This is a genomic window from Alitiscatomonas sp. (genome assembly GCF_037242085.1).
Classification (GTDB): Bacteria; Bacillota; Clostridia; order Lachnospirales; family Lachnospiraceae; genus Alitiscatomonas; species Alitiscatomonas aceti.
The window spans coordinates 1-57,534 of the sequence record NZ_JAXXBR010000064.1; the positions used below are offsets into that span (position 1 = coordinate 1).

General features: G+C 54.0%; 56 protein-coding genes (1 of these 56 only partly in view). 8 read left to right on the forward strand and 48 right to left on the reverse strand.

All coding sequences use genetic code 11. The annotated features are described in order from the left end of the window. Positions 1–118 precede the first annotated feature (118 nt). From ispD to WIH05_RS05240, 10 genes are all read right to left on the reverse strand, one after another. Positions 119–850, reverse strand: a complete 732-nt coding sequence (gene ispD / locus WIH05_RS05195; protein WP_022273933.1) for a 2-C-methyl-D-erythritol 4-phosphate cytidylyltransferase — start codon at positions 848–850, stop codon at positions 119–121. 22 nt (positions 851–872) lie between these two features. Beyond that, entirely contained in the window at positions 873–1,910 is a 1,038-nt protein-coding gene (gene tsaD / locus WIH05_RS05200; RefSeq protein WP_022273932.1) for a tRNA (adenosine(37)-N6)-threonylcarbamoyltransferase complex transferase subunit TsaD, read from the reverse strand. Positions 1,911–1,936: 26 nt separating this feature from the next. After that, positions 1,937–2,848: a ribonuclease Z gene (locus WIH05_RS05205; RefSeq protein ID WP_022273931.1), complete on the reverse strand. Its 912-nt coding sequence runs from the start codon at positions 2,846–2,848 to the stop codon at positions 1,937–1,939. Positions 2,849–2,993: 145 nt separating this feature from the next. Next, positions 2,994–3,236: a hypothetical protein gene (locus WIH05_RS05210; protein ID WP_022273930.1), complete on the reverse strand. Its 243-nt coding sequence runs from the start codon at positions 3,234–3,236 to the stop codon at positions 2,994–2,996. A gap of 90 nt (positions 3,237–3,326) precedes the next feature. After that, positions 3,327–3,800, reverse strand: coding sequence for a ribosomal protein S18-alanine N-acetyltransferase (gene rimI / locus WIH05_RS05215; protein WP_022273929.1), 474 nt, complete (start codon positions 3,798–3,800; stop codon positions 3,327–3,329). A gap of 2 nt (positions 3,801–3,802) precedes the next feature. Continuing rightward, on the reverse strand, positions 3,803–4,516 hold the full coding sequence (gene tsaB, locus WIH05_RS05220) for a tRNA (adenosine(37)-N6)-threonylcarbamoyltransferase complex dimerization subunit type 1 TsaB (RefSeq protein ID WP_022273928.1): 714 nt from the start codon (positions 4,514–4,516) through the stop codon (positions 3,803–3,805). Further along, on the reverse strand, positions 4,517–4,942 hold the full coding sequence (gene tsaE, locus WIH05_RS05225; RefSeq protein WP_022273927.1) for a tRNA (adenosine(37)-N6)-threonylcarbamoyltransferase complex ATPase subunit type 1 TsaE: 426 nt from the start codon (positions 4,940–4,942) through the stop codon (positions 4,517–4,519). It lies immediately after the preceding gene. Beyond that, complete coding sequence (locus WIH05_RS05230; RefSeq protein WP_022273926.1) at positions 4,939–5,439, reverse strand: YcxB family protein; 501 nt, start codon at positions 5,437–5,439, stop codon at positions 4,939–4,941. The genes tsaE and WIH05_RS05230 overlap by 4 nt, the downstream gene beginning before the upstream one ends. 14 nt (positions 5,440–5,453) lie before the next feature. Continuing rightward, complete coding sequence (locus WIH05_RS05235) at positions 5,454–6,644, reverse strand: MalY/PatB family protein (protein ID WP_022273925.1); 1,191 nt, start codon at positions 6,642–6,644, stop codon at positions 5,454–5,456. A 42-nt stretch (positions 6,645–6,686) separates the two neighbouring features. After that, positions 6,687–8,831 (reverse strand): Tex family protein, encoded by a 2,145-nt coding sequence (locus WIH05_RS05240; RefSeq protein WP_022273924.1) that lies wholly within the window; start codon positions 8,829–8,831, stop codon positions 6,687–6,689. 222 nt (positions 8,832–9,053) lie between these two features. Here WIH05_RS05240 and WIH05_RS05245 point away from each other — a divergent pair, with 222 nt between their 5' ends. Further along, positions 9,054–9,500: a DUF4190 domain-containing protein gene (locus WIH05_RS05245; protein ID WP_022273923.1), complete on the forward strand. Its 447-nt coding sequence runs from the start codon at positions 9,054–9,056 to the stop codon at positions 9,498–9,500. A gap of 40 nt (positions 9,501–9,540) precedes the next feature. Here the strand turns inward: WIH05_RS05245 and WIH05_RS05250 are convergent, their stop codons facing one another. From WIH05_RS05250 to WIH05_RS05260, 3 genes are read right to left on the reverse strand one after another with little or no spacing between them, the layout of a single operon-like run. Next, positions 9,541–9,897, reverse strand: a complete 357-nt coding sequence (locus tag WIH05_RS05250; protein ID WP_022273922.1) for a DUF2752 domain-containing protein — start codon at positions 9,895–9,897, stop codon at positions 9,541–9,543. Between the two features lie 11 nt (positions 9,898–9,908). Beyond that, complete coding sequence (locus tag WIH05_RS05255; RefSeq protein WP_215654707.1) at positions 9,909–11,120, reverse strand: homoserine dehydrogenase; 1,212 nt, start codon at positions 11,118–11,120, stop codon at positions 9,909–9,911. Then, positions 11,121–11,564 (reverse strand): ACT domain-containing protein, encoded by a 444-nt coding sequence (locus WIH05_RS05260; RefSeq protein WP_022273920.1) that lies wholly within the window; start codon positions 11,562–11,564, stop codon positions 11,121–11,123. Positions 11,565–11,740: 176 nt separating this feature from the next. On the opposite strand from WIH05_RS05260, the gene WIH05_RS05265 reads away from it, so the two are divergent. Continuing rightward, the gene (locus WIH05_RS05265; RefSeq protein ID WP_022273919.1) at positions 11,741–12,550 is read left to right on the forward strand and encodes a carbon-nitrogen hydrolase family protein; all 810 of its coding nucleotides are present in this window, start codon (positions 11,741–11,743) and stop codon (positions 12,548–12,550) included. A gap of 154 nt (positions 12,551–12,704) precedes the next feature. Here the strand turns inward: WIH05_RS05265 and phoU are convergent, their stop codons facing one another. The 12 genes from phoU to WIH05_RS05325 all read right to left on the reverse strand — a co-directional run bounded on the left by phoU (position 12,705) and on the right by WIH05_RS05325 (position 27,856). Further along, on the reverse strand, positions 12,705–13,367 hold the full coding sequence (gene phoU, locus WIH05_RS05270; RefSeq protein WP_022273918.1) for a phosphate signaling complex protein PhoU: 663 nt from the start codon (positions 13,365–13,367) through the stop codon (positions 12,705–12,707). 14 nt (positions 13,368–13,381) lie between these two features. Continuing rightward, positions 13,382–14,140 carry a phosphate ABC transporter ATP-binding protein PstB gene (pstB, locus tag WIH05_RS05275; protein WP_022273917.1) on the reverse strand — a complete coding sequence of 253 codons (759 nt, stop codon included), beginning with the start codon at positions 14,138–14,140 and terminating at the stop codon, positions 13,382–13,384. 11 nt (positions 14,141–14,151) lie between these two features. Next, the gene (pstA, locus tag WIH05_RS05280; RefSeq protein WP_022273916.1) at positions 14,152–15,021 is read right to left on the reverse strand and encodes a phosphate ABC transporter permease PstA; all 870 of its coding nucleotides are present in this window, start codon (positions 15,019–15,021) and stop codon (positions 14,152–14,154) included. Then, the gene (gene pstC, locus WIH05_RS05285) at positions 15,021–15,953 is read right to left on the reverse strand and encodes a phosphate ABC transporter permease subunit PstC (RefSeq protein WP_158360182.1); all 933 of its coding nucleotides are present in this window, start codon (positions 15,951–15,953) and stop codon (positions 15,021–15,023) included. The genes pstA and pstC overlap by 1 nt, the downstream gene beginning before the upstream one ends. An 80-nt stretch (positions 15,954–16,033) precedes the next feature. Next, entirely contained in the window at positions 16,034–16,960 is a 927-nt protein-coding gene (locus WIH05_RS05290) for a phosphate ABC transporter substrate-binding protein (RefSeq protein WP_022273914.1), read from the reverse strand. A 255-nt stretch (positions 16,961–17,215) separates the two neighbouring features. Beyond that, complete coding sequence (locus tag WIH05_RS05295; protein WP_022273913.1) at positions 17,216–19,075, reverse strand: LCP family protein; 1,860 nt, start codon at positions 19,073–19,075, stop codon at positions 17,216–17,218. A 14-nt stretch (positions 19,076–19,089) separates the two neighbouring features. Further along, on the reverse strand, positions 19,090–20,508 hold the full coding sequence (locus WIH05_RS05300) for an undecaprenyl-phosphate glucose phosphotransferase (RefSeq protein WP_337425068.1): 1,419 nt from the start codon (positions 20,506–20,508) through the stop codon (positions 19,090–19,092). A gap of 119 nt (positions 20,509–20,627) precedes the next feature. Continuing rightward, complete coding sequence (locus WIH05_RS05305) at positions 20,628–21,611, reverse strand: glycosyltransferase family 2 protein (protein ID WP_022273910.1); 984 nt, start codon at positions 21,609–21,611, stop codon at positions 20,628–20,630. A 37-nt stretch (positions 21,612–21,648) separates the two neighbouring features. After that, positions 21,649–23,850, reverse strand: a complete 2,202-nt coding sequence (locus tag WIH05_RS05310; protein WP_022273909.1) for a glycosyltransferase family 2 protein — start codon at positions 23,848–23,850, stop codon at positions 21,649–21,651. Between the two features lies 1 nt (position 23,851). After that, complete coding sequence (locus WIH05_RS05315) at positions 23,852–24,820, reverse strand: glycosyltransferase family 2 protein (RefSeq protein WP_022273908.1); 969 nt, start codon at positions 24,818–24,820, stop codon at positions 23,852–23,854. Positions 24,821–24,911: 91 nt separating this feature from the next. Next, positions 24,912–25,859 (reverse strand): NAD(P)-dependent oxidoreductase, encoded by a 948-nt coding sequence (locus WIH05_RS05320; protein ID WP_022273907.1) that lies wholly within the window; start codon positions 25,857–25,859, stop codon positions 24,912–24,914. A gap of 20 nt (positions 25,860–25,879) precedes the next feature. After that, positions 25,880–27,856 carry a thiamine pyrophosphate-binding protein gene (locus WIH05_RS05325; protein WP_022273906.1) on the reverse strand — a complete coding sequence of 659 codons (1,977 nt, stop codon included), beginning with the start codon at positions 27,854–27,856 and terminating at the stop codon, positions 25,880–25,882. A gap of 273 nt (positions 27,857–28,129) precedes the next feature. On the opposite strand from WIH05_RS05325, the gene WIH05_RS05330 reads away from it, so the two are divergent. After that, positions 28,130–29,473 carry a cell wall-binding protein gene (locus tag WIH05_RS05330; RefSeq protein ID WP_215654694.1) on the forward strand — a complete coding sequence of 448 codons (1,344 nt, stop codon included), beginning with the start codon at positions 28,130–28,132 and terminating at the stop codon, positions 29,471–29,473. Positions 29,474–29,533: 60 nt separating this feature from the next. Here the strand turns inward: WIH05_RS05330 and WIH05_RS05335 are convergent, their stop codons facing one another. From WIH05_RS05335 to WIH05_RS05380, 10 genes are all read right to left on the reverse strand, one after another. Further along, positions 29,534–29,680 (reverse strand): hypothetical protein, encoded by a 147-nt coding sequence (locus WIH05_RS05335; protein WP_022273904.1) that lies wholly within the window; start codon positions 29,678–29,680, stop codon positions 29,534–29,536. Positions 29,681–29,795: 115 nt separating this feature from the next. Further along, entirely contained in the window at positions 29,796–30,587 is a 792-nt protein-coding gene (locus WIH05_RS05340; protein ID WP_337425069.1) for an HAD-IIB family hydrolase, read from the reverse strand. 20 nt (positions 30,588–30,607) lie between these two features. After that, positions 30,608–31,783 carry a trigger factor gene (gene tig / locus WIH05_RS05345; protein WP_022273902.1) on the reverse strand — a complete coding sequence of 392 codons (1,176 nt, stop codon included), beginning with the start codon at positions 31,781–31,783 and terminating at the stop codon, positions 30,608–30,610. A 167-nt stretch (positions 31,784–31,950) separates the two neighbouring features. Then, positions 31,951–33,342 (reverse strand): aminopeptidase, encoded by a 1,392-nt coding sequence (locus WIH05_RS05350; protein WP_022273901.1) that lies wholly within the window; start codon positions 33,340–33,342, stop codon positions 31,951–31,953. A gap of 87 nt (positions 33,343–33,429) precedes the next feature. Continuing rightward, a complete protein-coding gene (dtd, locus tag WIH05_RS05355; protein WP_337425070.1) occupies positions 33,430–33,882 on the reverse strand; it encodes a D-aminoacyl-tRNA deacylase in 453 nt (150 codons plus the stop codon). After that, entirely contained in the window at positions 33,879–34,652 is a 774-nt protein-coding gene (locus WIH05_RS05360; protein WP_022273899.1) for a GTP pyrophosphokinase family protein, read from the reverse strand. The genes dtd and WIH05_RS05360 overlap by 4 nt, the downstream gene beginning before the upstream one ends. A gap of 67 nt (positions 34,653–34,719) precedes the next feature. Next, positions 34,720–35,616 carry a S1 RNA-binding domain-containing protein gene (locus tag WIH05_RS05365; protein WP_022273898.1) on the reverse strand — a complete coding sequence of 299 codons (897 nt, stop codon included), beginning with the start codon at positions 35,614–35,616 and terminating at the stop codon, positions 34,720–34,722. Between the two features lie 211 nt (positions 35,617–35,827). Continuing rightward, entirely contained in the window at positions 35,828–36,277 is a 450-nt protein-coding gene (locus tag WIH05_RS05370) for a hypothetical protein (protein ID WP_022273897.1), read from the reverse strand. Positions 36,278–36,307: 30 nt separating this feature from the next. Then, positions 36,308–37,735: a HAMP domain-containing sensor histidine kinase gene (locus tag WIH05_RS05375; RefSeq protein WP_022273896.1), complete on the reverse strand. Its 1,428-nt coding sequence runs from the start codon at positions 37,733–37,735 to the stop codon at positions 36,308–36,310. After that, positions 37,732–38,436 (reverse strand): response regulator transcription factor, encoded by a 705-nt coding sequence (locus WIH05_RS05380; protein ID WP_337425071.1) that lies wholly within the window; start codon positions 38,434–38,436, stop codon positions 37,732–37,734. The genes WIH05_RS05375 and WIH05_RS05380 overlap by 4 nt, the downstream gene beginning before the upstream one ends. 377 nt (positions 38,437–38,813) lie before the next feature. On the opposite strand from WIH05_RS05380, the gene WIH05_RS05385 reads away from it, so the two are divergent. Genes WIH05_RS05385 through WIH05_RS05395 form a run of 3 tightly spaced genes read left to right on the forward strand, consistent with a single transcriptional unit; the run spans position 38,814 to position 41,934 of the window. Further along, positions 38,814–40,259 (forward strand): amidohydrolase, encoded by a 1,446-nt coding sequence (locus tag WIH05_RS05385; protein ID WP_262427349.1) that lies wholly within the window; start codon positions 38,814–38,816, stop codon positions 40,257–40,259. 57 nt (positions 40,260–40,316) lie between these two features. Next, the gene (locus WIH05_RS05390) at positions 40,317–40,769 is read left to right on the forward strand and encodes a GNAT family N-acetyltransferase (RefSeq protein WP_337425072.1); all 453 of its coding nucleotides are present in this window, start codon (positions 40,317–40,319) and stop codon (positions 40,767–40,769) included. Positions 40,770–40,779: 10 nt separating this feature from the next. Continuing rightward, the gene (locus WIH05_RS05395) at positions 40,780–41,934 is read left to right on the forward strand and encodes a glycerate kinase (RefSeq protein ID WP_337425073.1); all 1,155 of its coding nucleotides are present in this window, start codon (positions 40,780–40,782) and stop codon (positions 41,932–41,934) included. An 81-nt stretch (positions 41,935–42,015) separates the two neighbouring features. Here WIH05_RS05395 and WIH05_RS05400 read toward each other — a convergent pair whose 3' ends face one another. From WIH05_RS05400 to WIH05_RS05430, 7 genes are all read right to left on the reverse strand, one after another. Beyond that, positions 42,016–42,672 (reverse strand): hypothetical protein, encoded by a 657-nt coding sequence (locus WIH05_RS05400; protein WP_337425074.1) that lies wholly within the window; start codon positions 42,670–42,672, stop codon positions 42,016–42,018. A gap of 302 nt (positions 42,673–42,974) precedes the next feature. Further along, positions 42,975–44,168 (reverse strand): elongation factor Tu, encoded by a 1,194-nt coding sequence (gene tuf, locus WIH05_RS05405; RefSeq protein WP_337425075.1) that lies wholly within the window; start codon positions 44,166–44,168, stop codon positions 42,975–42,977. 92 nt (positions 44,169–44,260) lie between these two features. Continuing rightward, positions 44,261–46,384 carry an elongation factor G gene (fusA, locus tag WIH05_RS05410; protein WP_337425076.1) on the reverse strand — a complete coding sequence of 708 codons (2,124 nt, stop codon included), beginning with the start codon at positions 46,382–46,384 and terminating at the stop codon, positions 44,261–44,263. 15 nt (positions 46,385–46,399) lie between these two features. After that, entirely contained in the window at positions 46,400–46,870 is a 471-nt protein-coding gene (rpsG, locus tag WIH05_RS05415) for a 30S ribosomal protein S7 (protein WP_022273888.1), read from the reverse strand. 358 nt (positions 46,871–47,228) lie between these two features. Beyond that, on the reverse strand, positions 47,229–47,648 hold the full coding sequence (gene rpsL, locus WIH05_RS05420; protein ID WP_022273887.1) for a 30S ribosomal protein S12: 420 nt from the start codon (positions 47,646–47,648) through the stop codon (positions 47,229–47,231). Positions 47,649–47,853: 205 nt separating this feature from the next. After that, positions 47,854–49,263, reverse strand: a complete 1,410-nt coding sequence (locus WIH05_RS05425) for a Na+/H+ antiporter NhaC family protein (RefSeq protein ID WP_022273886.1) — start codon at positions 49,261–49,263, stop codon at positions 47,854–47,856. Between the two features lie 14 nt (positions 49,264–49,277). Next, a complete protein-coding gene (locus WIH05_RS05430; protein WP_022273885.1) occupies positions 49,278–50,459 on the reverse strand; it encodes a M20 family metallopeptidase in 1,182 nt (393 codons plus the stop codon). Between the two features lie 193 nt (positions 50,460–50,652). On the opposite strand from WIH05_RS05430, the gene WIH05_RS05435 reads away from it, so the two are divergent. Beyond that, on the forward strand, positions 50,653–51,597 hold the full coding sequence (locus tag WIH05_RS05435; RefSeq protein ID WP_337425077.1) for a LysR family transcriptional regulator: 945 nt from the start codon (positions 50,653–50,655) through the stop codon (positions 51,595–51,597). Positions 51,598–51,611: 14 nt separating this feature from the next. On the opposite strand, the gene WIH05_RS05440 is transcribed toward WIH05_RS05435, so the two are convergent. Beyond that, positions 51,612–52,028 (reverse strand): PaaI family thioesterase, encoded by a 417-nt coding sequence (locus WIH05_RS05440; protein ID WP_022273883.1) that lies wholly within the window; start codon positions 52,026–52,028, stop codon positions 51,612–51,614. Positions 52,029–52,134: 106 nt separating this feature from the next. Beyond that, entirely contained in the window at positions 52,135–52,770 is a 636-nt protein-coding gene (locus tag WIH05_RS05445) for a glycosyltransferase family 2 protein (protein ID WP_337425078.1), read from the reverse strand. 165 nt (positions 52,771–52,935) lie between these two features. On the opposite strand from WIH05_RS05445, the gene WIH05_RS05450 reads away from it, so the two are divergent. Further along, positions 52,936–53,877: a 2-hydroxyacid dehydrogenase gene (locus WIH05_RS05450; RefSeq protein ID WP_158359655.1), complete on the forward strand. Its 942-nt coding sequence runs from the start codon at positions 52,936–52,938 to the stop codon at positions 53,875–53,877. 112 nt (positions 53,878–53,989) lie between these two features. Here the strand turns inward: WIH05_RS05450 and WIH05_RS05455 are convergent, their stop codons facing one another. The 4 genes from WIH05_RS05455 to rpoC form a co-directional block, all read right to left on the reverse strand. Beyond that, a complete protein-coding gene (locus WIH05_RS05455) occupies positions 53,990–55,075 on the reverse strand; it encodes a DUF6612 family protein (protein ID WP_022273880.1) in 1,086 nt (361 codons plus the stop codon). Between the two features lie 29 nt (positions 55,076–55,104). Beyond that, positions 55,105–55,422, reverse strand: coding sequence for a hypothetical protein (locus tag WIH05_RS05460; protein ID WP_022273879.1), 318 nt, complete (start codon positions 55,420–55,422; stop codon positions 55,105–55,107). Positions 55,423–55,548: 126 nt separating this feature from the next. Next, a complete protein-coding gene (locus WIH05_RS05465; protein WP_022273878.1) occupies positions 55,549–56,715 on the reverse strand; it encodes a cation diffusion facilitator family transporter in 1,167 nt (388 codons plus the stop codon). A gap of 82 nt (positions 56,716–56,797) precedes the next feature. Continuing rightward, on the reverse strand, positions 56,798–57,534 hold the final stretch of the coding sequence (rpoC, locus tag WIH05_RS05470; RefSeq protein WP_215654673.1) for a DNA-directed RNA polymerase subunit beta'. The gene runs 2,980 nt beyond the window's last position; only the last 737 of its 3,717 coding nucleotides appear in the window; the start codon falls outside the window, past its right edge; it ends in the stop codon at positions 56,798–56,800.

Below are 57,534 nucleotides of genomic sequence, written 5' to 3' on the forward strand. Positions count from 1 at the left end.
ACCGCCTCGTTATGACCACTTCGATATCTCTCCAAAGCGCTCTCTCAAACGTGCTTTTACATTCTATACGATACTTGCGTTTTTGTCAAGCGCTTTTCAAAACTTTTTTTACTTTTTTTTACATCTTTTTCAGATCATCCAAAAAAGCTACTGCCACAGTCATATCCTCCGGTGTTGTCACCTTGATATTCCGGTAGTCTCCCATGACCAGTTTCACCTTCTCATTGGTCGTGCGCTCTACCACCATGGCATCGTCGGTGATCCCCTTCTGGAGAGCCGGATCTGCCATAAGACTGTCATAGGCCCCCTTCACCAGACCGTACCGGAACGCCTGGGGCGTCTGGATCTGCCATAACAGGCTCCGGTCCAGGGTCGTTTCTGCAAACTGATCCCCGTCGGCGACCTTCACCGTATCCTTCACCGGAACGGCTGCCACGCAGGCCCCGTACTCCCGGGCCGCCTCTATGGTCCTCCGGATCACCTCTTCCGAGATCAGGGGCCTGGCTCCGTCATGGATCAGGACCAGATCTGGTCTCTGATCCTGTCCGTCCAGGGCGGACAATCCCCGGCAAACAGAATGATACCGTTCTGCGCCTCCGGCTACCACTGCCCTGACTTTTTTAAATCCATACCGGTCCACAATATGTTCCCGTACCCAGTCTGTTTCCTCTTTTCCGGTTACCAGGATCACCTCATCCACCGGACTTTTTTCAAAGGCCTCCAGGGAATACCAGATCACAGGCTTCCCCTTCAGAAGAAGGTACTGCTTCGCCACGCCGGACTGCATCCGCTTCCCCTGGCCAGCCGCCAGGACCACAGCCGCAGTCCGCTCTCCCTTTTCTCCCGTCATAGTTTCTCCCTTCAGGCAGCGCCTACCGCTCTCCCAGCTTTAAATTGGGGACCGCATTGAGATCCCACCCGGCTCTGGCGCCATTGATATATTCATAATAACCGGCAGCGCCGATCATTGCCGCATTATCTGTACAAAAGATCGGGGATGGGTAATAAAACCGGATCCCCTCTTTTTCACAGGCTGCCTTCATTCCTGCCCTCAGGGCAGAATTAGAGGCCACTCCGCCGGCAATGGCCAGCTTATCATAGCCGTATTCCTTCGACGCCGCCACAGCCCGGGACACCAGCACATCCACCACCGCATTCTGGAACGAGGCAGCCAGATCCGGCACGCAGATCTCCTCTCCCTTCATCTGGGCCTGGTTGATGTAGTTCAAGACAGCGGATTTCATGCCGCTGAAGCTGAAGTCATAGGCAGATCCACCAACCTTTGCCCTGGGGAATTCCATGGCATGGGGATTTCCTTCCTTTGCCGCCTTGTCCACCTTAGGACCGCCGGGATATCCCAGTCCCACGGCGCGGGCCACCTTATCAAAGGCCTCTCCCGCCGCATCGTCCATGGTGCGGCCAATGATCTCAAATTCCCCGTAATCCTTCACGATCACCAGATGGGTGTGTCCGCCGGAGACGATCAGACACACAAAGGGAGGCTCCAGATCCGGATGCTCGATAAAATTGGCCGAAACGTGGCCTTCGATATGGTGGACGCCCACCAGAGGCTTTTTCGCCGCGTAGGCGATGGCCTTGGCCTCTGCCACTCCCACCAGAAGAGCGCCCACAAGACCGGGGCCATAGGTCACAGCAATGGCCGTCATCTCCTCCAGGGTCATGGACGCCTCCTTTAAGGCCTCCCGGATCACCTGGTTGATCTTTTCAATATGCTTTCTGGATGCGATCTCCGGCACCACGCCTCCGTACAGGGTATGGAGGGCGATCTGGGAGGAGATCACATTGGACAGGACTTCCCTGCCGTTCTTCACCACAGCCGCCGCCGTCTCATCGCAGGAGCTCTCTATGGCAAGAATATATACATCTTCATCCGTTTTACGTATCTTCATGATTGTTTCAAAACCTCTTTCCGGCTTTACTCTTCGTCAAAGCCCAGTTCCATGGACCAGCCGTCCCGGGCTGTTTTGATCCTTGGGAAGATCTCCCGGATCTCCTCCAGATAGTCCTCCGGCCTGATCAGGGACGGGCTGTAATGGGTCAGCCACATCTCCCTGGGCGCAGCCTCCCGGCCCAGCCTTGCCGCCTCCTGGAACGTCATATGCTTATATTCCCTGGCCTTAGCCGCCTTCTCCTTTTCTCCGTACATGCCCTCGCAGATAAACAGATCGTTGTCCTTTGCGTATTCCGCGATCACCGGCACCGGCCTGGTATCCGTGGAATATGTAACGGAAAGGCCCCTCCTGGTCTCTCCCAGGACCATATCCGGCGTCAAAATCCGCCCTTCATGCTCCAGGGTCTCCCCCTTCTGGAGCCGGCTCCACATCTTCTGGGGGATCCCCTGTGCCTTTGCCCGTTCCACATCAAAACGGCCCTTTCTGGGAATGGAGATCCTGTATCCGTAGCAGGCCACATTGTGGTTCACCTTAAAGGCATCGATCACAAAGGGGCCTGCCTGGAACTGCTCCCTGGGCTCCGACAGCTCCCGGAACACCAAAGGGAACGGAAGCTCCGGCGCAATGGTCCTTAAGGCTCCCACGACCCGCTCCAGGCCTCTGGGGCCGGCCAGAAGCACCGGCTCCACCCGCTCGGCATTTCCCATGGTCAGAAGGAATCCCGGCAGACCGCTGATATGATCCGCATGATAGTGGGTAAAGCAGATCACGTCCACCGGCTTGGGGCTCCATCCCTTCTCCTTCAGGGCCACCTGTGTCCCCTCGCCGCAGTCGATCAGCAGATTGCTGCCGTCGCAGCGGGCCATCATAGAGGTGAGCCAGCGGTAGGGGAGCGGCTGCATGCCGCCTGTTCCCAGTAAACAGATATCTAACATTCTAAATTCCTCATTTCCTAAACCAGTTTCTTTCAGTCCTTATATGCTCTTACGAATCATATCACAAACCGCCGCAGGGACGCAAGAGAGGGCGCGGTAAAAATATGATTTTACCTGCGCCCTCCTGTACATTCCTGCATATTTTCTAAAGAAGCTCTGTCTGCTCCTCCACGTCCACCGGGATCCGGAACCCGCCCACCAGCTCATCGTAGCACGATTCGCACAGATCGAAATGATGGACCTCTCCGTCTTTTTCTGAAAAATAATCCCACGCGTGGTCGAACGCAGCCGCCCCTTCCCGGACGATCCCATCTTTAACGACGATCTTTTTTCCGCACATATTGCAGATCACTGTCTCCAGCTTCCCTGTTTTCCCGTACTTTCTCATGTAATCCTCACCTTTCCGCTTCCTGTAATCTCCTCCGCGGCCGGCTTACGGCCCGGATACCCCTACATTATAGCGGAAAAAATCCGGAATTTAAGAGGGAGTTCCTGGCAGGGAACGGAGCCACATGATCCAGGCGTCCTCTTTCGGATCCCGATAATATCCCCTGCGCACAGCCTCTCTTTTAAAACCATAGGCTTTATACAGGTTTATAGCCGTTTCATTGCCGGACCGCACCTCCAGGGTCAGATCCCGCGCGCCCTTTTCCCGGGCAGAGCTTACCATCCGGTCCATGAGCCTCCGGGAAAGCCCCTGCCCCCGGAGACCCGGGGCCACGGCGATCCTCATAAGCTCTCCTTCATCTCCCAGGAACCGCAGGTTTATATAACCGCAGACCTCTCCCCGGCTTCCAGTGAGGACCCAGGATTCATCATAGGGACACTGGAGCGTCTCCAGGAGGAGCCTTTCTGTCCATGGATCCGAAAAACTGGCAGTCTCCAGCTGCCGGACTGCCGCCACATCGCTTTCTGTCATGGCACGCACCAGGAAAGGGACGATGTTTTCCATAACTACCGTCCGCCTTCCTTTGCTTCTCTCTCTTCTCTCTCCCGCTCCGCCTGGGATTTTCTCAGATAGTCCGGCCTGTGGTCATCGGAGCTTTCCATTTTCCCTTCCGCAAAATAACGGGCGCCCAGGGCCGCTACGGCGGCGGCTCTCTGGCGGTTCACATGGGCCGGAGCAAAGGAAAACGGAACTGTGAGCCTTTCCCTGATCTGGCCTTTAAAAACAGGCACTCCGTCTCCCAGGAAGATCACCGGCTCTCCCAGGCCGTTTAACACCTCCAGAAGCTCTCCCATGTCCATGGCGTCCTGTTCCCGGAGGATCTCAAATTCTTCCCGGAACCGGTAGACCCCCGTATAGACCTGGTTTCTCCTGGCATCCATGATAGGGCAGATCAGAGCGTCGGCCCCGTACAGGTTGTAGGCTGTGGCGTCCAGGGTCGGCACATGGATCAGCGGCTTATCAAGAGCCAGCCCCAGCCCCTTGGCCGTGGCTGAACCGATCCTTAAGCCCGTAAAGGAACCCGGGCCGCCGGAAACCGCAATGGCGTCCACTGTGGACAGCTCGATCCCCAGAAGCTTTACCATGTCGTCGATCATGGGAAGCAGGGTCTGGGAATGAGTCTTCTTAAAATCGGCGGTAAACTCCGCCATGGTGATATCGTCCTCCACGATGGCCACAGAGGCCACCAGGGACGAGCTTTCGATCCCTAAAATCCGCATTTATGTCTCCTCCACCGTGATCTTTCTGTAATCAAAGCCCTGGGACAGGTCCTTTTCAATGGTCACCTCTGTCACATGGGGCGGAAGGATCTCGCTGATCAGGCTGGACCACTCGATGAGCGTGACCCCGCCTCCATAAAAATAGTCCTCATAGCCCACCTCGTCCATTTCGCTGACATCGCCGATGCGGTATACGTCAAAATGATACAGTGGGAGCCGTCCTCCGTCATACTCCTGGACAATGGTAAAGGTAGGGCTGTTCACCGGCTCTGTGATCCCCAGTCCGCAGGCAAAGCCCTGGGTAAATACTGTCTTTCCCACGCCCAGATCACCGTTTAAGCAGAATACGTCCCCGGCCTTCGCCGCCTCTCCCAGGCGTTTTCCCAGGGCATACGTATCCTCCGGCCCAAAGCTCGTTGCGATCATGGTCTCAGTCCTTTCCGTTTGGATTCCGGCAGATTCTTTTTAAGTATCTCCACCAGCTCCTGCTCCCGTCCCTCAATGGAGCGGTTGGGGATCAGATAGCCGTGGACAGGGCCTGTTTTGATGATGTACATGCTCTTAATGCGGACTACCTTCCATACCTGGTTCCAGAAAAGCTCTCCGGTCATCCCGGCCTTTTCCACGTCGATCTTTTCGTCTCCCAGGGTCAGGTTTAAGGGCGCGGAAAAACCGATGGCCCCGGCCTGCTGCTTCGCCTTCCGGTCCAGCATCAGAGGCTGCACCACCGTAAAGATCAGGGCACAGAATACCAGAAGGATCCTCTGATACACATTGATGGTCTCCCAGTTCCAGGTGACCGCAAGGATCGCCAGGGCGCCCAACGTAAAGATCACGTTGAACGCCCCGGAAAATCCACTGTAAGAATTATACAGGGAAAACTGGAACAGGTCCCTGGCAGTCATTGTTACACTGATTTTCATGTTGCAGGATTCCTTTATACTAACTTTTCTTCTTTAAACGCCTTGAGGATCCGGTCCATGCAGTCCTCCACCACGCTTCTGGGCGTAGCGATATTGATCCGCTCAAAGCCTCTTCCGGCATCGCCGAAGATATAGCCCTCATCCAGAGCCACCCTGGCCTTTTTCTGCATGATCTCCTCTAACTTCTCCGCATCGCCGTCCACATATCCGTTGAAGTCGATCCATGCCAGATACGTTCCCTCCGACGGAACCATATGAGCCTTGGGAAGGTGTTCTTTCAGGAAGGCGTCGATATAGGCAAAGTTGCCGTCCAGATATTCCTTTAACTGCTCCAGCCACTCCTCGCCCTCGTTGTAGGCGGCGATCATGGCAGTGAGGCCCAGGGTTCCTGCGCCGTTCATGGAGAGCTTGCCTCCGATCAGCTCCTTCCAGGCAGCCTGGAGCTCTTTATTATGGATCACGATATTGGACGTCTTCATTCCCGCCAGGTTAAAGGTCTTGCTGGGCGCAGTGCAGACAGCGATCCGGTCAGCGTAATCAGGCGCTACCTTAAGGATCGGATGGAAGGTCATGCCGCAGCGTAAGAGGTCGCAGTGGATCTCGTCGCAGATGATCCATTTATCGTATTTTTTACAGATATCCACGACCTTCCGGATCTCCGCCTCGGTCCATACGCGGCCGGCCGGGTTGTGGGGGCTGCAGAATACCAGTACCTTATTGTTGGGCTCCGCCATCTTTTTATCCAGATCGTCAAAATCGATGGTATAGTTCCCGTCTGCGTAGATCAGCGGGCTGTCCACGATCTGACGGCCATTGCTGTTGGCCTTCATGGTAAATGGATAATAAATGGGACGCTGGATCACCACGCCCTCGCCTTCCTTTGTCAGAAGGTTTAAGAGCACGGCGTAAGCGGATACGATGCCGCCGCAGAAAAACAGGTTCTCCTTCTGCTCTTCCCAGCCGTAGCGTTTTTTATACCAGTTCAGGACTGCGCCCAGGCACTCGTCGGTGTCATACATGGTGTAGCCGAAGATCTTTTTGTCGATCCTCTCATGCAGGGCTTTTAAAATGGGCTCTGCGCAGGCAAAATCCATGTCGGCCACCCATAACGGCAGGGCGTCGTCCGGACAGCCCTTGGGAAGGCTCTCCATCTTTGTTGCGGAAGTTCCGGACCGGTCGATGATCTCATCAAAATTGTACTTCATTTCTGCTTCCTCCATTCCATAATTGTTTATAGCCTTAGGTTATTAAAGCTTCATGCTGAGGGCGATCCGCCGCTTCGCCATATTCACATCCAGGACCTTCACGTCCACGATGTCCCCGATGCTGACGGCATCCAGGGGGTGACGGATGAATTTTTCTGACATTTCAGATATATGTACAAGGCCGTCCTGATGGACGCCGATATCCACAAAGGCTCCAAAATCTGTGATGTTCCGGACCGTTCCCTTCAAGACCATGCCGGGCTTTAAGTCCTTCATATCCAGCACATCGGTCCGCAGGATGGGCCTTGGCATCTCCTCTCTGGGATCCCGGGCCGGCTTCTCCAGCTCAGAAATAATATCGTCCAGGGTGATCTCACCGATCCCCAGTGCCTCTGCCATGGACTTCCGGTCCTTTACCTTTCTCCCTAAACCGGCCATTCCCTTAAAGCCTGCGGGATCCAGCTCCAGGCCCAGACGCTCCAGAAGCTCCCTGGCCGCCCGGTAGCTCTCGGGATGGACCGAGGTGGCGTCCAGAGGATCCGCGCCGCCCGAGATACGCATGAACCCGGCGCACTGCTCAAAAGCCTTGGGCCCCAGCTTCGGAACCTTTAAAAGCTGCTTCCGATCAGTAAAGGCCCCGTTTTCCTCCCGGTAGGCCACAATATTTTTTGCAATGGTCCTGGATATGCCGGAAATGTGCTCCAGCAGGGATACGGACGCAGTATTTAAGTCCACTCCCACCCGGTTTACACAATCCTCCACCACAGAGCCCAGCACCTCATCCAGGCGCTTCTGGTTCAGATCGTGCTGGTACTGGCCGACGCCGATGGACTTGGGGTCGATCTTCACCAGCTCTGCCAGCGGGTCCTGGAGCCTTCTGGCAATGGAAACGGCGCTCCTCTGTCCCACATCAAAGCCGGGAAACTCCTCTGTGGCCAGCTTACTGGCCGAATATACCGACGCCCCTGCCTCGTTTACGATCACATAGCGCACATCCTCGGGGATCTCCTTTAAAAAGTCCGCGATGATCTGCTCCGACTCCCGGGACGCCGTTCCATTTCCCAGAGAGATCAGTGTGACGTGATATTTTCCGATCAGATCCTTTAAGACCTTCTTCGCCTGCTCCACCTTATTCTGGGGCGCCGTCGGATAGATGACCACCGTATCCAGCACCTTTCCGGTGGGATCCACCACCGCCAGCTTGCAGCCGGTACGGAAAGCCGGATCCCAGCCCAGGACCACCTGGCCGCTGATGGGGGGCTCCATAAGAAGCTGGTTCAAAGTCTTTTTAAACACCTGGAACGCTCCGTTTTCTGCCTTTTCTGTGACAGCGTTCCGGATCTCCCGCTCGATGGCCGGAGCCATAAGGCGGCCATAGCTGTCCTTTACCACCTCTTTAAGGACCGGAGACGTCACCGGATCCTTCCCGGTGATCACATGGGCCTCCAGATACTGGAGGATCTTTTCCTCCGGTGCTTCCACCTTCACCGTCAGGATCTTCTCCTTTTCCCCCCGGTTTAAGGCCAGGACACGGTGGCCGGGACAGCTCTTTGCCGGTTCCTCGTGGTGAAAGTATTTTTCGTATACGGACTCCGGATCCTCCTCGCCGCGGACCTCGGAAGCGATCCTTCCCTCGTTCATGGTGATCTCCCGGACCCAGGTGCGGTATCCCGCATCCTCAGCGATCCGCTCGGCCAGGATATCCTTTGCCCCGGCAATGGCCGTCTTTACGGAATCCACGCCCTTTTCCTCTGAAACATAGGGCTTTGCCGCGTCCTCCAGATAGGTTCCTGCGTTCTGGGAGGCGATCCAGTCTGCCAGGGGCTCCAGTCCCCGTTCCCTGGCCATGCTGGCCCGTGTCTTTCTCTTGGGACGGTAGGGCAGGTAAAGGTCGTCCACCGCCACCATGGTCCGGGCTTCCCCGATCTTCTTTTTTAACTCTCCGGTCAGCTTTCCCTGATCGGCAATGGAGGCCATCACCTGGGCCTTCTTTTCCTCCAGTCCCCTGAGATATCGCAGCCGTTCATCCAGGGTCCTTAATACCTCATCGTTTAAGGAGCCGGTGGCCTCCTTCCGGTATCTGGCGATGAACGGGATGGTATTTCCTTCATCTATGAGCTTTACGGCCGCTTCCACCTGTCCGCGGCCCACGTTCAGTTCACTGGTCAGTGATGCAATGATATCCATGTTGTCTCTCCTAATGATCACAGTCTCTGCCTGCTGTTTTTCCCAGACAGGGCTCAAGGACTATTATAATTCAAAGGCAGGAGATGTGCAACTTAAAATATCCGGTCCGGCGCAGGCGGCCGGGACCGGATCCCATATGGACAACAGGAACTGTTCATGATAAAATGGTGACTGACGATCCCGGAAGCTCCTTCCGGGAATATACCACACGGAGGAAATCTTATGTCAGATTATAATAACGGAAACCAGGGACGGTGGACACAGGGGCCGGGCGGCCAGAACCAGTACCCCGGCGGTCCTGGAGCGCCGGATCCCATGAGGCAGGACCAGCCCAGGCCCAGAAACGGCTATGCCACTGTCTCCATGATCTGCGGGATCTTCGGGATCCTCTGCCTCTGCTGCTTTGCCTTTCCCCTGGCCATCATCCTGGGCGTGGGGGCCGTCTGCTTTGCCATCATCTCCAAACGGGGGCAGCCCTTTTACGCCACCGCCATCTTTGGCATCGTCTTAGGTGTCATCGCCGTGGTGTTAGGGATCGGCGAGTTCGTCTACTTTATGGCTCTTTCCAGCCTGGTAAAGGATCCGGCCAATGCGGCTCTGATCAATGAGTTCATGGAACAGCTGGAACAGCAGCTGCAGCAGCAGGGCCAGTCTCTGCCGACGGTGTAGGCCCGGAGAGGCTCCAGGCATCCGGACGGGCTCCTGCTGCCTACCAGCCCGGCAGCTGTTCCAGGATATCGATGCCCTTTGCGGCCAGCAGATAGTTTTTTACAAGAAAATTAACGACAATGATCCCAAGTCCCACATGTACATAAGCATCGCTTAAGTACAGCCGGAACCTGGGATCTTTTGTTTTCCAGTATATGGCATAGGAAACCGCAAAGACCAGGGCCACCAGGGCGCAGTAGGGCACCAGGGGATGGTACAGGAAGCTTAAGACCGGATGGCCGGCCAGCAGGGCCAGAACGGCTCTGGTGCCTCCGCAGCCCGGACAATAAAAGCCTGTAAGCTCATGGAAGAGGCAGGGGATCCTGCCCTCCCTGAGGATCCAGATCAGATGCTCCATTGTCTCTCCTCCTATACCTGGGCCCGGATCGCCCGGCGCAGACCGCCAAGCTGCCCGGCCGCCCGGTCAAACTCCTCGCCGGTCATGGGGCCGGTGAGAATGGCAAACTCATCCAGCCCCGCCAGCTCCAGCCAGCGCACCTTTCCAAACAGCTCCTCTGTCAGCGTTTTCTTTTCTTCCCTGCTGCCCTCAAACCTGGCAAAATATTTCCAGGGAAGCTGACGGACCGGAAGCACCTCCAGCCGCTGCCCGGTCCAGCCCAGGGCCGCCGGACGGTCCTTCAGCTGCACCGCTGCGATCATGTCTCCCACAACAGCGCTGGCAGTGGGAAGCTTTCCGGCTCCGCTGCCGTAATACATGGACTCTCCCAGCATATTGCTGTTTAAAAGGATCCCGTTGAACACGCCGCTGACAGAATACAGGGGATTTCTGGCATTGATGAATACCGGTGCCACCTCCAGGTAATACCTGCCGTCCCTGCATATGCTGGTACCAAACAGCTTAATGGAAGCGCCCAGTCTGGCGGCATAGCTGAAATCCACGTCCGTCAGCTTCGTGATCCCCTCCGTGGGGATCTGCTCATAATCCACCTCCTGGCCGGAGGCCGCCGCTGTCAGGATGGCGATCTTCCGGCAGGTATCGTATCCCTCGATATCCGCCTCCGGATTCCGCTCTGCATATCCCAGCTCCTGGGCCATCTTAAGGGCCTCGTCAAATCCCCAGCCCTCCTCGTACATCTTTGTCAGGATATAGTTGGTGGTACCGTTTAAGATCCCGGAGATCTCCTCCACCACATCTCCCGCCAGGCTCTCGTTGATGGTGCGGATAATGGGGATCCCGCCGCCTACGCTGGCTTCAAAAAGGAAGCTGACCCGCTTTTCTCTGGCAATGGCCAGAAGCTCCGTCCCATGGGCCGCCACCAGGTTTTTATTGGAGGTGACCACATGCTTTCCCGCCTGGAGACAGCATTTCACGTATTCATAGGCTGGAGACGTGCCTCCCATGGTCTCCACCACAAGCCCCGTTTCGGGATCCTCCAGGATCGTCCCGATCTCATGGACCACCAGATCTTCCACCGGGCTGCCGGGCAGGTCCCTCCGGTTCAGGATGTATTTTATCTCTATGGGTTCCCCGGCCTTTTTTCTTACTGTCTCTCTGTTTCTGTCCAATACCTCATAAACGCCGGAACCTACGGTCCCGAATCCCATGATCGCTGCTTTCATCTATCTTTCTACTCCCAGTATCTTGATGTTCTGAATTCCCGTCATATTTTCGATCTCCTCCACCAGCCCGGACATATCGCCGGTATTATCCCGTACCTCCACGCTCAGGGTCACAGTGGCTATGCCATTGACCGGAATGGTCTGATGGATCGTTAGGATATTGGCCCGATAGTCGGAAACCACATGGAGCAGATCCGATAAAAGCCCAGGCTCATCCTCCATCTGGATCACCAGGGTCACCGTCTTCCCCCGGGTATTGTCCGAAAAGGGAGCGATGTCATCTTTATATTTATAAAAAGAGCTGCGGCTTAAGCCCAGGCGCTCTGTGGCCTCCTGGACGGTCATGGACCGGTTCTTATCCAGAAGCTGTTTCGCCTCGGCCACCTTCTGGAGCACCTCCGGCAGAGCCTTGTCCCGCACGACATAATACTTGCTTTTTTCCATGGTATGGTCCTCTTTATCCGATTTTGCTGTTTTTGTGCGTCTGCATGATACATCTGTATGTGCAAGGGGAATATTACCACATTTTTTTTGATCTTGCAAGTGTTTCCCGGATTATAGACAACTCCAATAAAAGGGGGTATACTGGATCTATCATACATTTAAACGGAGGAATATCCATGAAACTTCTGACTGTTGCCCAGCTCCAGACCCGGGTGTATGCCCAAAAAGAAACCAACCTTTCTCTCCTTGACGGTCTGTTCTGCCAGGCAAAGGATGCCGGCGCAGACATGATCTGCCTGCCGGAGATGTTTTCCTGCCCCTATGAAACACCAAATTTCCCCGTCTACGCAGAGCCCGGCGGCGGCCCCTCCTGGCAGACCCTTTCCGGGCTGGCTGAGCGGTACCAGGTCTATCTGTCCGCCGGGTCCGTCCCAGAATCCGACGAAAACGGAAATGTCTATAATACGGCCTATGTCTTCGACCGGGAGGGACGCCAGATCGCAAAGCACCGCAAGGTCCACCTATTCGATATCGACGTAAAGGGCGGACAGCGCTTCAAGGAATCCGATACGCTCACTGCCGGGGATAAGTCTACGGTCTTCGAAACAGAATTCGGCCCCATGGGGCTCTGCATCTGCTATGATTTCCGTTTCCCCGAGCTGGCCAGGCGCATGGTGCTGGACGGGGCACAGGTGATCCTGGTCCCGGCAGCCTTTAATATGACCACAGGCCCGGCCCACTGGGAGATTTTATTCCGTTCCAGGGCTGTGGACAACCAGGTCTTTACCTTCGGCACAGCTCCTGCCAGGGATATGGACGCTTCCTACCACTCCTGGGGCCATTCCATCGCTGTCTCTCCCTGGGGGACTGTTTTAAACCAGATGGAGGCAGAAGAAGGAATGCAGATCACCTCCATCGATCTGGATGAGGTGGAGCAGGTGCGGGAACAGCTTCCCCTTTTGAAGCACCGGATGGCAGATCTGTAACCGTCCGGCCGGAAAGACGCCATCCCGGCCACGCTCCGGGCATATGGCTTCCAGGGCGGGGCAGCGGCCCGGCCTTCCAAAAGAATACCGGCCAGTCTGGAGGGATCTGTCACACCCCCTGGACTGACCGGTTTCTCTATATAAAATGTCATTCCTATAAAAGCCGGATCTCGTCGATCTCCCCGGTTTCCTGGAAGATCTCCCACTGGCCGATGTTGACTCCATGATCTCCGATCTTTTCCAGATATTTGGCGGTCATCAGGGCATCTACACAGCCGTCGGCATCACTTCCGTCCTTTTTCAGTTCCTTTACCAGGTCCTCCTTGATCCGGTTAAAGAAATCGTCAATACCATCGTCGGCATCAATGGCCTCCTGTCCCATGGCCATATTCCGCTCCACAAACGCTCTGGCGGCCTTCCCAATGAGGGTCCTGGTCTCCCGGACCATATCCGGAAAGGCAGACGAATATCTGGAAAGCTCCGGCAGGTCCATGCGGACAAACAGCTCCGCCATATCCGACAGATGATTGCCGATCCGCTCCAGATCCGTCACCACCTTAAGGGCTGCGGAAACTGTACGAAGATCCCTGGCCACCGGCGTCTGCCTGGTAAGCAGGCTCAGGCACTGGGACTCGATGTTCCTCTGCATATCTTCAATGGTCCGGTCATGACGGACGTACCTCCGCATCTGGTCTCCATCCTTTTTTTCCAGAGCCGCAAACAGGCAGTCATAGCCGTCCTGTACCCATTCCGCCATCTGGAGCACATCCTGGCGCAGTTCCTCCAGCTCCTGTTCAAATAATTTTCTTGGTGACATATGCTACCTCCCCATCAGCCAAACCGGCCGGTAATATAATCCTCAGTCCGCTTATCCTTTGGATGCCCGAAGATGTTCATGGTCTCGTCGGCCTCCACCAGCTCTCCCAGAAGGAAGAACGCCGTTTCATCAGACACGCGGGCCGCCTGCTGCATATTGTGGGTGACCACCACCACTGTGTACCGCTTTTTCAGATCGTTCATCAGCTCCTCGATCTTTAAGGTGGAGATGGGATCCAGGGCGGATGTGGGCTCGTCCATTAAAAGCACCTCCGGCTCCACTGCCAGGGCCCTGGCGATGCAGAGCCTCTGCTGCTGGCCTCCGGAAAGCCCCAGGGCCGGGGCCTTCAGCCGGTCCTTTACCTCATCAAAGATGGCCGCCCCCTTCAGGGCATTCTCCACGATCTCGTCCAGGCGGCTCTTATTCTTGATCCCGTGGATCCTGGGCCCATAGGCGATGTTGTCATAAATACTCATTGGGAAGGGATTAGGCTGCTGGAATACCATGCCCACCTTCTTCCTTAAAAGCGTGGTGTCCACGCCGGGATCGTAAATATCCTCTCCGTCCAGGAGCACCTTTCCATCCACCTTCACGCCGTCCACCAGATCGTTCATACGGTTTAAGCATTTTAAAAACGTAGACTTGCCGCAGCCCGAGGGCCCGATCAGGGCCATGACCGTGTTTTCACGGATCTTAATATTGATATCCTTTAAAGCGTGGTTCTCACCATAAAAGAGATTGAGACCGCTTACGCTGATTTTACTATCCTGCATGTTTTCTCCCTTTACTTTCTATTTTCCACATTCAGCCGTCCGGCCAGATACTTGGTCAGCAGGTTCAAAAGCAGTACCAGCGCCAGAAGGACGCAGGCAATGCCGAAGGCCACGTCGTATTTTCCCTTGGCCATCTGTAAATACAGCTCAATGGTCATGGTACCGCCGGATTCAAACAGCTTTCTGAACAGGCCCATGCCTCCCTTGGGAAGGTAATAGCCGCTGCCTGCAGTGAACAGAAGAGCCGCCGACTCTCCCACGATACGGCCAATGGCTAAGATCACTCCCGTCAGGATCCCAGGCATGGCGCTGGGAAGAAGGATGGTCCGGATCATGTACCACTTGGTGGCTCCAATGCCCAGGGCTCCGCTCCTATAACTGTCCGGCACGGTCCGCAGGGCCTCCTGGGTATTCCTGGCGATCAGGGGCAGTACCATAATGGTCAGGGTAAGCGCTCCGGTGAGCATGGAATAGCCGAAGATCTTACCGAAAAACACGTTCCCAAACAGGCCGAAGATAATGGACGGGATCCCCGTCAGAGTCTCAATGGTAAACTGGACCAGGGAAACAAATTTTCCCGGTTTTGCGTATTCATTTAAATAAATGGCTCCTCCTACGCCGATGGGCGTAGCTGCTAAAAGCGTCAGGACCACAATATACAGGGTATTCACAATATTTCCGGCAATACCCATGATCCCCTTGGTGGGGCTCTGCTCCGTCACCAGGAATGACCAGTTCACGGTACGGAATCCCCTCCAGAATACATAGCCGATGATCCCCAGAAGCAGGCCCACGGCCAGAAATGCACACAGATAGATCAGCGCCTCCAGAAGCTGGTCCGAGACACGCCTCTTTTTATTCATGATGCTCGCGTGTTCCATCAGGAGTCCTCCCTGCCTTTTAAAATCTTTGTAAGACTGATGTTAATGAACATAATGAAGACAAACAACACCAGCCCAATGGTAAACAGTACCTGTCTGTGGAGTCCCGCAGCATATCCCATCTCCGCAACAATGGCCGTGGTCAGGAAGCGGACGGAATTGAACGGAAGCGGCATGTTCACGGAGCTTCCCGATACCAGGGTAATGGCCATGGCCTCGCCGATGGCACGGCCCGTTCCCAGGACCACCGCCGCCGCAATGCCGGATCTGGCGCTGGGAAGGAGAACCTTAAAAATGGTCTGGATCCTGGTGGCTCCCATAGCCAGGGAAGCGGCCTTCTGCTGCTTCGGCACCGCATGAAGGGCAGAGACCGTCACGTTGATCACCGTAGGAAGGATCATCACCGCCAGGACGATGACTGCGGAGATCAGGTTTGCACCTCCGGTAAACTGGTGGTCCGGTGCATCGGCAAAAAGCGCGATCTCCAGCTTATACATCATCGGATTCAAAAGATAAATACCCAGAAGTCCATAGATCACCGACGGGATCCCGGCTAAGAGCTCCACTGCCGGTTTCACAATAGCCGCCAGTCTCGGGGACGCGATCTCCTCAATGAACACCGCCGTCAGGATCCCCACCGGGGCTCCGATCAGTACAGCAGCGGTGGTACCGACGATGGAGGTCAGGATCACGTACAGGATCCCGAAGGACGGATCCTTGGCCGCCGGCTGCCACACAGTGCCGAACAGGATCTCTTTGATCCCCACTTTAAAAAGTGCCGGGGTCCCGTTTATGATCATATACACGGTAATGGATGCCACAGCCACCACCGCCAGAAGGGCGCAGACCGTAAAAACAGCCTCAGCAACATGCTCCACCAGCGCCTTGTTTTTTCGGTTTCCCTTGATGGAAAAGCTTTGTTTTTCAGCCATAATCTCTCAACTTTCTTCAAAAACCGGGCCGGAACCGCTTCATCGGCAGCTCCGGCCCTTAGATTCTGCGTTCAGTTTCCTTACTTAACGGTGATCAGTCCCACGCTGGCAGCCAGCTCCTGGCCCTCTTCGGAGTATACATAGTCGAACAGCGCTTTCACCAGCTCATTCTGCTCGCTGATCTCACCCTTGGTCGCCATTACGAACGGGCGGCTTAAGAAGTACTCACCGGATTTGATGGTCTCAGCAGACGGAGCCACGCCCTCCAGCTTTAAGGCGATGACACTGTCATCCACTGCATCCAGGGAGATATAGCCGATGGCACCCGGTGTGGAAGCGACCTTTGCCATTACAGCGCCGGTGCTGTCCAGCTCGTTGGCGTATACGCACTTATCCTCGATCCCCAGGATCTCTTCAAACGCTCCTCTTGTACCGGAACCAGCCTCACGGCCTACCACAACGATAGGCATATTCTCACCGCCCAGGTCGCTCCAGTTCTTTACTTCTCCGGTATAAATGGAGATCAGCTGGTCCTTTGTCAGGTCTGTGACGGTGTTCTTGGGATCCACCGCAACAGCAATGCCGTCAATGGCTACGATATTCTCCACCGCGCCCGCGCTCTTTTCCTCATCCTTTAAGTTTCTGGAGGAGTTTCCGATGTCACTGGCTCCTGAAAGAGCTGCCTCCACGCCGGCGGAGGATCCTGTAAACTCTACGGTAACGGTCACATCCGGATATTTTTCCATGAAGCTCTCCGCCAGAGCGTTTCCAAACTTCTCCATAGAAGTGGAGCCGGACATGGAAATGGATCCGGATAACTCTGCGCCTGCTGCCTCTGTGGTCTTTTCTGCCTCTGCCGCAGTTTCCTTTGTGGTTTCTGCCGCTGTTGTGGCTGCCGCAGTTGTGGGGGCCGCTGTGGTCTCCTTTGTATTGCTTCCGCATCCTGCCATCATTCCTGCTGCCATGATGGCTGCGCCTGTAAACATGATCATCTTTCTTGTTTTCATAATAATTTTCCTCCTCTTGCTTTCGCATTTCCATTTCTTTTTTTCATCTCTCATGTACACTAAATTTTTACCACGGATCCAGAGTTTTAAAAACCATGATCCGGTAACATGTTTGTAAGATTTATGTAAAAAGAAAATGGGAAAAGCAGGGGAAATGTAAAGCCAGGTCAGCCAAAAGCCCTCCCCCGGCGATTCCCCACGGTACAAAAAAAGCGCCCCCGGATCCCTCCGGGAAGCGCTTTTTCCATATTTATCTTACTGTCCGGACGGCCCGCCCGTGTTTCCCTGGGGCAGGGTCATGTCCGCCGGAGACGACGGGGCGGCCTGGGAAGGCTCGTTCCCCCTGGTGGGCGATACGATGATCACCGACGTGTTGTTTTCCGTGCTCTGGACCGTGGCCTCGCCGGCCGGTCCTCCTCCCGCCGGAGAAGAGGGCTGTGAAGGCTCGCGGCCTGCCGTGGTGGCCTCGGTCACAGACTCACTTTCAAAGCCCGGACCATAATTTTCACTGGGCCTTGTGACATCCAGAGGACTCTGGGGACGGCTGGACTCCTCCGGAAGGCTGCCGGTGGATTCATGGGCCGGACCCGACGGACGCACCGGATTTCCTTCACTGTCCGTGGCCTGGCTCTCCCAGCCTCCGGCGTGCATACCAGACTCACCAGAGGAGCCGGATTCACCCTCAGAGGACTCCTGCGTCTCTCCTTCAGAGGTCTCTCCCTCGGAGCCTGAGCTGCTTTCTGCGCTCTCATCTGCGGTGCTACTCTCTGCGCTTTCCGTCTCGGGAGCCGCCGTGGTGGTGGGCTTGGGAACGTATCCCTTATCTGTGGCCACGTGGCCGATCTCCTCGCCTGCCTTATGAAGGCCGCTGACATCGGAGATCTTCTTGCTGATGGTCTGGACCGTACTGGAGGGCGTATAGTCCTCCTCGCCGAATAAGAAGCTGTGGAGGCTGGTCACGTTGCTCACCAGAGTCTGGGGGATCACGCAGGCCAGACGGTTCTTTCCGATCTTCACCCGCTCCTCTCCCCTGGCCGCCGGGAAGCCCATGGTCTCGCCCAGGTGGTATTTGGTCACATTCTTCACCATGGCGAGAACGTCATTGGTCTCAATATTCGTCTCGCACATGGCCGCCATGTTGCCCACAAGGCTGTTTAAGGTAGCCAGGTCTGACTTTACAGCCTTCTCGAAGGCCTTCTGGATCACCAGGCGCTGACGCTCTGTACGGGCGTAGTCGCTGTCCATGAGACGGAGACGGCCGTAGGCCACGGCCTGAACGCCGTCCATATGGTGCATGCCCGGCTTCTTGATCTGTACGGAACCAATACCGGTGCCCTTTACAGTCTCTGTAATGAAGGCGTTGATATAGTAGTGCTCGGCCTTGCTGATCTCAATGTCCACGCCGCCCAGGATATTGATCCCTGTGGCCACGGCCTTCCAGTTAAAGGTCACGTACTGGGTGATATTCAGATCCAGGTTTTTATTGATGGCCTTGATGGCCTGCTGGGGGCCGCCCTCGGCGTAGGCCGCGTTGATCTTATTGTAAACGTTTTTATCGTTGATGTTCAGATACGTATCCCTGTATACGGACACCAGCTTGATCTCTCCGGTCTTCCGGTCAATGTTGGCGATCATGATCACATCCGACTGGTTTCCCTTGCCGGTGGAATTGTCCCTGGAATCCACGCCGAAGATGGCGATGGTCCAGAAGCCCTCCTCCATCTTGTCCCTGGTCTCCTGGGAAAGTTCCAGGTTTGTCACATCCGACTTATCGAAGTCGCTCTTGTTGGCAATGTCCATATGGTGGTCCAGATAGGCGTAGGCCGCGCCCAGGATCACGGCGACCAGCGCCAGGATCCCCACAAGGACCCCGATGATGATCTTTTTCTTCTGGGAATTTTTCCGCCGCCTGTGGCTGTTATGGCCGTGGCTTCCGTGGCTGCTGTGGCCCGGTCCTGCGGAGGCCGCCCGGCTCCTGCTGGCCCGGCTTCCCGGCTCCGCAGTGGCGCTCCAGAGATCCGCAGAACTTCCTCTGGACTCCCTTTCGTGTACCGTGCTTTCACGCCTCCGGCTCTTTCTTGCCCGGGAGCGCTCTAATTCGTCTTCATAATTCATTTTTCTGTCCTCGTTTAATATGCGTTTTTATTGATAAATCCCTTAAATACCGTTAAAAACATGATCTTGAAATCAAAACCCAGGGTCCAGTTCTCGATATAGTAGAGATCGTGCTCGATCCTTTTGATGATCGACGTATCCCCCCGGTATCCGTTGACCTGGGCCCAGCCCGTAAGACCGGGACGTACCTGGTGCTTGATCATGTATCTGGGGATTTCCTCCTTAAATTTCTCAACAAAAAACGGCCGTTCCGGTCTGGGGCCCACAAGGCTCATATCTCCCATAAGGATATTAAAAAACTGGGGAGTCTCATCGATGCTTGTCCTCCGGATGATCTTTCCGACTGTGGTTACCCGGGAATCCCCCGGAGTTGTCCAGCGGCTCTTTTCCTTGCCTGGATCCTGGACGGTCATGGAACGGAACTTGTACATCTTAAAAGGCCGGTTATGGAGCCCCACCCGTTCCTGGCAGAAAATAATGGGCCCCGGCGACGTGAGCTTGATGGCAATGGCTGTCACCAGCATGATGGGGGAAAACAGGATGATCCCCACCAGGGAGCCGAAAATATCCACCGCCCGCTTCACCATGGCATTGGGAAGGCTGTTTAAGGGCACATGGCGGATATGGATGATCGGAAGACCCTGGAGATCTTCCATATAGGGGATCGTGGGAATGATATTCCCATAATCCGGGATAAATTTCGTGTGGACCCCGGCCTTTTCACATAAGGCCACGATCCGTCTGAGCTTTTCGTATTCTCCCAGGCTCAGGGTAATGGCGATCTCATCCAGGGAGTTCTGCTCCAGGATATACTCCAGATCGTCGATGGTACCTATGATCTTCACGCCGTCGTACTGGCTGCCCCGTTCCCGGTTGTCATCCAGGATCCCGCGGATGTTGTAGCCCCACTGGGGATTGGACCGCACCCGGTCCACAAAGCCCTCGGCCGCACCGGAATATCCAACCAGAAGGATGTGCTTCTGGTTATAGCCCCTGGTCCGCATGGACCGGAGCACCATACGGATCGCATTGCGCTCCGCAGTGATCATCAGAACATTGATCCCATAAAAATAGACGACCAGACGCTGGGAAAAGTTGAACAGATGCGGCTCTTTTCTTCCAAAATACAGCACCAGTCCGAAGATCAGAAGACCGATGGTGTTGGCCTTTAAGATCTTTCCGAATTCATTTCTCCGTCCCAGGACCCGTTTGGGGGTGTAAAGATTAAAGAATGAATATAAAAGCAGATAACCTGGGACGATCACAATGAGCGCGCCCAGGTAAAATTCCATCTCCAGGGTCTGCTTTCCCAGCTGCCTTGCCCATCCGCTGCCGATGACGATGTACCATGCCAAAAGGTAGGAAACCACCGTTACCAGTGCGTCCAGGACCACATGCAGCCGGTTCAGGCCCGACTGATTATCCTTGATCATATTGTTCACCGATCCCTGTAATCACATGACTGCCCCGCAATTATCAACAGTATAGCATGAACGGGGAGCCATTTCCTATAAACGATTTCTTAAGAATGTCTAAGATTTTTGGAAAAACGTCATTTTCTTTTGGCTGCCTGACGTCTGAGGAACTCGTAAACGTAAAGCCCGGTGCCGCAGATCATCTCAAACTGGACCTTAAGCTCCGCACTGAAACGCTTCAAAAGCCCCGGCACCCGGCGGCATTGTTTTCTGGTACGGATCCCTTCCTTCAGGCCGGAAACATAATCCCCGCCAAATCCGTTTTTCACAAAAAACAGATATTTCACGAAAATTCCAGCCAGCAGGAACGGCGCATTTAAGAGGATCTGCCAGCCCGGCATATTTTTATAATTTAAATAGATGCAGTTTCTGGCCGCCAGGCGGACCTTAAAGGAATTATATCTGGAGCCGCTGGTACCGCTGCCCACATGATATACTGCTGCATCCGGACAGTAAACGTTGTCATAGCCGTAGAGCTTTGCCCTCCAGCCCACGTCGATATCTTCCAGGTAGGCAAAATGCAGCTCGTCAAAGAGGCCGATCTCATCAAACACAGCACGGCGGTAAATGGCCGCTCCGGCACAGGCGCTGAAGACCCGGCAGGACTTCTGGTAAAGGTTTACAGAACGGCCCACACCTCTCTGATACGCCCAGCCCAGGATACTGTACATGTCTCCGGCATCGTCCAGAAGCTCCGGATGATACATCTGGATCATCCGGCTGCTGACGGAAAAGATCTTCGGCGACTGGTCCATGGCCCGCTCCATGGCCGCCACAAATCCCGGCTCCACCCGGGTATCGTTGTTCAAAAGAAGCACATAGGGCGTGTCCGCCGCCCGGATCCCCGTATTGACTGCGCCGGAAAACCCTGTATTTTCCTTAAGGAAAATCGACGGGACCCGGTGCTCCTTAAGCCACTCCACACTGCCGTCTGTGGAACCGTTGTCCACCACCAGGACCTTGAAATCCCTGATGGTCTGCTCCTTTAAGGACTCAAAGCACGGCTCCATGAAGGAAAGGCCGTTGTAATTGGGAATGATAATGGTTGTCTTTATCTCCATATTGTCCTTTCTGTCCACTGGTCTCCAAAAATTCCCGCTACTCTGCGGATTCCGGCAGCTCCAGCTTATACGGCTCTCCGATCTTCTCCTTTTTCAGATCCCGCAGGGAAAAATCAGACTTCCGCAGGGTCAGATTGGGATTATAGTACGGATCCCCGTTTTTCAGGATCTCCGGCCATCTCCTGGCAAAGACAGCCACCTCCCGGTTGAACCTGGCCACCTTCTCCGGCGTATCCTCCAGGCCCCGGGACTTGGACTCGTAATGGTGCAGCACCGCGTATGGAGCGTATACCACCAGCTTTCCCTGTTCCCGCACCTTCATGCAGTAATCAATATCATTGAAGGCCACAGCCAGCTCCTCAGTGAAGCCGCCCACTGCCTCAAACACTGATTTTTTGCTCATCATACAGGCCGCAGTGACGGCGCTGTAATCCTGGGCGCACATGGCCCGGTGGAAATAGCTGTTTTCCGCCTTATGGAGGCCGATAAAGGTATGGCCGGCGATGCCGCCGAAGCCGATGACCACGCCGGCGTGCTGGATCGTGTCGTCCTCATAAAGGAGTCTGGCTCCCACGATCCCCACGTCGCCCCGCTGGCAGAAGCCCAGCATCTCTTCCACAAAGTTCTCCGCGATCATCCCGATGTCGTTGTTCATGAACAGGAGATATTCTCCCTTTGCAAAGGTCACTCCGAAGTTGTTGATGGCGGAATAGTTGAACTCCCGCTCCCAGCGCACCACATGGACATTGGAAAACTCCTTCTGGATCTCCTCATAATACTGGAAGGTCTCCGGCTCTGCGCTGTTATTTTCCACCACGATAAATTCCAGGTTTTTATACGTCCCCTTCTGGAGCATGGGACGGATACAGGCGTCCAGGTCTGCCCGGTGGTCCTTATTGGGGATGATCACCGATACCAGGGGCTCTCCGTCCAGCTGGAACGTGGTATGATAGATCCCGTAATCCACACCCTTTTCTACCTTTTCCGCTTTTATCCCCATCCGCTCATAATGGGCCATGATGGCGCGGGCTCCTGCCTCAAAGGCATAGAGCTTGCTCTCCGGGTTGCTGGCCGTGGAATCCTGGTGACAGCGCCAGTGATATAAGACCATAGGGATGTGGACGATCCGCTCTGCCTGCTCCGTGCAGCGGAAAATGAAATCATAATCCTGGGCCCCGTCAAACTCCTGACAAAAGCCCCCGGTCTTTTCCACCAGCTCCCTCTTTGCTAAGAACAGGTGGCAGATATAGTTGACACTGGTTAAAAGGTCCGGGTTGAAATCCGGCTTAAAATGGGGATCAAATAAGGCTCCGCCGTCCATATCCAGCTTGTCCTCGTCGGAATAGAGCACATCTGCCCCCGGATTTTCGTTCACCGCCTTCGCGCACTCATACAGGGCATTTTCTGTTACGATATCGTCATGATCCGCCAGGACGATGTAATCTCCCTCTGCCATCTCCAGGGCCGCGTTGGTGTTTCCGGAGATGCCCAGGTTCTCTCCCAGGATTTTATACCGGATCCTGGAGTCCTTCCTGGCATATGCCTTTAAGATCCGCTCCACGCTCTCTCCGGCCGGACTTCCGTCGGCGATGCAGAGCTCCCAGTTTCCATAGGTCTGGGACAGGATGGAGTCCAGCATTTCCTTCAGATATTTTTCCGGAGTCTTATAAACGGGGATCACAATGGAAAACTTCGGCATATACGGGAATACGGCCTTCCGCTGGGCCTCCAGCTCCTCCGCTGAGGGCTTTGTCAGCTCCTGCCACTCGCTGTAATCATAATCGCTGTCGATCCCCTGGAGCTTATGCTTTGATTTCACGATCAGGGCCTTTAAGCCGTTTTCCTTAAAGAAATCCCAGGCCACATGGACCGTTTCCATGTTCATCAGGTCCAGGATCTTCTGGCGTCTCTTATGGGCCACGCTGGAACGCTTTGCGATCAGCTCCTCGTTATACCTTACCCGGACCTTCCTTCCGTCGCCGCTGATGACCAGATAATAGTCCCGTCCTCTCTCATAGGGAAACTGGATGTCAAAGCCCAGGTCCTGGTCCACGGTCTTTTTAAAGTAGATCTGGCTCACGTCGTCCCGCCTGGTGGACACGTATTTGAAATCCAGGGGCCTGTGGTCCCCGTCCTCTACCTCATATGTGATCTTCGATTCCGGCGTTTTTCCTATGGCCCATCCGTTGAGCTGGATGGCGTTCTCGCGGATACGCACCACGTCTACGCTATATTTCATATTACTCCTCTGATCCTGCTTCCCCGTCCTGTCCGCCGCCGAAGTTGATCCGCTCCTCCTCGATCACCAGAGGACGGTGCATGACGCGGGTGTTGATGCTCATGATATATTCGCCCAGAAGGCCAATGAAAAAGATCTGTACTGATCCCAGAAAGCACACGCCGATGAGAAGCGGCGCCATGCCGGCAGCAAAACGATCCCAGTATAACAGCTTCATCACCAGGTAGATGATGCCGATAACGAAGCTTGCAGCCGCACAGAACCCGCCAAAGAACGTCGCCAGCCGCAGCCCTGCCTTCGTATAAGAAGTGAAGCTCAGCATGGCCGCATCAAACAAGCGGTAAAAATTGTTATGGGTCTTTCCGGCCCGGCGTTTCGGCTGTTCGTAGGGGATCTCCTTCCGCTTAAAGCCCAGCTCCGCCACGATGCCGCGCAAAAACGGCGTCGGGTCGTCCAGGTTCCTTAACACCTCGATGAACTGGCGGTCGTAAAGGCCGGAGCCGGTGAAGTGCTCGATCTGCTCCACGTCAGAAAGACGGCGGATCAGCTTATAGTAGCAGCTCCTGAGCCAGTACATGAACGGATTCTCCTTGCTGCTGGTCTTGATGCCGATGACGATCTTATAGCCGTTCTCCCACTCATGGACATACTGGGGGATCAGCTCCACCGGATCCTGGAAGTCGGCCACCATGGAGATCACGCAGTCGCCTGTCACCTGGAGGATCCCATAATACGGCGAATTGAACTGACCGAAATTCCGGGCATTGAAAATAGCCTTGATCTTCGGGTTCTTTTTGCACAGCTCCCGCAGAAGAGGTCTTGTGCTGTCCGTGGAGTCGTTGTCAATGAACACCAGCTCATAGTCGTACATGGGAAGTTCGCGGGTAATGATGTCGATGACGGCATCGCTGATGGGTCCCACGTTTTCTTCTTCGTTGTAGCATGGGATCAATACGCTGATTTTTTTCATTTTGTGTCTGTCTCTTTCTTTTACTCGGCGTTTCGCCGTTTAGTACCTTTAGCTTTTATCATTGTATCCAAAAAAAAGGATTTGTCAATATTTATCGGCTTTCCAGGGTCTTTTTTATCCCTTCTCCAAAGGCCGTCTCCGGTTTCCAGCCGGTGATCCGGCAGATCTTTCCAATATCCGGGATCAGATTAACGGCCCCTTCGGCGTTCTCCTTCCTGTCTCCGTACAGGCAGTTTCCGCCTCCTTTGCAGAGCCTGTGGATCTCCTCCACGAACTCTTTTAATGGCCTGGTATCGTCCCCGGCCACGTTAAAGACCGGATTTCCGAGTCCCTCAAAGGCCGCTTCCGGCGTCTCCAAAAGCGCCCGCACCGCCTTTGCCAGATCGGTAATGTAAATAAAATTCCATTTCTGGGTGCAGGCCCCCAGAGAAAGGGCCGCATTTCCAGTAAAGGCGTCCAGGCAGGATTCCACCAGCGTCCACGGATGGTCGCCAGGACCGTAGGCACTGAAGATCCTGAGGTGGATATAGCGTATCCCCAGTTCCTTACAAAGCGCCTCTCCCTGTCTCCGCATCCGGAGCTTGGCTTCTCCATAGGCCGATCTGGGCGCGCATTCCGTTTCCTCCGTCATCCTGGTCTGATGCATTCCGTACTCCGCCTGGGAGCCGGAAAACAGGAACCGCCGGCAGCCCAGCGCCTTTGCAGCCCGGACCGTATCCAGGGAGGCCCGCAGATTTTCCTCCTGGAGCTGCTCCCCGGTCCTGGCCCCGCTTCCGGATCCGCCCCAGCCAAAATGACAGAAGGCGTCGCAGGAGCCCTGGATCTTCTCTGTCAGAAGCTCCGGGGCGGAAAGGTCATTTTCCACAATGTGCAGACGCCCCTCCCTTAAGGCATTTTTCCCGGCTTCCTGGCCGGTCAGTGTCTCCAGCTTCCTGGAGGACGGACGGACCACGGCGTACACCTCATGACCGTTTTCTAAAAGTTCCTGAATGGCAGCGGCGCCAACAAAACTTGTGGCGCCGGTGATAACGATTCTCATATACTTCTCCTAATGGGGCTTTACTGGGGCTTGATCATGGGAATGATCATGTTTTCTGCCAGCTCCTCTTCCGGAAGGAAGGGGGCCAGATCCTCCAGAGGCACGGAGACCATGGTTCCGTCCGGCAGCATCTTGGCAGCAGCCTTGGGTTCAAAATTCTGCTCCATATCCACAAAGATCTCACAGATCACAGGACCGTCTGTGGCCAGAGTCTGTTCCACAGCCTCTCCCAGCTGGGAATTGTGATGGGCGGCCACGTATGGATAGCCGTATGCCCAGGCCAGCTTCTCCATGGACGGGAAGCTTAAGTCTCCGCTGTCCACGCCGATGCCCACCAACGGCTCATGGAAGTGGGTCTTCTGGGTCTGGCGGATGGAATGATAGCCGCCGTTGTTGATCAGGAAGATCTTAATTGGCAGATGGTTGTGGATGATGGTCTGCAGCTCCTGCAGGTTCATCTGGATGCTGCCGTCGCCGGTCACCAGGATGATATCCTTTGTATGGTCTGCCAGACAGGCGCCGATGGCCGCCGGAAGGTCATAGCCCATGGAAGCGATGGCAGAGTTGCTGATGAACCGCTGCCCCTTCTTCATCTCGTAGGCATGACCGCCCACCACGCAGGGGGAACCGTTTCCGACCACAGTGATCTGATCCTCCTCAGCCCTTCTGCTGATCTCCTTGATGGCGGCATAGATGTTGGCCGGCTGATCCTCTCCGGCTTCATAGTGCTTCGGGAGCACCACCGGATATTTTTCCTTCCACTGCTGGCAGCGGGAGATCCACCAGTCCACAGCTTCCTTATCTTTGGGGCCTCCGTCTGCGGACACAGCCTCTACCTCCAGGACCATTTCCATCTTCTCCAGAAGATCCTTTACATCGGCATGGACCGGCATATCCACATGGACTGTGGGCTTCTTTAATTCCTCTGCATCGATATCATTATAGATCACATAAGCTTCCCTTGCCCAGGTCGGATAGTTGTAGCCCACCTGACGGATGGAAAGACGGCTTCCCAGGGACAGGAGAAGATCACAGTTTTGTACGGCGAAGTTTCCGGGACGGTCGCCCATATGGCCCGCCCGGCCCACATAAAGGGGATGGGAGTCGTACATGCAGTCCAGGCTGTTCCAGCCGGTGACCACCGGGATCCCCAGCATTTCAACCACTCTCTGGAATACGTCAAAGGCCTTTCCGATACGGATGCCGTTTCCGGCATTGATCACAGGACGCTTGGCCTCTCTCACCTTTTTCACGATCTCTCTGGCCAGATCCAGGGATACGGACGGCGGAAGCAGCTCTCTCTTTTCACCTTTTCCAGCCTCATCCTCTGGGATCATGGCAGGTTTTCCCTGGATCAGCTTTCCTGCACAGAGACCGCAGCCGTCGCAGCCGGAGCCATGGACGGACCAGCCGGTGCCGCCTGCCTCGTAATCGTTTTTATCAAAGCCCAAAAGCTCCTCTGTCTCCACATATGCTCCCTGGACGTTTAAGGGGATATCCAGCCAGCAGGGGCCGGGTCTTCCGGTCTGGGCCAGATACAGGGCCTTTTCCAGGCAGAAGCGGATCCGCATGGGATCGATGACCATTTCACAATATTTTGTCATGCAGTCAATGGCCTTTGTGATCTCAAACTCCTGGTCTCCCAGTGCGCGGATCCCAAGGCCTGTGCTCCTGGCTGTGGTATCGTAGCGGACCTGTCCGGACAGGATCAGCATGGGGATGGAATCCAGCCAGCCGCCCACCACGCCGGTGATGGCGTTGGTCCCGCCTGGTCCTGTGGTCACGCAGACCGCAGCGATCTTATTGTGGATCCTGGCGTAGCATTCCGCCGCAATGGCACACGCCTGCTCATGGTGGTTAAAGGTGCAGTGGAGGCCCGGCTCATGGCCCAGGCCGTCGTCCAGATGCATGGCCCCGCCTCCGGTGACCATGAATACATCAGAAATCCCCTCATCCACCAGCTTCCTTGCAATGTAGTCGGAAACTTTCATTCTCATAAAAACGTATACTCCTCTCCAGCGCACTGCGCCTGTACATGATATACCTGTTCCTTCAGACACGCGGTACAATGTCCGCTTTGCAGACATTGTACCACATCACACCCGTCCAGTCCAGTCATTCATTGCAGGGGCTCCCGGTATCTGTCACAGACTGGCAGCTCTGCCAGCAACCCTCACTGGATTTCTCCCATAAACCGCTGTTATAATCACCGCGTAAGGAACAACCGCCCGCATTTTCTGGTGCGGACCACAAAAAGGAGAGAATCGATTATGAAAAAACAGACAAAATATTTTGCAGTTCTGTCTGCCGCTGCCATTATGGCCCTGACCCCTGCCTTTTCCGGCCTGGACCACACAGGCAGGGTACTGGCCGCTTCTTATGGCTGGACTGAGGAAAACGGCCAGCTGGCCTACTACGATGAGGACGGGTATCTCACCACGGATTCCTGGAGAAAGAACGGAGACGACTGGTATTATCTGGACGAGGAGGGCTCCATCGCCAGAAACCAGAAGATCGACGATTATTACGTGGGGGAAGACGGAAAAATGGTGAAAAACACCTGGGTGGAGCTCCAGAATGAGGACGAAATGGACTCCCCGGAAACTCCGGCTTCATATTGGTACTATTTTGATAAAAACGGAAAATCTGTTATTTCTAAATGGATAAAATTAAATGAAAATTGGTATTATTTCAACGAATCCGGCCACATGGCCACTGGTAAGACCGTCATCGACGGAGCCGTCTATTACCTGGGCGGTGAAACCGACGGACGCATGAAGACCGGCTGGGTGAAGCTGGAGGAAAACGCTTCCAGTCCCGGAGCCTCCGAAAGCTGGCATTATTTTAATTCCGATGGAAGGATGGTAGAAAACCAGTATGACAAAAAGATCGGCGACGACTATTATACCTTCATCGACGGGAAGATGCAGACGGGCTGGGTGAAGATGCCGGAAACAGAGGTTTCCACAGACAGCAACGCCGCCTCCGCCTCCATTGCGGATTATCAGTATTATGGAAAGGACGGCGACGGAAAACGTGCCGAGGGATGGCGGATCATGGAAGGGATTCAGGGGATCCATCAGACAGACGAGACCTTTACCTTCTATTTTAAAGAAGGCCGCCCATATCACGCCTCCAGAAAAGGAAACGAGCTTTTTACGATCCAGGGAAAAAAATATGCGTTCAACGAGCTGGGTGAAATGCAGACTGGCCGCCAGGTCGTAAACCTGGAAGGAGACTCCATCGCCAACTTCTTCTTTGGCGACGACGGCGTCATGAAGACAGGAAAGCAGAATATCTATAATGAAGAAACTGGAGAGACCGAAAGCTGGCTCTTCCACACGGATGGTGAGAAAAAGGGCCAGGGCTACCACGGACTGAAGGACAACGTGCTCTATGTCTACGGAAAACGTCAGGACGCGCCTGCGGACCAGCGGTATGCTCCCGCAGACTTAAACGGAACCTCTTATCTTGTTAATACCACCGGAAATATCCAGAGAGCCTCCTCTTCCTCCACCTCCTCTGAAAAGCCGGAGCTGGGACGGGGGCATAAAGACTTCAAAGACGCCAACGGAAAGATATGGGTCACCGATACCAACGGGATCATCCGCTGATCCGTTCCAGAAAGGGGCTGCTGCCATACAGGTCAGCGCCCCTTTTCCCATTTCAGTCATTCATCGTCTGGCTTCAACAATATAGCAGCTGATCAGCCGGTTCAGCGTGATCTGCATCTGTTTCAGGATGGCATGAAGCTTTTCGTTGTCTGCCCGGAGTTTTCTGTTCTCATACTCCAGAGCAGCAAGCCGTTCCTCCATTCTCATCGTCTGGCCCCCTTCGCATTCGTCATGTGCGCAAGCCTATCTTAATACATTTCTTTCATTAAGTGAAGGAAAATCGCTCGCAATTTTCGACATAAATTATATTTTTTTATTGAAATTAGACAATTTTAAGTTTCTCGAAAGCGAATGCAATTCCATCATCTTCCACATTTCTCGTGATAAAAGATGCATAGGGTTCCAGGATCCTGTCATGCTGCCCCATGATCACCGAATGTCCGGCATACTGGATCATAGCCAGATCGTTGGCGCTGTCTCCAAAGGCATAGGATTCCTCCCGGGGGATCCGGAAATACTTCAGGATAAATTCCATGGCCGTGGCCTTGTCATAGCCTGCGGGTACACATTCATAAAGCCCGCGTCCCCGGTCTATGTACGCCATATCCGGAGCCAGGGATCTTAAGAATCCGTCCACATCACTCTTTTCATCTGCCAGAACACAGAATTTATCAAACTCCGCCGCTTCCTTCTTCCAGTCCCACGGACGGACCACACCACTTTTTATAAACAGCTCCTTGACCCGCTCCATCTCCTCCAGACGGGAAACCTGGCTCTGTACGGCACAGCCCTCCGGCCCTTCCAGGATCCCATCCAGATCATGGGTCAGGATGCTCTTCTGGAGCTCCAGCCTCCGCTCTCTCCCGATCACATGGTGGAGGACCTTTTTCCCCTGGATCTCCAGGTATGTACCGCAGCCGCAGAGGTAACCGTCCACCGGGAGAGCCGCCTCCACCTCCTGCATCAGGCACCTGGCCCGTCCAGAATTGATAAATACCAGATGGCCCGCCCGGCGCGCCTGGGCAATGACCCGGGCCGCGCTTTCCGGCAGCTCCTTTTTATGATCGCTCAGAAGCGTTCCGTCAATATCAAAAAATAAGGCTTTTCTTTTCATATGGTATCCGCATCCATTTCCTAAGGAGCCGTCGTCTCTGCTGCCTGGGATTCTGTATGGCCTTCCACAGTCTCCCCTGCCCCGGCAGGCGCTCCCTGTACGGCATTGTCGATCAGATAGTAATACGCGGCTCCCATCTGGAACAGACGGTTGGCAGACTCCTCCCCGTAGGTGGAGACCATCTCTTCGGCGTCGGCAAAATAATTCATCTGGGCCAGCTTATCCTTTTCCTCATCCGTAGCCTTGATCCCCTCGGCTTCAATAATGGCGTTGAGCACCATCTCCTGCTTCACCAGGTTCTCCGCAGTGGCCCGTAAGCCCGCCTTATCGGTCTGAAGGAACATACTTAAGAACTCCTCCAGCTCCATTCCATACTGGCCTGCATAGGCAGTGTATGTGGTCACAAGCTGGTCATACATATCGTCCACAGCGTCAGGATCGCAGGTGACCTTGGAATTTTCAATGGCCTGGTTTAAGAGCTCGCTTCCAGCCTCATTAAAGAAATTGCTCTCCGCCTGGTTTTCGAGGCCGCCATACACCTGGCTCCTTAACTGGTCCAGGGTAGCGTTCTCGTCGTCCATAGCTCTTTTTGCCAGAGCATCATCAATGGCGGTCTCCTCTGCGTTCTTAATGGCATTCAGGGTCACATGGAATACCACTTCCTGTCCCGCCAGATCTGCACTCTTATAATTTTCCGGGAATGTGAGGTTCAGGTCTTTTTCCTCTCCCACGTTCATTCCCACAACGCCGTCCTCAAAACCGTCGATGAAGGTGCCGCTTCCCAGGGCCAGGTCAAAGCCCTCCGCAGTCCCGCCGGAAAAGGCCTCGCCGTCCTTGGTCCCTACGTAGTCAATATTGGCCACATCGCCCAGTTTAGCTGCACGTCCGGTGACCTCCGCCGGATACTGTCCCTTCAGGTTTTCCAGCTCCGCCTCCAGGTCCTCGTCGGTCACTCCAGCCTTCACGGCCGTAAGGGTCAGCCCCTTATAATTTCCCAGCTCCAGGCTGGCCTCATCGGTCAGCTCCTCCTCCGATTTTGTTTCACCAGAGGCAGTCCCGCTCTCCTGGCTTCCCGCCGTCTCTCCGGCCGCTGCCGCCGTTGTCTCTTTATCCGTACCTCCGCTCTTGCATCCAGACATGACCATGGCTGCCATGGCGATCACAAAACCGGCTGTTATAAGTTTTCTTTTTATCATTTTTCTCAATTCCTTTCATGGCTGTTCAGCCGATTTTACCATAAACAGAAAGGGAAATAAAGGGATTTCATAGAATTTTAAGATACACAGCTGAACTGCCGCATTCAGAAACAGATCCCCTCCCCAGAGGAAAAGAGTCGTCCTCGGGGAGGGGCATATGTCCCGTCTTATTTGTAGAATGCCTTAAATGCTTTATAAGTGTTGTAAACATCCAGCTTAGAGGCCAGCTCAAAGGGAGCGTGCATGGAAAGGATCGGAACTCCCAGATCCACCACATCCACATCCATATGGGCCACAAACTGGGCGATGGTTCCGCCGCCTCCCACGTCCACGGCTCCCAGCTCGCCGGTCTGCCAGTATACGCCGTTTTCATCCATGATCTGGATCACCTTGGCCATGGTCTCTGCGCTGGCGTCGTTGCTGCCGGATTTTCCTCTGGCTCCTGTATATTTTGTGAGAACACAGCCCTTATTGATGGCGCTGGAGTTTCTCTCCTCGTATACGGAGGCAAAGGTGGGATCGTATGCTGCGTTCACATCGGAGGACAGGCACAGGGACGCCCTTAAAACTGTTTTCAGATCTGCACCGGCTGTCTGGCACAGATCCTCAATGATATGGAGCACGAAATCGGAATTGAGGCCAGTGTTTCCGGCAGAACCGATCTCCTCCTTGTCAGCCAGGATCGTCAGCGTCGTATGAGCCGGGGCCTTTGTCCCCGTTTCTGCCATCAGAGCCGTATAGGCGCAGACTCTGTCATCCTGTCCGTAAGCGCCCACCAGGCTCCTGTCCAGGCCCACATCCACAGCCTTGTAAGCCGGTACCATTTCGATCTCCGCTCTTGTAAAGTCTTTTTCTGTGATCCCGTACATTTCATTTAACAGCTTCATGGCCATAAGCTTTACGGGAGTCTTGATCTTCTCGTCATCCTCGCCCATGAACGGGATGGAGCCGACAATGATGTTTAACTCTTCGCCCTTTAAGCCCTCGCCCAGCTTTCTTCCATTCTGCTCAGAGGCCAGGTGGGGGAGAAGGTCTGTGATGCAGAACTGGGGCTCTCCTTCTTTTTCACCGATGGAGATCTCCACCATCTCGCCGTTCTTCTTTCCAACCACACCGTGCATAGCCAGCGGAGTGGCTCCCCACTGGTATTTGCGGATCCCGCCGTAGTAGTGGGGCTTTAAGTAAGCGATATCGGCCTGCTCAAACAGCGGATTGGGCTTTAAGTCCAGTCTGGGGGAATCGATGTGGGCACCGTTCATTCTAAGGCCCTCCTCCATCCCCAGGGTTCCGAAGGTGGCTGCAGCCAGGGCTTTTTTCCGGTTGTTCCAGTATACCTTGTCTCCAGCCTTGTAGGAGGCCTTGGGATCAAATTCCCGGTAGCCGGCCTTTTCTAAAAGCTCCACTGCGGCCTTTACGCATTCTCTTTCAGTCTTTCCGGCGTTTAAGAACGCCTTATAGCCCTCACAGAAGGCGGAAGCCTCCTCTCTCTCTGCGGGAGCCTCCTTTGCAATGTGGGGGGCTTCCCATAAAAGCTCTTTCTCTAAATCTTTTCCATTCATGATGCTCTCTCCTCTTTTCTCTTTATCTGGATCGTAACCTGTATGTTCTTATGGTCCGCACAAGCTGTGTGCAGACCCGCCAGACCGCTATTTAAACAGCTCCCTGCTGTCCAGCATCAGTGTGAAGGGCCCGTCGTTCACCAGGGATACCTTCATATCTGCGCCGAATCTTCCATGCTCCACCCTATCCACATGGGTCCGGCACCGGTCCATGAAATATTCATAAAGCCGGTCTGCCTCTGCCGGCGCTCCCGCTCCGATGAAGCTGGGACGGTTTCTCTTCCGGCAGTCTGCATACAGGGTGAACTGGCTCACCACCAGCACCTCCCCTCCCACATCCTTTAAGGACAGGTTGGTCTTTCCATTTTCATCCTCAAAGATCCTTAATTTACAGATCTTATCTGCCATTTTATCTGCGACGGCCTCGTCGTCCTCGTCGGATACGCCAAGGAGGATAAAAAATCCCTTTCCAATGGATCCGATCACCTCCCCGTCCACGCGGACGGACGCTTCCGTAACTCTCTGAAGTACAGCCTTCATGCCTTTCCTCCGTTTTCCGGTTCCGTGCCCTGTCCCGCCTTCTGTCCTTCCACGATCTCCCGCGCCCGCTGGGCCTGCTGCCTGGCCTCCTCCTGGAGACGCTCTTCCTCCAGCTTCTTTTCGGCCTCTTCTCTCCGGGTCCGGCCGATCTCCATGATCGCCTGGTTCAGGGAAAACATTTTTGCATCCAGCATATCCACCATATCGGCGCAGGCCTTCAGCTCTGTTTCCAGATAATCCGGCGGGTTTCCTTCAAATTTATATGCGATCTTGTGCTCCAGGGAAGCCCAGAAATCCATTGCAATGGTGCGGATCTGGATCTCGACCTTTGTATCCATCTTTCCATCGGTCAGATATACCGGGATCGTCACCACCATATGATAGCTCTTGTAGCCGTTGGATTTGGGATACTTGATGTAGTCCTTCACATGGAGCACCGTGATATCTGCCTGCCGGGCGATCATATCCGCAATGGGATAAATATCCGACATGAATGAGCAGATGATCCGGATCCCTGCGATATCGTTTAAGTATTCCACCATATTATCGATGGTAACGTCAATGCCGTCGTTCTGAAGCTTTTTCACAATACTGGACGGCGTTTTCAGCCGGGATGTGATATGTTCGATGGGGTTATAATTATACAACTGGATGAACTCATTGTTCAGGATCTCGATCTTGGTGTTGATCGATTTCAGCGCAGAGCTGTATAAAAACATGGTCGTTTTCCACTGGTCCACCTGTTCAAAGGATTTTGGATCTTTTGTCATACTGCTGCCCCCTCTCTGCACAGGGCAGGAAACTGCTTCCTATTTTCTTATATTCTGTTTCCTGGTCTTATAACTTGATATTCTTTAAAAGAGCGGCAAGGCCTGTGCTTGCCTGGCCTTCTTCTTTATAATCGTAGGTGCTGTGGGATTCAGCCTCTGCCGTTTCCTCTGCCAGTACCTTCATGCTGAGGCTGATCTTATTGTCAGCAGTGGAAAGGATCTTCACCCTTACCTCCTGGCCTTCCTTTAAGACAGCTCCCGGATGCTTGATCCTCTGGGTGCTGATCTGGGAGATATGAAGCAGGCCTGTGAGGCCGTTCTCCAGGGCCACGAAGGCGCCATAGGGCTTTATGGTCTCCACTGTACCATTCATAACAGCTCCCACCTCACACTTTTCGATCTTCCTGTTTGTTTCCGCCTGTTTTTTCTCCCGGGCCGGTTCCCGTCCTGAAAGCACCAGACGGCGTTCCTCCTCATCAGCAGTGATCACGGTCACCTCAATGGTCTTTCCATCCCACTCCTTTAAGTCCTCCACATACTCGTCAGACAGACGGGACGCGGGGATAAAGCCGCGGATCCCCTCCAGATACGCAACGGCTCCGGCATTGACCACCTCGCTGATCTTTACCTTAACAACGGTACGCTCCTCCATCAGCTTCTTTAATTTATCCCAGGCCAGGACTGCGTTGGCCTCTTTCTTTGAAAGGACCATATTTCCTTCGCCGTCGTTGGTAGCCATCACCGTTGCGGTGATCTCATCTCCGGGGTGGACCGCTTCCTGCATATTAAAATCCGGATCCTCGCTCAGATCCTCTTTCCGGATCACTCCGTCCGCGTAGGTCTTAAGGTCCACGATCACCTGGTCCTCGGTCACGTCGATCACTGTACCTGTGACCACGTCGCCCACTCGTATTTTCTTAAAGGAGGCTTCCAGCTCTTCCCTGAAATCGTCCATTGTTTCCATACTGTTACCTTCTTTCTTCTTATCTGCATGCGCCGCAGGCGGTCCTCCTTCCGGCCGGCCGGATACTGCGCTACTTCTATTTAATCATACTTTGTCTTATATTTCCAGTGTTTTAAGAGATAAAATTGTGCGGAATACACAAAATGGCCGCAGAGTGCCGCCACTCCACAGCCATTTTATCTTTTCAGTATCCGCTCTGTTCTGTCTCGGCCTACTTTTTCAGCAGCTTTTCCACGTCCTTCCAGAGCTTTTTTACCTCTTCCTGATCCTCCAGCCGGTCTTTCTGGATCCGGATGATATTCTCCAGAGCCGCATTGGCTCCCTCCGCATTCAGCTTCTTATCACAGGTCTTTTTCGCCTTTGTATACGGATCCATACTCTCCTGGTCCTTTTCCTGGTCCTCCTGGAGCTTCTGGATCTTATCCACCAGCTTTTTCGCCTCTTCGGGTTTGTTTTCTGCTTCCAGCCAGTTTAAAAGGGACTCCTTGTTCTCTGCGCTGATCTTATCCAGTGCGATACTGCCCTTTAACATCTCTTTCATATTATCGGCAGTCGCATCCTCGTATTTTACCTGTTCCTCATCCGTCTCCGCTGCGAATCCGGTGACAGGAACAGAAAGAAGGCAGAGCAACAGGCTGAAAATAAAGAATATCCTTTTCATTCCGCTTCCTCCTTTATATGTTCCATAGTATCACATTTCTGTCCTCTCGTCTGGGGCAAAGCTGCGGCAATCCTGCGGCAGTGTGATCTCAAATTCTGCGCCCTTCTGTGTGTCTGCCGCACGCACGCTGCCGCCCATGTACTCCAGGGAGCACCTTGCAATGGCCAGACCCAGTCCATGGTTTCCGCCCTTGCCCTTGTAGAACCGGTCAAACAGATGCTCCGTACCGCCCTCTGGAAACCCAGGCCCGTCGTCGGTCACCGTAATAAGGATATCCCCCTCCTTTTCCCGCACCGCCACAGCCACCTGGGTCCCAGCATACCGGATACAGTTGGACATCACATTGGAGAACGCCCGCTCCAGGAGCATGGCGTCAGTAATGATCTTATGCTCCTCCCCCGGCTGAAATACCAGCTTTATGTTTTTTGAGTAGGCAAAGCCCTCCAGACACTCCAGCCGCTCTTCGATGAAGCCGTTGACTGCCAGCTCCACCGGAACCACCTGGTATCTAAGCTGGTCCATCCTGGTCAGCGTAAGGATCCCGTCCACTACCTCTGTGAGCCGGGTGCTCTCATCCAGGATCACGGAGGCCGCCTGGGCCACATCCTCAAATACCCCGCACTGGATCCCCTGGGCATAGCCGCTGATGGACATGAGCGGCGTCCGAAGCTCATGGGAAGCGTTCTGGAAAAATGTGCGCTCCGCCTGGTCTGCCTGGGCCAGCTTCTCCTGCATATGGTTGATCTCGCCCTCCAGCTCGCACAGCTCCTTCACCGTGGCCCCGGTCTCCACTCTCTTGAATTTTTTCTCACCGATCCCCCTGGCGGCTTCACAGAGCCGCTGGACCGGTACGGAAATACTGCCGGCCACCAGCCAGAATAAGGCGATGGCAGCGGCGGCGATGACGCTCATGGTCAGAAGCACCACCCGTGTGATCTGATCCATCATGGCCGTTGTGTCATGGACCGGACAGTACAGGAGGATGTGGCGCACCTTCTGGTCCTTTTCCCGTTCTGAAGGCGTCACATACTTATAATATAGAAGATATTCCTTTTCCTCTATGGTCTCCTCCAGGATCTTATCCTGCTCCCAGAAGCTTTCATCATCTGTGGCCGCATTCAGAAAGGCCGAGTAGATCTGGGACATATCCGCCTGGTCGTCAAAGTTTTTTGGATATACCACCCGGTATTTCTCACTGACCACAAGCATCCGGGCCTCCCCGGCTCCGGTCTGGACCGCATCCCTCAGACGGCTTAAGACCGTATCCCCTTCTTCGCCGTCCTCCGGCTCCTCCAGGACCCCATCCACAGTCCTTACCATCGCCTCCAGGTCCCTGCGGGCGTTGAAGTTCATATGGACCTCCAGGGAATACCGGAGTGTCGCCCAGGTAGCCAGAGGAAAGCCGATCAGAAGGATCACCACCGGGAGGAAGATCTTCATGCGGATACTCAGCTTCATTCATCGCCTCCGGCCGTCAGTCTGAACCCATATCCCCATACAGTTTCGATCTTCACTGCACTGTTCTGTTCCTTCATTTTTTTCCGCAGGCGCTTCACCATATCGTCCACCGCCCTGGTGTCCACCTCTTTGCTGTCCACCTTCCACAGGGCCTTTAACAGGTCATCCCGGCTGGCAGCGTGCTCCGGATGCTCCAGCATATGACGCAAGAAATCGAATTCCAGGGGAGTCAGGGCAAACTCCTCTCCCTTAAGGCTAGCAGTCCTCCTGCCCGGGTACAGGACGATGTCCCCCAGCTCCAGGTTCTCGCTGTTTTCCTCCTCCTGGCCGGAAAAAGCGTCCACCCGGCGGAACAGGGCCTTGACCCGGGTGACCAGCTCCAGCGGAAGAAACGGCTTCACCAGATAGTCGTCACTTCCCAAAGTGATCCCGGTGATCCGGTCCAGAGGAGAGTCCTTGGCCGAAACGATAATGATCGGCACATGACTCTTCTGCCGGATCCTGGTACATACGGTCAGCCCGTCCATTCCCGGCATCATCACGTCCAGGATACAGAGATCCGGCATCTGCTCCTCACAGGCCGCCAGGATCGATTCCCCGTCCTCAAAGCATCTTACCTCAAAGCCCTCTTTTTCCAGAAAATTCTGGATCAGAAAGCAGATATTTTTTTCATCGTCAGCCACGTAGATCCGTTTTGCCATTGGCATTCCTCCTTTTTCCAGAGCCGGCTCCTCATCTGTCCATCCATCGGACACGGTACCCCTCCGGGGGAATTGTGCGCCTGGATTCCTGCGGTGTGCGCAGAAACCAGATGCGCGATGGTATAATGTCTGTTATCTCAGACATTATACCATTTTGGCAGTCCCTGGTAAATGGCTGCCGCAGGATTGCCGCAGAAATCGCCGCGGCGGCCCGGAGCTGAATTGTCAGAAATCCTGCCTCCGCTCACTGGTGGGCCAGTAAACAGTCTCATCCGCAGGCCTATTGAAAGCCGATTGAAAGTTTCATCTTATTATTTACTTAACATGGATCTGGTTTTATAATAGATTCTATAATGTGTACAGAAAGGACGGAATATATGATGAAAGACCTGGAGTTTCTCGAACATGTCATCGACCAGAAATCCCAGATGATCCTGGACGCCAACGACAGGATCTGGGAATACGCGGAGCTTGCCTACCATGAGACCCGTTCTGCGGACCTCCTCTGCCAGATCCTGAAGGACGAGGGCTTTTCAGTCACCACTGGAGACGCCGGGATCCCCACCTGCTTCACAGGAACCTTCTCCTACGGTTCCGGAAAGCCGGTCATGGGCATCCTGGGGGAATATGACGCTCTCTCCTCCCTGAGCCAGAAGGCCGCCTCCCCCCGGAAGGAGCCGGTGGAAGCCGGAGCGCCTGGCCACGGCTGCGGGCACAGCGCCCTGGGCACCGGTTCCCTGGCCGCCGTACTGGCTGTAAAGGAATATCTGGTGGAAAATAAAAAGGACGGCACCATCATCTACTTCGGCTGCCCCGCCGAGGAAGGCGCCGGATCCAAACAGTTCATGGCCCGGGCCGGGATGTTCGACAACGTGGATTTTGTATACACCTGGCATCCAGCCACCATCAACGCCGTGGAATGCAATCACAGCAATGCCATCATGGGAGCAAACTTTGAGTTTAAAGGCGTCTCCTCCCATGCCGGCGGTTCTCCCCATCTGGGCCGCAGCGCCCTGGACGCCGCGGAGCTCATGAACGTGGGCTGCAATTATCTGCGGGAGCATATGATCCCGGAGGCCAGGATCCACTACGCCTACATTGACGCAGGAGGGACCGCCCCCAACGTGGTCCAGGACCATGCCGTGATCCGCTATGAGGTCCGTTCTCCATGGGTCTCCCAGGTAAAGGATCTGTTTGAGCGTGTGAAAAACGTGGCCCGGGGCGCCTCCATTATGACCGATACCACTGTGGACTGCGAGCTGGCCATGGCCTTCACCGAATATATCCCCAACAACGCCCTGGCCGCCGTCGCCGACGAATGTATGAAGGAGGTAGGCGCGCCTAAATGGGATGAGGACGACTACGCCATGGCCCGGGAATTTTTAAATACCTACCCGCCGGTGACCATGGAAAACATCAAAAGCCAGATCATCGAGGTCTTCGGTGAGGACCGGCTGGAGGAGATCCTGGAACGGCCCCTGGATTCAGAGATCCATCCCTTTAATCCCGACAAGATCAAGCTGACTGCCGGCTCCACCGATGTGGGCGATGTGGGCTATGCGGCTCCCACCCTGAATATCAACATCGCCACAGCCTGCATCGGCAATGTGGGCCATTCCTGGCAGATGGTTGCCCAGACCTGCAGCCCCCTGGCCCATAAGGGCCTTTTAACCGCCGCCAAGGTCATGGCTCTGGCCTGTGTCCGCACCATGGACCGGCCGGACGTCATCGAAGCGGCCAAAAAGGAGGTCACAAAACGCAACGGCGGCCATTACACCTGCCCGCTGCCGGACAGCGTAATGCCTCCACTGGATACATATTAGGATCCATTCTCACGGCCTGCGGAAAAACGCGGGCCGTGTGCAAAAGGAGGAAAATCCATGATCATCCGTCCCTATCAGCCAGAGGACTGCGAGGCCCTGGCCCGCTTATTTTATGAGACGGTCCACACGGTCAACGCAAAGAATTACACCGAGCAGCAGCTGAACGCATGGGCCACAGGAACCGTAGACCTGGAAGCGTGGGACCGCTCTTTGACGGCGCATTTTACTCTGGTGGCTGAGGAAAACGGCGTTATTACCGGATTTGGAGACATGGATCCCTCCGGATACCTGGACCGGCTGTACGTCCACAGGGATTTCCAGGGAAAAGGCATTGCCTCTGTCCTCTGCGACCGGCTGGAGTCGTCTGTTTCCGGTCTCATCACCACCCACGCTTCCATCACCGCCAGACCCTTTTTTGAAAAACGGGGCTACCGGCTCATAAAGGAACAGCAGGTGGAACGCCAGGGCATCCTACTTACCAACTTTGTTATGGAAAAGCAACAATCTTAAGGAGAGTATTATGAATATTACCATTGCCATTGATTCCCTGAAGGGCAGCCTCTCTTCCCTGGAGGCCGGCCATGCCATTGAAGAAGGGATCCGGCGTGTATACAAAGACGCCGCTGTAAACGTCCGGCCTTTGGCCGACGGAGGGGAAGGGACCGTGGAGGCCCTGGCCTGCGGCATGGGAGGCACCCTGGAAACAGTAACCGTCACCGGTCCCATGGGAAGGCCTGTGGACTGCCAGTATGGCATCCTTCCGGAAAGCGGCACGGCTATCATTGAAATGTCTGGAGCCGCCGGGATCACCCTGGTTCCGGATGCAGAAAAGGATCCTATGAAAACCACCACCTTTGGGGTCGGTGAGGTGATCCGGGCTGCCATCCAGAAGGGCTGCCGCAGATTCATCGTGGGCATCGGCGGCAGCGCCACCAATGACGGAGGCGCAGGAATGCTCCAGGCCCTGGGATATGGGATCCTGGACCGGGACGGAAACCAGATCCCTCCGGGAGCCCAGGGGCTGGCACAGATCGCATCCATCTCCTCCGAGCACGTCCTGCCGGAGCTTTCGGAATGTACCTTCCGGATCGCCTGCGACGTCAATAACCCCCTCTGCGGCCCCAGGGGAGCCAGCGCCGTCTATGGTCCCCAGAAGGGAGCCGATGAAGCCATGGTCCAGGTCATGGACCGGGGGCTTGCCCATTTTGCAGAGATCGCCGGGAAATGGAATCCCAAGGCAGACCCGGAGTTTCCAGGCACAGGAGCCGCCGGCGGACTGGGCTTTGCCTTTTTAACCTTCACCCGCGCAGTCCTGGAATCCGGGATCCAGATCGTTCTGGAGGAAACGAAGCTGCGGGAGTATGTGAAGGATGCCGACCTGGTGATCACCGGAGAGGGCCGTCTGGACGGCCAGACCGTCATGGGAAAGGCCCCTGTGGGAGTGGCCCGGATCGCCAAAGAATTCCATAAGCCGGTCCTTGCCTTTTCCGGCAGCGTCACCAGGGAAGCGGCAGCCTGCAACAATGCCGGGATCGACGCCTTTTTCCCGATCCTCCGCTCCGTCGTCACCCTGGAGGAGGCCATGGATCCAGAAAACGCCAGAAAAAATATGGCCGACACAGCCGAGCAGGTGCTCCGTCTGATCCAGGCGGTGCAGCCCATGCAGGCTCTCTGACACATATTTCTCTTTAAAAAGCAGCGGCCCTGGCTTCCAGGCGTCCGCTGCTTTTATTATGTCTGTTCTGATTACAGGTTCCTATTCTGACGGCCCTGTCCCGGATCCCAGCTCCCTATTTCCGGCTTCATCACCGCTGAAAAATTCGATCTGGTATTCCACAACGGCCCCCATTTCCTCGTACACATCGTATACGCTGTCTGCCTGGATCACAAATTCCTTTACGGCCCCATCGGGCCCGGTCTTTACCGTGTCCGTCCGGTTTATGGTCCCGGTCAGCTCCTTTCCCTCGGTTCCCGGAAATAGGCTCTGTAAGACCTTATGGCGGATCACATACCTGAGGCCATGGTCCTCCTGGTATTTCTCCACCTTCTGGACCTTCGTTTCCACTGGCTCCGTCCACAGGCCTCCCAGGAGCGTCTTAAGGGACAGCGTCTCTCCTTCCTTTACAGAGGGCTCCATGGAGGACTTATCGGGAAATCCCGCCAGCTGCATGGTCCTTCCTCCGGCATCCTCCTCCATTATATGAAGAAGCGTCAGGCTCCCATCCTTTTCCTTCTGAAACAGCTCCATCCGGTACCAGAACCCCCGTTCATCCGTACCGTACCATACCTTTGTGACAGCCGTGGATGATTCCGTACCCCCGGGTCTCTCCCCATTTTCGCCACCTGGAGCGTCTTTTGTCTCCCAGGCGCTTCCCGTGACCGTCTGGACATAGGCTCCCTCTGTGCGGCTCATGGTCTCCTCCCAGAGAGCATGGACCTCCCGGAGAGGGTCTTTTTTTAGAAAATACAGCACCAATGCCAGACCAGCAAAAAGCAGGATGGCCGCTCCTGTAATTTTTTCTCTTTCATGTTTTCCCCCTAAAAACGTTTTTCTGCTCCCGTGCAGCCGCTCCCAGCTCCACTCAACAGAAAAACCCCGGCAGCCTTTCGGCTCCGGGGTTTTCTTACGCTTGGACACCGGTATCCCGCCTGGGATACCTTCGGACTATTTATTTTCACAGGCGCGCATCAGCGCCTATGGATTTTTACCTAGAATTACTCGATGATTGTAGCAACTCTACCGGAACCTACGGTTCTGCCGCCCTCACGGATAGCGAAACGGAGACCCTGCTCCATAGCTACCGGATGGATCAGCTCGATCGTCATTTCTACGTTATCACCAGGCATGCACATCTCGGTACCAGCCGGGAGTTCGCAAACGCCTGTAACGTCAGTTGTTCTGAAGTAGAACTGCGGACGATAGTTGTTGAAGAACGGTGTATGACGGCCGCCCTCGTCTTTTGTCAGAACGTAAACCTGAGCTGTAAATTTCTTATGGCACTTTACAGAACCCGGTTTTACAAGACACTGACCTCTCTGGATCTCTGTTCTCTGAACACCACGAAGCAGAGCGCCGATGTTATCACCAGCCTGAGCCTGATCCAGGAGCTTACGGAACATCTCGATACCAGTTACAACTGTCTTACGAGTCTCTTCGCTGATACCAACGATCTCGATCTCGTCGTTGAGCTTCAGAGTACCACGCTCTACACGGCCAGTAGCAACTGTACCACGGCCTGTGATTGTGAATACGTCCTCAACCGGCATAAGGAACGGCTTATCTGTGTCACGAATTGGATCCGGAATGTAGCTGTCAACAGCATCCATTAACTCCATAACCTTGTCGCCCCACTCACCGTGCGGATCCTCAAGAGCCTTCAGAGCAGAACCCTGGATGATCGGTGTGTCGTCGCCCGGGAACTCATACTCGTTCAGAAGATCTCTGATCTCCATCTCAACCAGCTCAAGTAACTCAGCGTCGTCAACCATGTCGCACTTGTTCATGAATACAACGATGTACGGAACGCCTACCTGACGGGAAAGAAGGATGTGCTCTCTTGTCTGAGCCATAACACCATCAGTAGCAGCAACTACAAGGATAGCGCCATCCATCTGGGCAGCACCAGTGATCATGTTCTTTACATAGTCAGCATGGCCTGGGCAGTCAACGTGTGCATAGTGTCTCTTCTCTGTCTCGTACTCTACGTGGGAAGTGGAAATTGTGATACCACGCTCTCTCTCTTCCGGAGCCTTATCGATATTTTCAAAAGCAGTAGCTGTGTTACCGGCAACTCTCTCTGCAAGTACCTTTGTAATAGCTGCTGTTAAAGTTGTTTTACCATGGTCAACGTGTCCAATGGTACCAATGTTACAATGCGGTTTAGTTCTGTCAAACTTAGCTTTTGCCATTTTAAAACGTCCTCCTTAATTTGCGCCCATTGGGCTATTCTATTTAACTAGGCTGAATAATATTATATTCTATTCAGAAATGTTTTTCAAGCCTATTTCGCACCTTTTCTTTCAGCGATGATCTTCTCCTGAACGCTCTTCGGTACCTGCTCATATTTCTCAAAGAACATGGAGTAGTTACCACGTCCCTGTGTGCTGGAACGAAGGTCTGTGGAGTAACCGAACATCTCTGCCAGCGGCACGAATGCTTTTACAAGCTTTCCTCCGCCGATGTCCTCGAAGCCCTCGATACGGCCGCGGCGGGAGTTGATGTCGCCGATAACGTCGCCCATGTATTCCTCAGGCATCGTTACCTCTACCTTCATGATCGGCTCAAGAAGCACTGCGCCTGCCTTTGCCATAGCATCCTTGAACGCCATGGATCCGGCAATGTGGAATGCCATCTCGGAGGAGTCGACCTCATGGTAGGAACCGTCGAATACATCTGCGCATACGCCCAGTACCGGGAATCCGCCAAGGATACCAGCCTTTGTGGCCTCTTCGATACCCTCGCCGACAGCCGGGATGTATTCCTTCGGAATCGCACCGCCCACAACGGAGGAAGTAAACTTGAAGGTCTCTTCGCCGTTGGGATCCATCGGTGTGAAGTGTACTTTACAGTGACCGTACTGACCACGTCCGCCAGACTGTTTTGCGTACTTGCTGTCCACATCCACAGCCTTTGTGAAGGTCTCTTTGTAAGCAACCTGGGGAGCGCCCACATTGGCCTCTACCTTGAACTCACGAAGAAGACGGTCAACGATGATCTCAAGATGCAGCTCGCCCATACCGGAGATGATGGTCTGGCCAGTCTCTTTGTCGGTATGAACACGGAAGGTGGGATCCTCCTCTGCCAGCTTTACTAAAGCCTCGCCCATCTTGTCCTGACCAGCCTTGGTCTTGGGCTCGATGGCGATGTCGATAACCGGCTCCGGGAACTCCATGGACTCCAGGATTACCGGATGCTGCTCATCACAGATGGTATCACCGGTGGAAGTTGTCTTGAATCCAACGGCAGCGGCGATATCACCGGAGTAAACCTTGTCAAGCTCCTGTCTCTTGTTGGCATGCATCTGAAGGATACGGCCAACACGCTCTTTTTTATTCTTTGTTGCATTCAGTACATAGGAACCGGAGTTCATTGTACCGGAATACACACGGAAGAATGCCAGTTTACCAACGAACGGGTCGGTCATGATCTTGAACGCAAGAGCAGAGAACGGCTCGTCGTCGGAGGAGTGACGCACGATCTCGTTGCCATCCATGTCAACGCCTTTGATGGGCGGGATGTCAAGGGGAGACGGCATGAACTCGATCACAGCATCCAGAAGCTTCTGAACGCCCTTGTTTCTGTAAGCAGTACCGCAGCATACCGGGATCGCCTGGCATTCGCAGGTAGCCTTACGGAGAACCTTTTTCAGTTCTTCAACGGACGGCTCCTCGCCATCCAGATACATCATCATCAGATCGTCATCCAGCTCGCAGATCTTCTCAACCAGCTCGGTTCTGTAAAGCTCTGCATCGTCCTTCATATCTTCCGGAATGTCAGTTACAGTGATATCATCGCCCTTATCATCGTTGTAGATGTAAGCCTGCATCTCAAACAGGTCGATGATTCCCTTGAACTCGTCTTCCTTACCGATCGGGAGCTGTAAGCAGATGGCGTTCTTTCCGAGACGGGTACGGATCTGGTCTACGCAGCCGTAGAAGTTTGCACCCAGGATATCCATCTTGTTGATGAATGCCATTCTCGGTACGTTGTAGGTATCAGCCTGACGCCATACGTTCTCGGACTGAGGCTCAACACCGCCCTTTGCACAGAAAACGCCGACAGCGCCGTCCAGAACACGCAGGGAACGCTCAACCTCAACAGTGAAGTCTACGTGGCCTGGGGTATCAATGATGTTGATACGGTGCTCCAGAGCGCCTGCCTTGGGCTTCGCCTTTTCCTGAAGAGTCCAGTGGCAGGTGGTAGCGGCTGATGTGATCGTGATACCTCTCTCCTGCTCCTGCTCCATCCAGTCCATGGTAGCTGTGCCTTCGTGAGTATCACCAATTTTATAGTTAATACCAGTGTAATACAGGATACGCTCAGTGGTCGTTGTCTTACCGGCATCGATATGAGCCATAATTCCGATATTTCTGGTTCTCTCCAACGGATATTCTCTTCCAGCCAAGGATTTGTCCTCCTTTTAGAATCTGTAATGAGCAAATGCCTTGTTGGCCTCTGCCATCTTGTGCATTTCCTCTTTCTTCTTTACAGATGCACCGGTGTTGTTTGCTGCATCCATAATTTCGTTTGCGAGTCTTTCGATCTGGGTCTTTTCAGATCTCTTCCTGGAATAGAGAGTGATCCAGCGAAGTCCCAGGGCCTGTCTTCTCTCCGGTTTAACCTCGATCGGTACCTGGTATGTGGCGCCGCCGATACGTTTTGCCTTAACTTCCAGAACAGGCATGATGTTGTTCATGGCTTCTTCAAAAACCTCTACTGCGTCTTTTCCGGTCTTTGCTGCAACTTCCTCAAAAGCGCCGTAAACGATCTTCTGAGCAACGCCCCTCTTGCCGTCTAACATGATGTTGTTGATCAGCTTTGTAACAACCTTGTTGTTGTACAGGGGATCTGCTAATACGTCTCTTTTCTGGGTATGTCCTTTACGTGGCACGTTACTTCCCTCCTTAATCATACATAATTGATTAGCTCATCGGTACTCACATGTTTCCATAAAATGTGTTCGCGCGCGGGTCTATATCTGTGTCCTGCAACCGACAGGTCCAATATCACCGGCACTAAATTACGGAAATCCGGTTTCCGTATACACTTTACTGCTGTTAGTGGGTCCAAATTTTGTGGAGTTTCTGGCTGCCGCTCGTTGGGGCGGGAAACCTGAAATTTCTCAGAGTTCCTCTCTCCCTCTCACTGGGGGGGAAACCAAACTTTTTCAAAGTTTCTGGCTGCCCTCACTGGGGCGGGAAACCCAAACTCCATTTCATTCCGTTCGGGTATCAGTAATTGCTTCGCAATTACTTCTTGTCTTTCGGTCTCTTTGCGCCGTATTTGGAACGGGCCTGCTTTCTGTTGGCTACGCCGGCAGTATCAAGAGTACCTCTGATGATGTGGTATCTGGTACCCGGAAGGTCCTTTACACGGCCGCCGCGGATCAGAACAACAGAGTGCTCCTGAAGGTTGTGGCCCTCACCCGGGATATAGCTTGTTACTTCGATACCGTTGGAAAGACGAACTCTGGCGATCTTTCTAAGAGCGGAGTTCGGCTTCTTCGGGGTTGCAGTCTTAACAGCTGTACAAACGCCTCTCTTCTGCGGAGCGGAAACGTCTGTTGCTTTCTTCTGAAGGGAGTTATATCCTTTCTGAAGAGCCGGAGCTGTGGACTTCTTTGCTGTGGTCTGCCTTCCTTTTCTTACTAACTGGTTAAATGTAGGCATCCTTTTCACCTCCTGTGATATTGTCTGTGGTTGCTGTTTGGTTCAGCTTGATTCTGCGCACAAAAATGGGGCGTACCCCATGCACGCCCCATTATTATATATAGTCTTTTTCCGGCTGTCAAGGAAAAACCTCAAATTTTCCTTTAAAAATACAGAATTTCCTTCCATGACACGCCAGAGACAGTTGTCTCGGGTTTTCTGCCCTTTATAAGCCGGTCCATCCAATGGCCTGAAGGATCGTCAGAGTGGCAAAGGACATCGCGATCTGGCATCCCAGAAGAGGCATCAGCCATTTGGCGTATCTGGCCCAGTCCACCTTTGCGATGGCCAGGGCTCCCATAAGGGTTCCTGCCGTAGGATACAGGCAGTTGGAGAAGCCGTCTCCAAACTGGAAGGCCTGGACCGCAACCTGTCTTGTGATGCCGACCAGGTCCGCGATGGGAACCATTAAGGGCATTACCGCTGCCGCCTGGCCGGATCCGGAGGGGATTAGGAAATTGATCAGCAGATTGGCAATGAACATGAAATTCGCACCCATTACAGATCCCATGCTGGAGATCGGGATGGAAAGCCAGTTGACGATGGTATTCAAAATCTGTCCCTGGGACAGGATCACACCGATGCCATTGGCAAATCCAACAATAAACGCCGCATTGGTCATTTTTGCGCAGCCATTGATAAATTCCTTCGTGGTTCCGTTGACGCCCATTCCATTGAGCAGACCGCAGCCTACGGCCAGGACAAAGAAGGTTGCCGCCATCTGGTCATAGCTCCAGGAAAATTTAATGGAGCCGATCACGATCACCGCGATGGCTGCCACCAGCCCCAGAAGGCTGACCATATGCTTCCAGGACATGGAAGCGTGGATCGTTTCCGTAGTTTCACCTTTTGCTCCCATAAAATCAGCCACGGACATGCCTTCCTCATAGTTCAGGCTCTTCATGGGATCCTTCCGGATCGTTTTCATATAACGCACCGTGAAGAAATAGCAGATGGCGAAGTTAATGATATTCAGCAGGACGCGGACTTCAAATCCAGAAAAGATGGGAAGCTCCGCGATGGGATGCGCCACACCGATGGTAGTTGCATTGGCCCATCCCACATTAAAGCCGGAGTAAGCGCCCATGTAAACAAACAGGAAGCCGGTAAACGCGTCGTATCCAAGGCTGGTGGCGAGAATGATCCCAATGGGGACCAGGGCGACCACCGGATTGGCAAACACACCTGCTGCGCCGCCCACAGACATAAACGCCATGATCAGAAGAGCCAGGACATGGGCGTTGAGCTTCTTATTGGAAGCCAGCCGTCCAAAGGCCGCGTTGATGGATCCGCTTTTTTCAAGCACAGCCACAGCGCCTCCACAGAACATGATCATGAAGATCAGCTTGGCTGATTTGTAAAAGCCTGCCATAACTGCCATGAGAACGCCCCAGGGCCCCACCGGCGTGCTGTCGATCACATGGTACGTTCCGGCAATGACCTTATTCAGGTTTCCCACCTTTTCTGTCTCATAGGCGCCGGCAGGGACGATCCAGGTCAGGACCGCGCATACGATCATAAGCATGAATAACAGAGCACATGTGGTCGGGATCTGAAATTTTTTCTTTTTTTCCATAGTAAGCTCCTTTGTTATTTTAAAAAGTCTTTTGTATACTGGACGAGAACGGCTGTCCCGGCCGCAATGCAGCTGTCGTCAAAAATATTTTTTGAGTTGTGCAGCCCATGACGTGTATTGGGATCCACATCGTTTCCAGACCCCAGCCGGAACTGGGCGCCAGGAGCCAGAAGCGGGAACAGGAAGGAAAAATCCTCTGATCCCAGAGACGGATTCTGAACTGTGATCACATGGTCCGCTCCAATGGTCTTCTCTGCGGCAGTCCGCAGTCCTTCGATCACATTCCTGTCATTTACCAGCGGCGGCATTCCCTTTTCCCACCGGATTTCTGCGCTTCCTCTCATAGCCTCCGCACAGGAAATACAGATCCGGTCAATGGCCGCCTGCATTTTCTCCCTGCTCTCTGCGTTCAGGCTCCGCAGGGTCCCGCTCATTTCCACAAAGTCCGGGATCACATTGGGCGCTTTTCCTCCGTGAATGCTGCCTATGGTCATAACCGCCGGATAGACCGGATGGTTCTCACGGGACACGACGGTCTGAAGCTGGGCCATTATGTAGCCGCTGATGGCGATGGGATCGATGCAGTTTTCCGGATGGGCTCCGTGGCCTCCCTTGCCGCTTACCTTAATATAGAAGGTATCGCAGGAGGCATTGGCCGGTCCCTCCTTGAGTCCAATGGAGCCAGCCGGGTATTCCGGGGACACATGAAGCCCCACCAGCACATCCGGCTTCACCGGCTCATAAAATTTACAGTCCAGAAGCTGCCTGGCCCCAGTGCCGCGCTCCTCCGCCGGCTGGAATAGGAACAGTACATTTCCGCTCAGCTGATCCCGGAGCTCCGAAAGGACCCTGGCACAAAACAGGAGGACTGTGGTATGGATATCGTGTCCGCAGGAATGGCAGACGCCGTCCACAGAGGAGGCATACGGAAGACCCGTTTTTTCAGACATGGGCAGGGCGTCTATGTCCTCCCGGATCGCAACGGTTTTCCCTGGTCTTCCTCCCTTTAGGAAACCGACCACGCCGGTCTTCAGGCCGATCTCCATGATCTCGATCCCGTATTCCTCCAGCTTTTCCCGGATCAGGGCTGTCGTCCGGTTCTCTTCGTTGCTCAGCTCCGGATTTGCATGGATATGTCTTCGGATTCCGATCATATCCGCCTCGTGCTGTTTTATAAGTTCCATTACATCAGCCATATTTTCCTCCTTTTTCCATATAAATTTATAATTATGAAAATATTATAATTTTTTATGAAGTTTTTGTAAAATACCTTTTTATCCATACGGTATACATAAAACACTATATCTATCCATTGCAGACATTCTATATTCTATGATACAATATCCCAAAATAAATATACCTTACCGAATCCCCATAAGGAGGAATCCTATGATCCCCGATGAACGCACCTGCCAGTATTTCATAACAATTGCCCGGGAAAAAAATATTTCCCGGGCCGCACGATCTCTTTATATTTCCCAGCCGTCCTTAAGCCGTTTTCTCACCGGACTGGAAAAAGAACTGGGTACTCCGCTTTTTATACGAAATAACGGGATCCTGTCCCCTACGCCGGCAGGAGAACTGTTTTTCCAGTATATTGCCAGCTTAAAGGGATTGGAATCCCGCTTTTCAAATGATCTTTCCTCTCTTTTGCTTCCCCAGAAACAGACTCTGAGGATCGGAGCAGGCTCCATCACCAGTCCCTTTCTGGCTGAGAAGGTTTTCCCCATACTCCACAGGGAATACCCCGATGTGGAGCTGTCCCTGACCGAGGATATCCATATCCATCTTCTGTCCCGAATGGAAAAGGGCGAGCTGGACCTGTCCGTGCTGGTCGCTTCCGGAGCAGATGTGGCTTCCAACCGCTTTGTCAAAGTCCTTGCCCGTGCCCCACGGCTTTTCATGATTTCCCGATCCCATCCCCTGGCCAGCCTTGTCGCGCGCCCGGAAAAAAATTCCGTCGAAAATCCCCAGAAATTTTCTCTTCATCATCTGGAAAACCAGACCCTGGTCTCCGGTATTCCCGGTCAGAAAATATGTGAGGATATCAGCCAGATCATCACGAAATACAGGCTTAACAACCTTTCGCTGGTTCCTGTTCAAAACCGCAAAACAAATATCGCCATGGCCGAATGCGGTCTTGCCATTGCTTTTCTCCCTGCTATTTATGTAACAAAACCGGAAAATCATCCTGAGCTGCTCTATCTCTATTCCGATGACCCTCTCGCCCAATGGTGCATGACCGTGCGTCATAAAAACAGCCGCCTGATTCCCATTGAACGCCGCTTCATCGACCTTGCTTCCGCTGTCTTTTCAGGAAAGGAGCCGGTATGACTCCGGCGTCCTTTCTAGTCTGACTTTTCCTGGCCTACACAGAACATATCCGCTGTCACATCTGCCAGCAGCTTCCCGTTCTCATCAGTCACCTCGCCCCGGACGATGGTGATGACCCGGCCCCGGCGCACCAGGATCCCCCGGGCTGTCACCCTCCCCTGGGACACGTTGCCGATAAAGTTCACATGGGCGCTCTGGGTCACATATTTTCTCCCGTCCGCCCGGGCAGTCAGCCCCGTTACCACATCCGCCAGGGAGTAGAGCAGCCCTCCGTGGATCATGCCCATGATGTTGAGCCCGTCCGGATGGACCTCCATGGAGATCTCGCTGCACTCGGTGGAGATTCTTTCGATCTTCATATGGTTATGGCGCATGAATGGATTATTTGCCAGGTATTCGTCTGCATTGATACAATTCTTTTCTTCTGCCATGTGGTTTCCTTTCTGTCTCCGGCTCCAGGCCGGGTATTTTAACCCTAACATCTTACCATAAGTATCTGCCGTTTACAAACCTTTCATTCCTCGGCCGGGTCAGGAGCTACCCGTTTTCCAGGGCTGCCTCCCGGCATCTCCGGGCGAAAGCCCGTTCCATTTCATAATAATACTGTTCCCTGGGGCCAAACTCCTCTCCACTTTTCCTCATGGACTCCAGGATCCTCAGATTCCGCTCCGGGTCCCGGATCCTCATTTTCCGGTGTTCGATCCAGATGTCTTCCTTCCATATAATACCAAATGGGCACACCGTTTCATGGACCCGGCCCTTCCATACGGCCCCAGGCCCTCTGCGGATCAGCCGTTCCCGGTAAAAGGCTGCGGCCAGGGAACCGTCCCGGCGGAACGCTGCCGCATACTTCATCATCACCACATCCGGAAGACAGCGTTCCCGTCCCAGCCGCTCCTTCAGATCCAGCAACTTCCTCCGCTGGTCCGGCCGCACCACATCGTCGGCGTCCAGCCAGAACAGATACGTCCCCCGGCCCTGGGAAAATGAGAAATTCCTGGCGGCGGCAAAGTCGTCCCGCCATGGAAAATCAAAGACCCTGGCTCCGCGCTCCATGGCCGCCGCCTTCGTTCCGTCTGTGGATCCGGTGTCCGTCACAAGGATCTCATCCGGGAACCCGGCCACGCTGTCCAGGCACCGCCCCAGCACCTCCTCTTCATTTTTTACGATCATGCAAAGACTCACGGAGACCACAGCCACGCCCCGCTTTCACACGGTTTTACTGCCAGTATATGTCCCGTGCGAAAACAGTTGAATGTTTCTCCGAAAAGACTTACAATAAGACCATGAAAACGACGCCGGAGCAAGAAAGCTCCGGACCACAAGGAGGAACCTGATATGAAACTCGTGATCATCGAGCCCCTGGGCGTCAACGATGAAAAGCTGCTGTCCATGGCAAAGGACATGCTGCCCGCAGACCTGGAGATCGTATATTACAATACCCGCGTCACCGATACGGAGACCCTCATTGAACGGGGCCATGACGCGGACATCATCGCCGTATCCAATCTTCCCATGAACGCCGACGTGATCAACGGCTGCAAAAACTTAAAGATGCTGTCTGTGGCCTTCACCGGCGTGGACCACATCGCCATGGACGCATGTAAGGCCAACGGCGTTCTGGTCAGCAACTGTGCGGGCTACTCCACCGCCGCCGTGGCCGACCTGGTATTTGGCATGATCATTGCCCTGTACCGGAACATGATCCCCTGCAACGACGTGGTGCGGAAGGAAGGCACCAAGGACGGACTGGTGGGCTTTGAGCTGGAGGGCAAAAAATTCGGTGTCATCGGTACCGGAGCCATCGGCCTCCGCACTGCCGCCATCGCAAACGCCTTCGGCTGCCAGGTCCTGGCGTACAGCCGCACGAAAAAGGATATCCCCGGGATCACCTATGTGGATATGGATACGCTCCTCTCTTCCTGTGATATCGTTTCCCTCCACACTCCTTTAAATTCCGATACCAGAGGACTCATTGGAAAAGAGGAGCTGGCAAAAATGAAACCGTCGGCCATCCTCATCAACACCTCCCGCGGTCCTGTGGTGGACAGCGCCGCCCTGGCAGACGCCTTAAATAATGGCCGCCTGGCCGGAGCCGGGATCGATGTATTTGAGACTGAGCCGCCCATCGCCAAGGACCATCCCCTCCTCACAGCAAAAAATGTCATCGCCACTCCCCATGTGGCCTTCGCCACAAAGGAGGCTCTGGAAAAACGTGCCGTTATCGTTTTTGACAATGTGGACAAGTGGTTAAAGGGCACGCCCCAGAACGTGATGTAGGCCTGCTTTTCCACAGAGAGCGTCTGCTGTCAGCCGTTTTTCCCCATTCCAGAAAAAAATTCCCGGAAGCGTGTAAAACGCCGCCGGGAATTTTTATTTTCTTTTTTAAATCTTATACCAGAGCGCTGCCCAGGTCCTCATAGCCCTCTGTGGACGGAAGCTCAAATTTCACTTCCTGTCCCGGATTATTGATGTTCATATGCATTTCCATCACATACGAAACGGTTTCAGACTCCCCAGTCTCGCTGTCGGTCATGACCATATCCATATCCAGGCTCATATCCTCTTTGACATAATAGCCGTTCTGATCCACAATGGCCTTGCCGGATGCGCTGCGGATATTGTAGGAAACCGTATATCCGTTGTAAAGGGTATCCATATCTCCAACGATGCCGTTTAAAAAGGAGTTCATATTGTCCGTATTGATGCCGTATGTAAGGACTGTATTTCCATCCTCAGTAGTCATGGCCATATCCTTCATCATAGCCAGATCCATATCCACGCTCTCCAGATTGCTGGCAACCTGGTCCAAGGCCTCGTCCAGGGGCATTTCCTGTTTCATCTTCATGCCCATCATGTCCATATAGTACATATTGTCTGTATAGAACATCTGGAACGGGATATCGCTTCCCAGCATGGTCATGCTTCCGTCAGCCACGAACTCCAGGTTTCCGGTCTGGGCTCCGCGGACCTTCATGTTCATATCCATGTTGGTGTCAATGGAAACGCCTTCCATGGTCATGGACATCTTCATATCTGCCTGGGCATCCATGCTGTCTAAGGTATTTGTCTTTTCCTGGGCCGCCAGATACGCCTCCAGAGCCGCCGGGTCATTGGACGCGTCGGGCTTCACTTCCTCAGCCGGCTGGATCTCTGCCGCCGGGACCTCCACCTTCTTTTCCTGGACCACTCCGTCTACGACCCAGGCACCCTGGTCATTGACCTCATAACCGCCGGCCTTGGCCGTCAGATTATAAAGGGAAACCTGTGCATAGCCGTCGTTATCAAAAATATAACACTCTGCAATGCCGTCCTGGTTTCCGTCCAGCCAGTACCATCCGTTCCTGCAGTAGGAGCCGTCGTCATTCTCGTACCGCCAGCCGTTCATATCCTGGCTCCACTGGCCTGCAAATGCGGTAAAGGAAACGGCCAGGGTGGCTGGAACGACTGTCAACAGAAGCTTTTTCCAATTTTTCATAGCTTATTTCCTTCCTTATTATATGAATACTATTCCATTACAGGCTGTACCTGAACTTCTCCATTCTCAACCCAGGCACCATCCATATTTACATCATAACCGGCAGCCTTACTGGTCAGGTTATAAAGGGAAACGAGAGCATAACCATCGTTATCGAAGCAATAGCACTCTGCCTCGCCGTCCCCATTTCCATCCAGCCAGAACCAGCCGTTCTTGCAGTAGGAGCCGTCCTCGTTCTCATACCACCAGCCGTTCATATCCTGATGCCACTGGCCTGCAAACGCAGTAAAGGAAAACATCATAGCCGCCGGAACCACTGCCAATAAGATCTTCTTCCAATTTCTCATATCGTCGTCCTCCTGAAAAATAATATATTGTAATATGTGACGATATTATATCAATTTTTATGGCAATATTCAAGTTTTTTTCATGATTTTTCCGTATGTCTTTGTGCACATTCCACTATTTTATTGTCAGATATACGACTGTTCCACCTGGATCACCGCATAATAGTTCTCCCAGGTCTCCTGAACGATCTTCTCGATCTCCTCCTTCACCTGGGCATGGGTCCTGTGGAAGCCATAGGGAACCACTGCATCAAAGACCAGATTCGTATGAGTCGGCCCCTGTACCATCCGCAGATCATGGATGGTCACGCCCTCCAGCCGCTCCGCGATCTTCAAAGCCAGAATTCTGCGGATCTCTGCCACCTTCTCATTATTCACTTCAATGGGATCCATATGGATCACCGCCTCGCAGCCCAGCTTCTGGTTCAGCTCCTTCTCGATCCGGTCGATGACGTCGTGGATCTCAAAAATGTCGCTGTTTCCCGGAACCTCGCCGTGAAGAGAGATCATCCGTCTTCCGGGGCCATAGTCATGGACCACCAGATCGTGGATCCCGATGATCTCCTCATGGGCCAGGACCAGCTTCTTGATCTCCTCCACGAACTCCGGAGACGGCGGCTGTCCCAGAAGCGGATTTAACGTATCCCGGGCGGCGCTGTAACCGGCATAGAGTACGAAGCAGGCCACGATGCAGCCGCACCAGCCGTCGATGTTGTAGCCGGTAAAGTGGGCAACCATCATAGAGAACAGCACTGCCAGGGTCGCCACCGAGTCGCTTAAGCTGTCCATGGCCGTGGCCTTCATGGCCTCTGAATCGATCCTGGTCCCGATCTTCCTGTTATAATAGCTCATATAAAGCTTCACACAGATGGATACGCAGAGGATCAGCACCGGAAGGACTCCGGCCTCCACCGGCTCCGGCGTACGGATCTTCTCAATGGACGTTTTTAAAAGCTCAAAGCCCATGAGCATGATGACCATGGAAACGCCAAAGCCGGATATGTACTCAAACCGCCCGTGGCCAAAGGGATGGTCCGCATCTGGCTTCATGCCGGAAAACCGGAAGCCCACCAGAGTGATAAACGAAGAACCTGCGTCCGACAGGTTGTTGAAGGCGTCGGCGGTGATGGCAATGGAGCCGCTTAAAACGCCTGCCAGGTATTTCCCCATAAAAAGCAGCACATTCAGGCCGATCCCCACAATGCTGCACAGCATCCCATAGGCCCGGCGGACTCCCTGGTCCTCTGCCTGGTCATGGTTCTTAATAAAAATTCTGGACAATAACGTGATCATATGGTTTTCTCTTCCTAACTCTCCAAAATGTGAAACAGCGAGGGAGCCTTCTGCTCCCCCGCCGCAATTCATTTTCTTTATTTTATTCCTCGGTGTCCACAGCCTCTTCGGGCTCGGAGCTCTCCATATCATCGAAGTTCTCCTCAGCCTCCTGGGTATCATCTTCATTTAAGATGATCTCCTCCGCTTCCTCAATGGGAGCGTCTTCCTCGGGCTGGAGCTGGGCCATGGCCTCAGCCTGCTGGGCCTCGAATTCTGCGTCTGTTCCCAGGTGGATGTCACGGTAGCGCTTCATTCCCGTACCTGCCGGGATCAGCTTACCGATGATCACGTTCTCCTTCAGACCGATCAGATGGTCCACCTTGCCGTTGATGGCAGCCTCTGTGAGGACCTTGGTGGTCTCCTGGAAGGAAGCCGCAGATAAGAAGGAATCCGTAGCCAGGGATGCCTTTGTGATACCCAGCATCACCTGCTTACCTTCTGCCGGTTTCTTTCCTTCAGCGATGAGCTTCTCGTTCATCTCGTTGAAGTCCAGAACGTCCATGGAGGTTCCCGGAAGCACCTCAGAGTCTCCGCTCTCTTCCACGCGGATCTTCTTTAACATCTGGCGGACGATCATCTCAACGTGCTTGTCGTTGATCTCTACGCCCTGTAAACGGTATACACGCTGTACCTCGCGGATCATATAATCCTGTACGGCGCGGACGCCCTTTACCTTCAGAAGATCGTGGGGGTTGATGGAACCCTCGGTGAGTACGTCGCCGGCCTCCAGTACCTGTCCGTCCAGTACCTTGATCCTGGATCCATAGGGGATCAGGT

Coding starts and splice junctions, on each gene's coding strand:
- ispD (WP_022273933.1), bottom strand. CDS start 850: ATGACGGGAGAAAAGGGAGAGCGGACTGCGGCTGTGGTCCTGGCGGCT.
- tsaD (WP_022273932.1), bottom strand. CDS start 1,910: ATGAAGATACGTAAAACGGATGAAGATGTATATATTCTTGCCATAGAG.
- WIH05_RS05205 (WP_022273931.1), bottom strand. CDS start 2,848: ATGTTAGATATCTGTTTACTGGGAACAGGCGGCATGCAGCCGCTCCCC.
- WIH05_RS05210 (WP_022273930.1), bottom strand. CDS start 3,236: ATGAGAAAGTACGGGAAAACAGGGAAGCTGGAGACAGTGATCTGCAAT.
- rimI (WP_022273929.1), bottom strand. CDS start 3,800: ATGGAAAACATCGTCCCTTTCCTGGTGCGTGCCATGACAGAAAGCGAT.
- tsaB (WP_022273928.1), bottom strand. CDS start 4,516: ATGCGGATTTTAGGGATCGAAAGCTCGTCCCTGGTGGCCTCTGTGGCC.
- tsaE (WP_022273927.1), bottom strand. CDS start 4,942: ATGATCGCAACGAGCTTTGGGCCGGAGGATACGTATGCCCTGGGAAAA.
- WIH05_RS05230 (WP_022273926.1), bottom strand. CDS start 5,439: ATGAAAATCAGTGTAACAATGACTGCCAGGGACCTGTTCCAGTTTTCC.
- WIH05_RS05235 (WP_022273925.1), bottom strand. CDS start 6,644: ATGAAGTACAATTTTGATGAGATCATCGACCGGTCCGGAACTTCCGCA.
- WIH05_RS05240 (WP_022273924.1), bottom strand. CDS start 8,831: ATGGATATCATTGCATCACTGACCAGTGAACTGAACGTGGGCCGCGGA.
- WIH05_RS05245 (WP_022273923.1), top strand. CDS start 9,054: ATGTCAGATTATAATAACGGAAACCAGGGACGGTGGACACAGGGGCCG.
- WIH05_RS05250 (WP_022273922.1), bottom strand. CDS start 9,897: ATGGAGCATCTGATCTGGATCCTCAGGGAGGGCAGGATCCCCTGCCTC.
- WIH05_RS05255 (WP_215654707.1), bottom strand. CDS start 11,120: ATGAAAGCAGCGATCATGGGATTCGGGACCGTAGGTTCCGGCGTTTAT.
- WIH05_RS05260 (WP_022273920.1), bottom strand. CDS start 11,564: ATGGAAAAAAGCAAGTATTATGTCGTGCGGGACAAGGCTCTGCCGGAG.
- WIH05_RS05265 (WP_022273919.1), top strand. CDS start 11,741: ATGAAACTTCTGACTGTTGCCCAGCTCCAGACCCGGGTGTATGCCCAA.
- phoU (WP_022273918.1), bottom strand. CDS start 13,367: ATGTCACCAAGAAAATTATTTGAACAGGAGCTGGAGGAACTGCGCCAG.
- pstB (WP_022273917.1), bottom strand. CDS start 14,140: ATGCAGGATAGTAAAATCAGCGTAAGCGGTCTCAATCTCTTTTATGGT.
- pstA (WP_022273916.1), bottom strand. CDS start 15,021: ATGGAACACGCGAGCATCATGAATAAAAAGAGGCGTGTCTCGGACCAG.
- pstC (WP_158360182.1), bottom strand. CDS start 15,953: ATGGCTGAAAAACAAAGCTTTTCCATCAAGGGAAACCGAAAAAACAAG.
- WIH05_RS05290 (WP_022273914.1), bottom strand. CDS start 16,960: ATGAAAACAAGAAAGATGATCATGTTTACAGGCGCAGCCATCATGGCA.
- WIH05_RS05295 (WP_022273913.1), bottom strand. CDS start 19,075: ATGAATTATGAAGACGAATTAGAGCGCTCCCGGGCAAGAAAGAGCCGG.
- WIH05_RS05300 (WP_337425068.1), bottom strand. CDS start 20,508: ATGATCAAGGATAATCAGTCGGGCCTGAACCGGCTGCATGTGGTCCTG.
- WIH05_RS05305 (WP_022273910.1), bottom strand. CDS start 21,611: ATGGAGATAAAGACAACCATTATCATTCCCAATTACAACGGCCTTTCC.
- WIH05_RS05310 (WP_022273909.1), bottom strand. CDS start 23,850: ATGAAATATAGCGTAGACGTGGTGCGTATCCGCGAGAACGCCATCCAG.
- WIH05_RS05315 (WP_022273908.1), bottom strand. CDS start 24,820: ATGAAAAAAATCAGCGTATTGATCCCATGCTACAACGAAGAAGAAAAC.
- WIH05_RS05320 (WP_022273907.1), bottom strand. CDS start 25,859: ATGAGAATCGTTATCACCGGCGCCACAAGTTTTGTTGGCGCCGCTGCC.
- WIH05_RS05325 (WP_022273906.1), bottom strand. CDS start 27,856: ATGAGAATGAAAGTTTCCGACTACATTGCAAGGAAGCTGGTGGATGAG.
- WIH05_RS05330 (WP_215654694.1), top strand. CDS start 28,130: ATGAAAAAACAGACAAAATATTTTGCAGTTCTGTCTGCCGCTGCCATT.
- WIH05_RS05335 (WP_022273904.1), bottom strand. CDS start 29,680: ATGAGAATGGAGGAACGGCTTGCTGCTCTGGAGTATGAGAACAGAAAA.
- WIH05_RS05340 (WP_337425069.1), bottom strand. CDS start 30,587: ATGAAAAGAAAAGCCTTATTTTTTGATATTGACGGAACGCTTCTGAGC.
- tig (WP_022273902.1), bottom strand. CDS start 31,783: ATGATAAAAAGAAAACTTATAACAGCCGGTTTTGTGATCGCCATGGCA.
- WIH05_RS05350 (WP_022273901.1), bottom strand. CDS start 33,342: ATGAATGGAAAAGATTTAGAGAAAGAGCTTTTATGGGAAGCCCCCCAC.
- dtd (WP_337425070.1), bottom strand. CDS start 33,882: ATGAAGGCTGTACTTCAGAGAGTTACGGAAGCGTCCGTCCGCGTGGAC.
- WIH05_RS05360 (WP_022273899.1), bottom strand. CDS start 34,652: ATGACAAAAGATCCAAAATCCTTTGAACAGGTGGACCAGTGGAAAACG.
- WIH05_RS05365 (WP_022273898.1), bottom strand. CDS start 35,616: ATGGAAACAATGGACGATTTCAGGGAAGAGCTGGAAGCCTCCTTTAAG.
- WIH05_RS05370 (WP_022273897.1), bottom strand. CDS start 36,277: ATGAAAAGGATATTCTTTATTTTCAGCCTGTTGCTCTGCCTTCTTTCT.
- WIH05_RS05375 (WP_022273896.1), bottom strand. CDS start 37,735: ATGAAGCTGAGTATCCGCATGAAGATCTTCCTCCCGGTGGTGATCCTT.
- WIH05_RS05380 (WP_337425071.1), bottom strand. CDS start 38,436: ATGGCAAAACGGATCTACGTGGCTGACGATGAAAAAAATATCTGCTTT.
- WIH05_RS05385 (WP_262427349.1), top strand. CDS start 38,814: ATGATGAAAGACCTGGAGTTTCTCGAACATGTCATCGACCAGAAATCC.
- WIH05_RS05390 (WP_337425072.1), top strand. CDS start 40,317: ATGATCATCCGTCCCTATCAGCCAGAGGACTGCGAGGCCCTGGCCCGC.
- WIH05_RS05395 (WP_337425073.1), top strand. CDS start 40,780: ATGAATATTACCATTGCCATTGATTCCCTGAAGGGCAGCCTCTCTTCC.
- WIH05_RS05400 (WP_337425074.1), bottom strand. CDS start 42,672: ATGAGCCGCACAGAGGGAGCCTATGTCCAGACGGTCACGGGAAGCGCC.
- tuf (WP_337425075.1), bottom strand. CDS start 44,168: ATGGCAAAAGCTAAGTTTGACAGAACTAAACCGCATTGTAACATTGGT.
- rpsL (WP_022273887.1), bottom strand. CDS start 47,648: ATGCCTACATTTAACCAGTTAGTAAGAAAAGGAAGGCAGACCACAGCA.
- WIH05_RS05425 (WP_022273886.1), bottom strand. CDS start 49,263: ATGGAAAAAAAGAAAAAATTTCAGATCCCGACCACATGTGCTCTGTTA.
- WIH05_RS05430 (WP_022273885.1), bottom strand. CDS start 50,459: ATGGCTGATGTAATGGAACTTATAAAACAGCACGAGGCGGATATGATC.
- WIH05_RS05435 (WP_337425077.1), top strand. CDS start 50,653: ATGATCCCCGATGAACGCACCTGCCAGTATTTCATAACAATTGCCCGG.
- WIH05_RS05440 (WP_022273883.1), bottom strand. CDS start 52,028: ATGGCAGAAGAAAAGAATTGTATCAATGCAGACGAATACCTGGCAAAT.
- WIH05_RS05445 (WP_337425078.1), bottom strand. CDS start 52,770: ATGATCGTAAAAAATGAAGAGGAGGTGCTGGGGCGGTGCCTGGACAGC.
- WIH05_RS05450 (WP_158359655.1), top strand. CDS start 52,936: ATGAAACTCGTGATCATCGAGCCCCTGGGCGTCAACGATGAAAAGCTG.
- WIH05_RS05455 (WP_022273880.1), bottom strand. CDS start 55,075: ATGAAAAATTGGAAAAAGCTTCTGTTGACAGTCGTTCCAGCCACCCTG.
- WIH05_RS05460 (WP_022273879.1), bottom strand. CDS start 55,422: ATGAGAAATTGGAAGAAGATCTTATTGGCAGTGGTTCCGGCGGCTATG.
- WIH05_RS05465 (WP_022273878.1), bottom strand. CDS start 56,715: ATGATCACGTTATTGTCCAGAATTTTTATTAAGAACCATGACCAGGCA.